Raw genomic sequence first — 56,669 nt, 5'->3', positions numbered from 1 at the left:
CGTGGGCGGCCATCGCGAGCTGGTGAGCGACGGCGTCACCGGGTTCCTGTTCCCGGCGGGCGATGCGGCGGCGCTGGAGACGGCGCTCGAGGACGTGCTCGCGCGGCGCGACGAGTGGCCCCGGATCCGCGCGCAGGCGCGCCGCTTCGTGGAATCGGAGCGGACCTGGTCCAACAGCGTGGCGCGCTACGACGATGTCTACCGACGTGCGTTGAACCGGCCCGGCCGGCTCGCCGCCGCAGCCGGCTGATCCCGTCATGTGCGGCATCCACGGAATCATCCAGCTGGACGGACAGCGCGTCGAGGCGTCCACGCTGTCGGCGATGGGCGACGTCACGCGCCATCGCGGGCCCGACGACGAAGGCCTGCACGTCGATGGCGACTGCGGCATCGCGATGCGGCGCCTGTCCATCATCGACCTCGCGGGCGGCCACCAGCCGCTCAGCAACGCGGACGGCACGCTCTGGCTCGTCTGCAACGGCGAGATCTACAACTACCGCGAGCTGCGCGCCGAGCTGCAGGCGCAGGGCGCCGTGTTCAAGACCGGTTCGGACTGCGAAGTGCTGCTGCACCTGTACGAGCGCTGCGGCGACGAATTCGTCCACCGGCTCAACGGCATGTTCGACTTCGCGCTGTGGGACGCGCGCCGGCGGCGCCTGCTGATCGGACGCGATCGCATCGGCGTCAAGCCGCTGTACGTGATGCAGGACGCGCGGCGCCTCGCGTTCGCGACCGAGGCCAAGGCCTTGCTCGCCTTGCCCGGCGTGCGTGCCGAGCTGGATCCGGGCGTGGTGGCGAGCTACCTCCACCTGGGCTATGTCGCCGCTCCCGGCTGCATCTTCAAGGGCGTGCGCAAGCTGCCGCCAGCCACCTTGCTGAGCGTCGAGGACGGCAAGGTCCGCGAGTGGCGCTACTGGCGCCTGCCGACGCGCGTCGAGCAGGGCGTGTCCGAGCAGGAGTGGATCGCGCGCGTCCGTGCGCGGCTGGAGGAATCCGTGCGCATGCAGATGGTCAGCGATGTGCCGATCGGCGCGTTCCTGTCCGGCGGCGTCGACTCCAGCGCCGTCGTCGGCTACATGGCCAGGCATTCGTCCCAGCCGATCCGCACCTATGCGATCGGCTTCGAGGGCGGCGCCGCGGAAGCCCTCTACAACGAGCTTCCCTACGCGCAGCGCGTCGCCAGGCTGTTCGGCACGACGCATCGCGAGATCCTGGTCAAGCCCGACGTCGTCTCGCTGCTGCCCAAGCTGCTGTGGCACATGGACGAGCCGCTCGCCGACACGGCGTTCATCACCACGTACCTGGTGTCCGAATTCGCGCGGCAGGACGTGAAGGTGATCCTGTCGGGTGTCGGCGGCGACGAGCTCTTCGGCGGCTATCGCCGATATCTTGGTGGCCACTACGCCGAGCGCCTGCGCAAATGGCCCCACTGGATGCGGCGTGGTGCGGCCTATGCGGCGCGCCACCTGCCGTCCGACCGTCATTCCGGCGCGCTCAATGCGCTGCGGCTCGCCAAGGGCTTCCTGGCCTCGGCGGAACTGAGCGACGACGAGCGCTATCGCAGCTACCTGCAGGTGATGGGTCGCGACGTCGTCGACGAGTTGATGCTGCAGCCGTCGACGCAGGCCGAGGATGCGCTGTCGCTGGCGATGGCTGGCGCCGGCACCCAGGATCCGCTGCAACGCATGCTCGCCGTCGACGCCGAGACCCAGTTGCCGGACGACCTGCTGCTCCTGACCGACAAGATGAGCATGGCCGTCTCGCTCGAGTGCCGCGTGCCCTTGCTCGATCACGAGCTCGTCGAGCTGGCCGCGTCGATGCCGGCCGCGATCAAGGTGCGCGACGGTCGGCTCAAGCACGTGATGAAGGAGGCGCTCGGCGAACTGCTGCCGTCCGACATCCTCGATCGCAAGAAGCGCGGCTTCGGCACGCCGATGGGCGCGTGGCTCAAGGGCGAGCTGGCGCCCTTGCTCGATCGCCTGCTGGCCCCGCAGGTGGTCGCCGCGCGCGGCCTGTTCCGGCAGCCTGCGATCGACCGCCTGGTCGCCGACCACAAGGCCAGCCGCATCGACGGTACCGATGCGCTGCTGGCCCTGATGAACCTGGAAGTCTGGAGTCGGATCTACCTCGACGGCCGCGAGCCGTCGGACGTCGCCGACGAACTGAAGAGCCACGTCCGATGAACATCCTCTACCTCTGCCATCGCTTCCCGTACCCGCCGAAGCGCGGCGGCAAGATCCGCCCGTTCAACATGATCCGCCACCTGTCCGCGCAGGGGCACCAGGTCACGGTGTGTTCGCTGGTGCGCTCCGACGCGGAAGCCGAGGAGGGCGCCGGGATTGCGCCGTTCTGCGCCTCCTACGAGATGGCCCAGGTCTCCAATCCGGTGCAGGTGCTGCGCATGGTCGCGCGCCTGCCGCTGACGACGCCGTCGTCGATGGGCTTCTTTCGCTCGAACCAACTGGCGCGGCGGGTGCGCGAGCTGCTGAAGCAGAAGCGCTGGGACCTGATCTTCGTCCATTGCTCGTCGGTGGCGCAGTACGTCGAGCACGTGAGCGACGTGCCCAAGATCCTGGACTTCGGCGACATGGATTCGCAGAAGTGGCTCGAGTACGCCAACTACAAGCCCTTCCCGCTGTCGCTCGGCTACACGCTGGAAGGCCGCAAGATGGAGCGCGCCGAGAGCCGCCTGGCACGCCGGTTCGACCTCTGCACCGCCACCACCCGCGCCGAGTGGGAGACGCTGGAGAGCCACGGCACCGCGCGCGCGACCGACTGGTTCCCCAACGGCGTCGACGCCGGCTATTTCAAGCCGTCGGAAGAACCGTACGACGCCGACACCATCAGCTTCATCGGCCGCATGGACTACTACCCGAACCAGGAAGGCATGGCGCGCTTCTGCAGCCAGACCTGGCCGCTGCTCAAGGCGCGGCGACCCGCGTTGAAGCTGCTGATCGTCGGCGCCGATCCGTCGCCCGAGATGCGCAAGCTCGGCGAGCTGCCCGGCGTGACGGTGACCGGCTCCGTGCCGGACGTGCGGCCGTTCATCCTCGGCTCGGCACTCATGGTGGCGCCGCTGAACATCGCGCGCGGCACGCAGAACAAGATCCTCGAGGCGATGGCCATGGGCGTCCCGGTCGTCACGAGTACCATCGCCGCAGGCGGCGTCGACGCGCAGGCGCCCGACCACTTCCTGGTGGCCGACACGCCCGCCGAGACCTGCGCCGCCATCCTGCGCGTCCTCGAAACGCCCGACGAGCGCCGACGCCTGTCGGTCGCGGGCCGCGAGCGCATGCTCAGCCACCACTCCTGGCCGCACTCGATGCAGCGGCTGGATCGCATCATCGAGCGCTGCATCGCCGGCTTCGATCCCACAAGACTTCCCGTAACGCAGGGCACACTCGCATGAAGATCAGCATTTTTGGTTTGGGCTATGTCGGCGCCGTCTCGCTGGCTTGCCTGTCCCGCGACGGCCACGACGTCGTCGGCGTCGACATCGACCGGGCCAAGCTCGACCTCATCGCTGCCGGCAAGACCCCCGTGGTCGAAGAAGGCATGGTCGACCTGATGGCCCATGTCGCCGCGGCCGGCCGGGTCGTGGTCACCACCGACGCGCAGCAGGCGGTCCGCGACACCGACATCTCGCTCGTGTGCGTCGGCACGCCGTCGGCCGCCAATGGCAGCCAGGACCAGTCGGCGGTGTTGCGACTGGCCGCCGACATCGGCAAGGCGATCGGCGAGAAGCAGGCGCCGCACGTCGTCGTGTTCCGTTCCACGCTCGTGCCGGGCACCGTCGAGGACGTGCTGCGCCCGATCATCGAGGAGGCGTCGGGCAAGAAGGACGGCGAGGGATTCTTCCTGAGCTTCCAGCCCGAGTTCCTGCGCGAAGGCTCGTCGATCCGCGATTACGACAAGCCGCCGTTCACCATCGTCGGCGCCAACCATCCCGAGCCGGCGAACCGCCTGCGCGAGCTGTTCGGCCACCTGCCGTGCAAGTTCATCGAGACCTCGGTGCGTTCGGCCGAGATGATGAAGTACTGCTGCAACAACTTCCACGCCTTGAAGATCACGTTCGCCAACGAGACGGCGCGCCTGTGCGACGCGCTCGGCGTCGACGCGTTCGAGGTCATGGACCTGGTCTGCCAGGACACGCAGCTCAACATCTCGCGCGCCTACCTGAGGCCCGGCTTCGCGTTCGGCGGTTCGTGCCTGCCGAAGGACCTGCGTGCCACGGCCCACCTGGCGAAGATCCACGACGTCGAGATCCCGGTGCTGGGCAGCATCATGCAGTCGAACCGGGATCACCTGGAGGTCGCGATCGCCAAGGTGCTGGACAGCGGCAAGCGCCGCATCGGCTTCATCGGACTGTCGTTCAAGACCGGCACTGACGACCTGCGCGAGAGCCCGCTCGTCAACCTGGCCGAGCACCTGATCGGCAAGGGCATGCAGCTGTCGATCTACGATCCGGAGGTGACGCTGTCGCGCCTGCTGGGCGCGAACCGCCGCTACATCGAGACCCACCTGCCGCACATCGGCGACCTGCTGAGCGCCGACATCGCCGAGGTGATCGCGAAGTCCGACGTGCTCGTGCTGGGTCTGGACGACGAGCCGACGCAACGCGCGCTCGCGCAGCATTGCCGTGCCGACCAGACCGTCCTCGACCTGGTGCGCGTCCGCAATCGCGGCGACATCCGGGCGCAGGTCACCGGCCTGTGCTGGTGAATCGACGTCGCTAGCGCCATGCCCTCCGATGCCATGCCGCGGCGCGTGCGCACGCTCTTGTTCTCGACGCTGTTCCCGAGCAGCGTCAGGCCCGGCCATGGCCTCTTCGTGCAGACCCGGCTGCGGGAACTGATGGCGACGGGGTCGGTGGACGTCCGCGTGGTCGCGCCCGTGCCCTGGTTCTTCTCGTCGAATCCGCGCTTCGGCGACTATGCGCTCTACGCCCGCACGCCGCGTCGCGAGACGCTGCAGGGCGTGTCCGTCTTCCATCCGCGCTATCCGTTGCCGCCGAAGGTGGGGATGACGGTGGCGCCCTTGAGCATGGCCCTCGCGGCGGCGCCGGTGATCCGCGGCATCCTCGCCGATGGTTTCGATTTCGACCTGATCGATGCGCACTACTACTACCCCGACGGCGTGGCGGCGGCGCTGCTCGCCAAATGGTTCGGCAAGCCGCTGGTCGTGACGGCGCGCGGCTCCGACATCAACCTGATCGCGCAGTACCGGCAGCCGCGGCGCATGATGCAGTGGGCGGCACGCCGGGCCGCCGCCTCCATCGGCGTGAGCAAGGCGCTGGCGGACGCCATCGGCGAATGGGACATCGGCCGGGAGAAGCTTCACGTCATGCGCAACGGCGTCGACCTCGAGCGCTTCAGGCCGCTGCCGCAGGCCGAGTCGCGCGCGCGGCTGGGCCTGCAGGGCGACCCGGTGCTGCTGTCCGTGGGCAACCTGGTGCCCCTGAAGGGCCATGACCTGACCATCGCCGCATTCGCCAGCCTGCTGCCCCAGTATCCGCAGGCGCATCTCGTGCTGGTCGGCTCGGGCCCGGAGCGCGGGCGACTCGAGGAGAAGGTGTCCGCGCTGGGCATCCAGGGCAGGGTGCTGTTCGCCGGCAGCGTCCCCAATGCCGAGCTGCCGTCCTGGTTCAGCGCGGCGGACCTGTCGATACTCTCGTCGAGCCGCGAAGGCTGGGCGAACGTGCTGCTCGAATCGATGGCCTGCGGCACGCCGGTCGTCGCCACGCGCCGTGGCGGCACGCCGGAGGTCATCACCGACGCGGCGGCCGGGCGGCTGGTGGACGTGCGCGACGCCGAGCACATCGCAGCGGAGATCCTGGCCTTGCTGCGCTCGAAACCCAGCCGCGAGAGCGTGCGCGCCCACGCGAGCCAGTTCGGCTGGCAGGCGACCAGCGCGGCGCAGTTGAACCTGTTCCGCTCGATCGCGCAGGAGACCGCCCATGCGTGACGTCATCCTGCTGGGAATCGTCGTGGCGGCGCTGCCGTTCGCGTGCCGCCATACCTGGATCGGCGTGCTGCTCTGGACGTGGATCAGCATCATGAATCCGCACAAGCTCGCCTGGGGCTTCGCGATGAGCATGCCGTTCGCGGCGATGGCCGCGGGCGCCACGGTCGTCTCGCTGTTCATCACCAAGGACAAGGTGCGCCTTCCCAGCCATCCGGCGATCGTGGCGCTGATCCTGCTGACGTTGTGGATGGTCGTGACGACCGTGTTCGCGATCCATCCGGACGAGTCCTGGATCGACCTGAAGCGCACCTTCAAGATCCAGGCCATGACGCTGGTCGCCGCTGCGGCGCTGCGCGAACGCCGCCACATCGAGCTGTTCATCTGGGTCAATGCGCTGTCGCTCGCCTTCTATGGTTTCAAGGGCGGCTTGTTCACCATCCTGACCGGCGGCGGTCAGCGCGTGTGGGGGCCGCCCGGCGGCTTCATCGAAGGCAACAACGAGGTCGGCCTGGCGTTGGTCATGGTCATCCCGATGATGAACTACCTGCGCGCGGTGGCGACGCGCCGCTGGGTCCGCATCTCCCTGACGGTGCTGATGCTCTTCACGGCCGTGGCCGTGCTGGGCACGCAGTCGCGCGGCGCGTTCCTCGCCATTTCCGCCATGGGCCTGGTGCTGTGGATGCGGAGCAAGGAAAAGGCGAAGGCCGCCATCGTCATCGGCCTGATCGGCCTGGTGCTGACCCAGTTCATGCCCGCCTCCTGGGACGAGCGCATGCAGACGATCGGCACCTACAACCAGGACAGCTCGGCGATGGGGCGCATCAACGCCTGGCAGATGACCACGCACCTGGCCAACGACCGGTTCCTGGGCGGCGGCTTCTTCATCTACACCAACGAGCTGTTCGCGCGCTACGCGCCCGTGCCGGATGACGTCCATGCGGCGCACAGCATCTACTTCCAGGTGCTTGGCGAGCACGGCTACGTGGGCCTGATCCTGTTCCTGTCCATCGGCTTCTTCACGTTCAGGACGGCCAGTCGCATCCGGCGCGAGGCACAGCGCCGGGAAGACGCCGGCTGGCTCTATCACCTGTCCGGCATGATGCAGGTGTCGATGGTCGGCTATGCGGTGGGCGGCGCGTTCCTGAGCCTCGCCTATTTCGACCTGCCGTACAACGTGATGGTGATCATCGTGGCCAGCGAGCGTTGGCTGCACGACAAGGAGGCGTCGAAGGAGAGTCGCGGCGCGTTCGGTTCGGCTGGCCCGGTCGCCAAGCTGGCGCAGCGCCCGCGCGGAAGTCCGACCTCCTGAAGCGCTCGCGGCGCGGCGCAGGAGCCGCGGCCGCGACTCACGCCTGCGGCCGCGCGACCTCTCGCAGGCGTTGCCGCAGGGGCGCGCTCAGGCTTCCCGCCATTTCGCGGGCCGCGGCCCAGGCCCCGCGCGGCGACCTCGGATTGCAGGCGAGCACGCCGATGCGTTCGCGCCGATCCGACATCCAGGCGCTCTTGTACGGATCGTCTCCGGTGAGGTAGTCGATCTCGACGACGCGGTCGGCCTCGAGCGCGTGGCGAAACATGTGCGCGGTCAGGACCGTCCCGGCCGACCACTTGGAATACTCCTCGTCGTAGGCCAGCTTGAAGATGTAGGCGCGCCGGTCGATCGTGAACCAGAACTGCGCCGCGATCGGCTTTCCCTCGAGGCTTGCGATGCCCAGGCGCAACCATCCGCGCCGCGCGCACCGGCGTGCCCAGCCCCGCACGAAGTCGGGATAGGGCTCGCGCTGCTTCCAGCTGCGGCTGTAGATGGCGTCCCAGGCGTCCATGCCGCGGTCGACGTCCGCCTCCTCGGTCAGGATCTCGAGACTTCCTGCGGCGAGCAGCTTCTTGGACTTGCGCGCAAGCGTGTTGCGCACCTGGGAATCGCGCGCGGCGATGTAGGCGTCGAACGCGAGGCCTTCGCAAGGCAGCGTCCAGTTTCCGAAAGCGAAGTACTGCCTGGCGTGCCAGCCCTGATGGCGCAATTCGTGCAGCAAGGCCACGGTGTCCGGCGACTGCCCATCGAGCGGCGCCAGCTGGAGGGTCGCGACGCGCGGCCGCACCGAGCGCAACTGCTGCACGACCGAACGCATGGCGGCGGCCCGCTCCTCGCTCGAGCCGGCGAGGCTGGCCAACGGCGAATACAGCGAGGCGTAGTAGTTGGTGAGCGACGTGAAGCGCCACGGCGTCGCGACATGATGCCAGGCCAGCATCAGATTGCCGCTGTCCGCCATGCCCTCCAGCGCGACGATGCGCCAGTCCTCGTCGGCGACCTGATCGATGAAATGATGAACCCACTCGCTGCTGGCGAAAGGGTTCGGCGGGTTGGTCTTCGAGTCCAGGAGTGCCGCGTTCGCGCCGACGAATGCCAGCGCCTCTTGCTTGCTCATCACGCGCATCGCAGCGGCTCGCGGTCGGAGCGGTTCGACGACGCCCTGGACAACATGCCCGACACGCTGCGCATGCACGGGGCGGCGGCCGGACGAGTGGACGAGATCATTGACAAGATGGCGTGGCGCGCGAGGCGATGGCTTTGGTCGAGCCAGCAATGTAGCCGAGTTGCCTTGATCGACCTAGCATCGGCGCTGGGGACTGCGCATCCATGTTTGCGCGTTTTCGACGAATGATGCCCGCGCTGCCGCGCACGGCAGGGCGCCCGGCTGCAGGCATCGCGTTCCCCGCCGGCCTTCGCGGTTTTGGGGATGTCGTTCGCACCGCATCTTCGCTACGATGAAGTAGGGGGTCCGTGCGCCGTTGTCCCGCCACGCTGATCCGTCGATGACGCGAGCCGTGGCCGTGATCGATGCGACGGATCGGCTTGACCGAAGATCGACGCCGGAGGGAGGCAGGATGCCAGTGGAATTGATGAACTCGCGACGACAGGCCTTGCTGTCATGAGCACGCGCCTCGAGCCGAGCCTGGAGCGTTTCCCGTCGATCGAAGGCAGCCTGGCTCACAGCGCCGGCCGCGACGACGTGCAGGGGCTGCGCGGCATCGCGGTGCTGCTCGTGGTGCTGTATCACGCGGGCGTGCCGGGCCTGCCCGGCGGTTTCGTCGGCGTCGACGTGTTCTTCGTCATCTCCGGTTTCCTGATCACCGGCTTGCTGGTTCGAGAGTCCCTGGCAACCGGACACATCGATTTCACCCGCTTCTTCGCGCGGCGTGCCCGGCGTCTGCTGCCTGCGGCGCTGCTCGTCACCGCGATTGCCGCCGTCGTCGCGATGTGGATCTATCCGCCGATGGAGCAGCGGGAGATCGTGTCGAGCGCGCGCGCGGCCAGCCTCTATGTCGGCAACCATTGGCTGGCCGGACGCAGCGTCGACTACCTCGGGGGCGACCAGGGATCGAATCCGCTCCTGCACATGTGGTCGCTTGCGGTGGAGGAGCAGTTCTACCTGGTCTGGCCGTTCATCGTGCTGCTCGGCACTCGCCTGGGCGGCGTGCGTGGGCTGTTCATCGTGATCGGTGGCCTCAGCGCGGTATCGCTATGCGCCTGCGTTGCCATGACCTGGCATTCGCAGCCCTGGGCCTTCTTCCTGATGCCCTTCCGGGCGTGGCAATTCGGCCTTGGCGCTCTCGTGCAGGTCGCGCTTGTCCGCGGTGTCCGCTTCAGCAACGACGCGTGGCCGCGCTGGATCAGCTGGATCGGACTCGGACTGATTGCGGCAAGCACCGCGTTGCTGGACACGTCGCGACTCTATCCGGGCCTGTGGGCGCTGGCGCCGACGGTGGGCACCGCGAGCGTGCTGCTGGGCCTGTATGCAACTAAGCGTGGCGCGGGCGTGCTGCTGGCGATCCCGCCGCTTCGCGTCGTCGGCGACCTGTCCTATTCGTGGTACCTCTGGCACTGGCCTTTCCTGGTCGCCGCTCACGTGCTGGTGCCGCAGTCGGGCCCGGCGGTGACCGTGGCCGCGGTCGTGCTGTCGCTGGTCGCGGCGGCGGTGTCCTACCGATGGGTCGAGGGGCCGATCCGCTTCTCGCCGCCCGCCTGGCTGCGCCGCAACAGGCAGGCGCTCGTGGCGGCCCTCGCGGGATCGGCACTGCTGGCCGGTGCGTGTACCGCCGCGACGGCCTGGATCGGCTCGCGCAGCATGGATGCGCAGCAGCGCGCGTTCGCGGACGGCGTCGACGACATCCCGATCGTCTATGCGGCCGGCTGCCACGCCACGTTCGCGGTCAGCGACTTGCCGCGCTGCGCATTCGGCAGCAAGGACGCTGGCATGAAGGTCGTCCTGTTCGGCGACTCGCACGCCGCACAGTGGTTCCCCGCGCTGCAACAGCTGGCCACCGAGCGCGGCTGGCAGCTGATCTCGCTGACCAAGTCTTCCTGTCCTGCGGCGCGGGTCACGGTCTACAGCGACGTGCTGCGTCGCACCTATCTGGAATGCGACGAATGGCGTGAGCGGATGCTCAAGCGAATCGAGGCCGAGCGTCCCGCGCTGGTCGTCCTCAGCAACGCCTACCAACAGGTCGATGCCGCGCAATGGAAGGCCGGCGCCGCGAGCACGGCCGACCGGCTTGCGCGCGCGGGCGCGCGTCAGCTCTGGATCCGCGACGCGCCTTCGCCGGGCTACAACGTCCCACGCTGCCTCGCGCGAGCGCAGTGGCAGGGGTACGCCGATTTTTCCGAGATCTGCGCCTTCGATCGCGACAAGGTCCTGGCGCGCTCGGCCGCGATCTTCGAGGCCGAGCGCAGCGCCGTGACCGCGAGCCCCGATGCGCGCCTGCTCGATTTCACGACGCAGGTCTGTCCCGACAAGCAGTGCACGGTCTGGCGGGCGGGCCACCCCTTGTTCAGCGATGGCAATCACATCGCCGCGAGCTGGACGAAGGGTCAGAGCGGACGGATCGCCGAGGCGCTGCAAGGCTGGCCGCTCGATTCGGCGGCCGCCGTCTCGCAGCCGATCAGGTGACGCGGCCCAGCCGCGGCTGATGCGACTGGATCCACTGCTCCAGCATCATCAGGATCCAGATCATCTCGCCGTAGTAGCCCGGATGCGACGGCAGCCGTTCTTCGAGCAGTTCCTTCAGGAACTCCGGGCGGATGATGCCGCGCGTCGCCAGGCTGCCCAGGGAATCGGAGGCAAGACGCCTCAGGCCGTCATGGCGCGTCGCCCAGACGCCGAACGGCAGGCCGAAGCCCTGCTTCTTCTTGGTGATCGTCTCGTCGGGCAGGAAGCCCCGCAGCGCTTCCTTGAAGAACCAGCGCAGCCGCAACCCCTTCAGCTTGCAGTCGGGCGGCATGCGCAGCGCGTAGTCCAGGAGGCGAGCGTCGAGCATCGGGAACCCCACCGACACGTTCGCGAGCTGCGCGGTTCCGCAAACCTTGGGCAGGTCGGTCTCGGCCAGCGTGTAGCGCCAGTCGAACGCCAGCATCCGGTTGACCAGGTCGCCGGTCTTGGCCTGGGCCCAGACCTCGCGCTGCTGCCTGGCGGGCGAGGCGATATCCACGCTTTCCAGGAAGCCGGCCGTGAAGACGTTGTCGATTCCGAGCAGGTTCAGCAGGTTGTAGGTCTGCAGCCGGTCCGGCATCGGCACGCGCGCCTGCTCGATGTAGCTCGCGCCCTTGCGAAGCAGGGGCGCGCGGGCCATCGCTCGCGTGCGGAAGATCGGTTCGAGCACGGCGCGGCGCATCGGCTCGGGAATCCGCTGGTAGGCGCCGAAGACCCGTTGCTTGGCGTAACGGGTATTGCCGCCGAACAACTCGTCGCCGCCGTCGCCTGCCAGCAGGCGGCTCACGCCGTCGTCATGCGCCATGCGCGCGCAGTAGTACGCCGGCAGGGCCGAGGAGTTTCCGAACGGCTGGTCGTAATGCGCCGCGACGGCCGGAATGCCGGACACCAGATCGTCCGGCGTGACGTAATACTCGTGATGTTCCGTCTTGAAGTGTTGCGCCGTGATTCGCGCGAAGGCCATCTCGTCGTAGCCTTCGGCCTGGAAACCGATGGAATAGGTCGCCGCGGGCTTTCCGCTGGCCAGGCCGATCATTCCTGCGACGGTGGAACTGTCGGTGCCGCCGCTCAGGAAGCACGCCCCCTTGCTGCCATCGAGTTGTGCCGCGACGGAATCCAGCAGCAGTTTCCGGAATCGTTCCTTTTCGGCGGCCAGCGACATCGGCGACGTGTCGTCGAAGGTTGGCGACCAATATGGCGCCACCGTGAGTTGCCCATTTTCGAACAACACGTAATGACCCGCCGGCACACGCTGCACCCCCTTGAATATGGTTCGCGGCGATGGGATGACGTGAAAATAGACGTAGTCGAAAATCGCCTGCGGATCGAGTACTGCCGATTCGTCGGCGCCGACCAGCGCATCGGCACGCAGCGCGAATCGCAACTCGTTGCCGACGATTCGATAACAAAGCGTGCGGATCGCGAATCGATCCACGGCGAGGAAAGTGCGTCCCGAGGGCTCGCGCAAGGCCACGGCAAATTCACCGTCCACGGCCACGGCGGCCTTCGCAGGGCCTTGCGACAATGCCGCGCGCCAGGCGGCAATCGGGCCGCTGTCACGCGCCTGTTGCGCGAGCCTGGTATCGCGAAATACGGGATTGCCGACCGCAATGGATTCCTGTGGCTCGTTCATCGGGATGAGAAGACTCGCGCGGCAATCTGTCGCATGGAATTCATTTGCAGCTGGTTGAAGTTTCCGAGGCGATATCCGATCGACCCTGGCTTTGCATTCCACGGGACGCCGACAGACGAATTAGCGCGTGAGCTGCTCGCCGTGCCTCGATGTTGCAAGAAGCCTGTTATGTGACCAAGTGTCTCGCCTCGGGAAAGCGAACATTTCTGCACGCTTTTCAGGCGAGCACATTCGACGAACCGTGCGAGACTTTGTTCACGTTCCAGCCCTCCACGGAACATTCCACCACAGGTATTTGCACAATGGAAGAGATCAAGCGCCGCCAGTTCCTGCGCTTCGGGTTCGCACTCAGCGGACTTTCGCTGAGCGCTTGCGGCAGCAGCTCCGACGCCTCCAGCGACGGTCCGGGCACCCCGCCGGCGCCGTCGCCCGGTCCCGCACAGACTCCGCCGGCTCCCGCGCCGACTCCTACGCCGCCTCCACCGCCGCCGCCGCCGCCTGCGCCCGCGCCGACGGGCTCGATGGCGTTCTCGCTGAGCAGCGCGACGACGGCGAGCGCCGCTCCTTTCTGCCTCGGTTTTGCATTCAAGCAGGGTGACGTCCCCTCGGGGCAAGGCGTGGTGGGCAGCGTCGACCATCTCCAGGCCACGCCCATGACCACGTGGCCCGACGGCTCGCTGAAGTTCGCCGTCCTTTCGGGCACGGCCGCCCTGACGGCCGGGAGCGCCACGACCATCACGTTGTCCAAGGGCACGTCCACGACGGGCACGGCGCTGACGACCGCGAACCTGAAGGCGACGGGCATCACCGCGAGCATCGCCTGCGGGTCGTTCGGCACGGTCTCGTGGTCCGGCACCGATTGGGATTCGAGCTTCGCGGCGCACGTCAGTGGCCCGCAGATGTCGTCCTGGATCTATCGCAAGCCGGTGGGCGCCGATGCGCACCTGGTCGCATGGCTCGAGGTGCGCCTGTTCGCGAGCGGTGCCGTCGAAGTGCTGCCCTGGATCGAGAACGGCTACATCAAGGTCGCCCATCCCACGAACAAGGCCGCCACCTACGTGTTCACGTTGGGCGGCACGCAGCGTTCGTCGCAAGCCATCGACCTGCCGGCGCGCTGCCGCACGCCGCTGGTGGCGGGCCAGGCGCTTTCGTACTGGCTCGACACGGATCCCGGCGTCGTCGTGCGCCACGACACGGACTATCTGCAGGGCACCGAGGTCGTGCCGCCGTACATGGCCACCGTCGATCCGTCGTCCAGCATGGTCACCAGCCTGCCCGCGACGTTCACGCCGCTGCAGCAAGGCTCGTTCGCCTACAGCCAGGATGCGATGGAGTCCACGGGTTTCGCCAACCCGATCGGCCTGCTGCCGCAGCACGACGTGCTCTACCTGACCTCGAACGCGCCCAGCATCTACGCCTCCGTCATCCGCAACGGCTACAGCGCCGGGCGCTACCCGATCCACTATCGCGACGAGGCCACGAACCGGCCGCTGAAGTTCTCGGATCATCCGAACTTGTCGAGCAACTCGTCGTCGACGAACGACTACACGGCGGTCGCCAGCGGCACCGTGCCGCCGGACTGGGACCAGGCGCACCATCCGAGCGTCGGCTTCATGGCCTACCTGCTCACGGGTCGCTACTACTTCATCGACGAGGTGCAGTTCGCCGCCACGGCGAACTACGTGGGCCTCAACGACGTCGTGCGTGGCGGCGTGCTGGGGTACACGGTGCCGGTGGAGGGCGTCAATCAGGTGCGCCAGGCCGCCTGGAACACGCGCACGCTGATGACCGCGTGCGCGATCACGCCGAATGCCGACACGGCGATGCACGCCGAGTACGCGACGGCGTTCACCAACACCATCACCAAGTACTACAACCAGTACGTTGCGCAGCCCAACAACCCGCTCGGCTTCATCCAGAGCGACCCCGACTACACGGGCAACCTGAGCGGTGCGCAAGCCGCGGCGGCCACGGGCTTCATGGCGCCGACCTGGCAACACGACTTCTTCACCGCGACCATCGGCTGGGCATTGGCCGCCGGCCTGCCGATCACTTCGACCGCACAGACGCAGCTCGCGGGCGTGTTCACGTTCGTGGCCAAGAGCGTCGTCGGCCGGCTCGGTGCGACCAACACCGGCACCGACTATCTCTTCACCGAGGCCGGCGCCTATTTCGTGTGCGCGGCGGCCTCGCATACGCCCGATTGGGCCGGTGGCACGGGGCCCTGGCTCGCGAACTGGAACGAGGCCTACGAGATCACGAAGAAGGTGATGTCGTACTACGTCGCACCGGCCATCTTCACGGAGTCGACGACGACGTTGCACGAGATCTCGACGCCTCCGGCCGGCGGCTATTTCGCGAACCTGCTGCCCGCGATCGCCTACGCTGTGCGCCACAACGCGAAGGACGCCGACCTGGCCTATGCGCGACTGACCGGCGCGACCGGTTGGTCCGACATGCTCGATTCGCTCAACGACTACAGCCCCGTGTGGGGCGTTCGCCCGCTAAACTGACTTCACGACCATCACTCCCATGCAAAATTCGAGAAGACAGTTCCTGCGGCATGTAACGTTCACCTACGGCACCCTTTCCCTGGTGGGCTGCGGCGGTGGTCAGTCCGCCGACGGCAAGGAGGCCCCGTCCGGGTCCGGAGGCGGCCCGACGACCCCCGTCACCAGCGCGCCGCCGCCCGCGCCCGCGCCCGCACCCGCGCCGCCGGCCCCAGCGCCGTCCGCGCCGCCGCCTTCGCCGCCGCCGCCGGCACCTGCACCTGCACCGAGCGCGCCGCGCACGGTCAATCCCGCGTGGATCCAGTCCGCGCCGCTCAATACCTGGATCGCCATTCCGGGGACGGTGCACGCCGGATCGGCTGCCGCGCCAGGCGACGATCCGCTGGATTTCTATTCCTCGTCGAACCGGCGCCTGTCGTATTCGGGCGTCGGGCTGCGCGACTGCGAAATCATCCTGGCAGCCAATGGCGGACATGGCGACTACGCCGGCAACGAGGTGACCTCGATCGACCTGTCGCAGGACGCGCCGGCCTGGGTGCTGCGAAGCGCCGCGTCGACGACGACCGCCTCCAACGTGGCCTACTACGCGGACGGAAAGCCGTCGTCGCGCCACACCTATTGGTCGACGACGTGGAATGAGCAGCGCAAACGGCTCATGCTCCACTACAGCCGCTTCGTCTACGGCACGGGGGTGTCGTTCCGGGCTTCCAACGGGTTCAACCTCGACACCAACACCTGGGACGCCAAGGGCACCTGGTCGGACGGCTACAGCGTCGGTTGTGCCGACTCGAGCGGCAACTGCTACGCGATGGGCGTCAACTACTTCTCGCTCAACAAGTGGACGGCCGCCACCGACACGTGGTCGACGGTCGCGACCTTCAGTGAAGCGATCAACGTGAACCCGGTCTGCTACGACTCGACGCGCGGGCATCTGTTCGCGCTCGCATGGGGCGACGGCCAGGGCAACACGCTCGGGGGGCTCTCGACGACGCTCAGCGCGATCCGGATCGTCGGCAGCACCAAGACGAACATCACGTTCAACGCGAGCGCCGCCCTCACGCAATTCAAGAGCGACGCGCCGGCCTACAGCGCGATGGAATACGACCCGGTCAACGACCAGTACCTGTTCTACCAGGGGGCGGCGGGCGCCACGTCGCGCGTCTATGTCGTCAAGCCCAACGCCTCGAGCGTCTGGGACATGAGCATCCTGACGCTGGGCGCGGGCTCCGTCGTGCCCGATGCGGCGGTCGGTGCCGGCGTCTTCAACCGCTTCAAGTACGTGGCGGCGTTGCGCGGCTTCGTTCTCATGAGCACCGGAACGAGCAACCTGTATTTCTTGCGCACGGCTTGAGCGAGGCCGCGACACGCCCTTTTTGGGGGGGTGAGCAAGGGAGGGCCGCGTCGCTTCCTCTGGCAGAATTGGCGCAAACGCGGCAGGGCTGAACATCGGCGGGCACGATCGCTGGCCTCGACCGCGAAGAACCAATGGTGTCCACCCTTTCGAGATCGAGCCATGCGCGTCGCGGTATTGTCCTATCCGATGCTGTTCCAGACAGCGGGCGGCTTGAAGATGAAGGTCGGGCGGACAGTGGACGCCCTGGTGCAGCGAGGCATCGACGCGCGCCTCGTCGATCCGCTCAAGGAGCGCCTGCGCGATTTCGACCTGGTGCATGTCTTTGCCCCCTACAACGGCAACCATCGGGTCGTCGAGCAGGCCAAGGGGGACGGCGTGCCGGTCGTGATGTCGACCATCATCAGCGGACGCTTCAGCCGTTGGCAGGGTTGGCGAGCTCGATTCCTGACGCGCCTCGTGGGGCGGTTGTCGGGTTGGGAGATGACGACCAACTACCAGCAGATCCTGACCGCGCTGACACTCGCCGACCACCTCGTGGTCCTCGGGAGCAGCGAGCGGCAGGTGCTGGTCGACGCCTATCTGATGCCGTCGTCCAAGATCAGCATCGTGCACAACGGCATCGGGGACGAATTCTTTCGTGCGACTCCGCAGGCCTTCCATGAGCGCTGGCCGAAGCTGCGGCGACCATTCGTGCTGCACACGGGGCAGATCTGCGAGGTCAAGAATCAACTGGGCCTCGTCCGCGCGCTGAAGGGCCAGGACATCGATATCGTCATGATCGGCCAGGTGAATTCCGAGAGCGCCTACCTGCAGGCCTGCCTGGGCGAAGGCGGTTCGCGCGTCCACTACCTCGGTGAATTGCCGCACGGCGAACTCATCGCGTCGGCGTACGCGGCCTGCACGCTGGTGGCGATTCCCAGCCGCTACGAGGGCATGCCCAATTCGATCCTCGAGGCGCTGGCGTCCGACCGTGCCGCCGTGCTGACCGACACCCATACGATGGACTTCGAGTTGCCGAGCGACGTCACGGCGCAGGTGGCCTCCACCGATCACGAAGCCATTCGGCGCGCCGTGTTGCGCCTGCTGGCGAATCCGCCGGCCCCGGGCCGTGCGCGCAGCGTGGTGTCGCAGATGAGCTGGGGAGTCGTGGCCGCCAGGCTCGAGGAGATCTACCGACGCGTCCTCGACAACTCGCCTGCGCCGGCGAAGGACCGTGAGCAGGCTGGCGTGGCCATCGGCGCGTGCGAGGGCGCGAGCGCATGAGCACCGCGCCGCTGATCGAGGCCGAGACGCTCGCAATGCCGGCCAAGGCAGATCCCGTCGCCACGACCGGCGCCAACAGCGCCTGCAACGCTTGCGCGAACCCTGGCTTCGCCGCGCTCCTGAGCAAGGACGGCTACGACCTGGTGCGGTGCACGCGTTGCGGCTTGATCAGCGTGGCCAACCCGCCCGACGACGAGCAGCGCGCCAAGCTGTATTCCTTCGATACCGGCTACCACGCCTCGCTGGTCGATGACGCCGCTTCTGTCGCGTTCCACGAGCGCGAGGCCGCGTTGAACCTGCGCGTGCTGCGCCGCTTCTCGAGCAGCGGCCGGCTGCTGGACATCGGTTGCTCCACCGGTCTGTTCCTGCGCGCAGCCCGAGCAACAGGCTGGGTCGGGCAGGGTCTCGAATATTCGGCGGATTCATCGCGCATCGCACGGGAGCAACATCAGCTCGAAGTCCGGACCGGCGAGCTCCGGGGCGATACTTATCAAGCCGGTTCCTTCGATGTCGTCACCCTGTGGGACGTCATCGAGCATGTCCCCGATCCGCATGCCACGCTGGTGCAGGTGCATCGCATCCTCGCCGACGATGGCCAACTGGTGCTGAAGACGCCCAACGCCGACGGCCTGTACCCACGCGTGTCGTTGCGGCTTGCGGGTCGCCTGGGCTTCTGGGGTCACGCCGAGCCGCCGGGCCACCTGTTCCAGTTCTCGGTGGCGACGTTGTCGCGCCTGGCCGAGCGCGCGGGCTTTCGTGTCGTGGATGTGGTCCACCAGCGTATTCCGATCGGCTACTCTTTCGGCACGCCGCGCGGGTGGTTCCGATCGGTCAAGTGGGCGGCCTACTGCGCGCTGTTCATGCCGATGGCGTGGATCGGCCCCTGGCTGGGGCAGGGCGACGACCAGGTGCTCGTGCTCAAGAAGGCGTAGCCACCCTGTCGAGGAGAGCGGGCGACCCGAAACGCCGGCGCCAGCGCTAGCCGGCGTGGCGGAAGCGCATGAGCAACATCGCGACTTCGCCACGCAACGGATGCTTGCCCGCCATCAGCGAGCCGGCGGCAAACACCACGCCCGCCGAGCCGCCGATCAACAATTCCTCGAACGCGCCGAGCGCCGAATAGGGCGCCGCGACCATCAATCCGAGCGAGGCACCCACCGCGCCGGCCAGTGCGATCGGAATGCTCACGATCGCCGGCTTGAGCTGGTCGCGCAGGCTGATGCCCGAGCGCGCGCGCACCGCAAGTCCCAGCAGCAGGCTCGCGACGATGCTGCTCAGCACCATGGCAATCGCCATCCAGGTCACGCCGAGGAAGGCACCGATGACCAGGGGGAGCGCCTGTGCCGGCAGCGTCGCCACCTTGGCGCGCAGCACGTCGCGCACGCCGCCGCTGGCGAGCAGCAGGTGGTACGCGCCGGAGGTCACGAGCGCCATGGCAGCGGCAGCGGAAAGCCAGCGCATGGGGGACACGACGGCGAGCCAGTTGGGGCCGAACAGCGCCCGGACCACGGGTTCGGCCAGCACCACGAGCATCGCCAACGCCACCCAGCCCAGCCCCAGGACGCAGGCCGTCGCCTTCGCGTACAGCGGCGCGAGCGGCACGCCTTCGCGTTGGCGTTCGGCGAAGACGGCCAGAAAAACGGGGCCGGCGGCGCGCGCCAGAAGCTGATGGGCCATCTGCGACATGCCGCGCGCGCGGCTGAACAGCCCCGCCGCCGCGAGCGTCTGCGTGCGGCCCAGCACGAGTTCGGGCATCGAGCTGACGATCTCGTCGACGACGCTGACCGCGGTGGCGGGGCCTCCGACGGAGAACACGCGCCGCAGTTCGGCGCCGTCGAATGTCGGACGCATCGGATGCGGCCTTATCCAGAGCGACAGGATCGAATTTGCGAGGCTCGACAGCACGGCCCCCCAGGCCAGGCTCAGCGATCCCCATCCGAGCTGCGCGAGCGCGATGGAGGCGCCGGCAAGCACCGCCGACTGTGCAAGGCGGATCCAGGTCAACGTGCTGAAGCGCAGCTCGCGGGTCAACAGCGACTGCGACACGCTGCCGAGCGGGGTCAACGCGAAATTGAGCGCCAGGATGCAGACGATCGTGGTGACGTTCGAGTCCTTGTAGAAGGCGCCGGCCGGGATGCTCAGTGCCAGGAGGAGCAGGCAGAGTCCGAGACCCATCATGACGGCCAGCGTGAACGCCGCGCGAATGCGCCGCTCGCTCAACTCCGCCTCCTGGACGAGGTAGGTGCTGACGCCCAGCTCGCGGACCACCGCGACGACGCCGACCAGGGACATGCCGATGGCGAACACGCCGATGTCGGCCGGCTTGAGCAGGCGCGAGATGACGGCGGTCGATCCGAGACTGAGCAGGAACGAACCGTATTTCTCGATGTACGTGAAGGCGAGCGCCCGGCGTACGGTCATGGGGACTCCAGCGTCGCGTTCGAGCGGACCGCACTCATCGCGCGAGGCCCGGACGCGGCGTCAACGCGCCGAGCGCGATCTTCAGCAGCACCTTCCACGCGACGGCGAGCGTCGGGTCGGTGCGCAAGGACATGAGCGCTCCGTGACGAGCGCGATCGAGGCGGCCCGCGTCCAGGTTCGAGGCCGCGAAGTCGCACCAGCTGCGCGCCAACACGCGCTGCACGCGCGAACGCGGCACGCTGCCTGCGTGTTCGTGCCCGTAGCCCCAGCGAGCAACGGCGCGCGAGACGACGATGGAGCGATAGTTCTCGACAGGCGCCGCGCGCGTGATGCTCGCCGCGTGCGCCCGGTAGAGCGCGCAGGGCCGGTTGACACGCAGGATGCGCGTGATGCGCGAGACGCGCAGCCACAGGTCGTAGTCCTCGCCGATGCGCAGCCCCGTATCGAACATGCCGACCTCGTCGAAGACGGATCGATGAGCGACAACGGTGGACGTCCACAGCGCGCAATCGAGCAGGAGATCCGGATAGATCCATCCGGATGGGCCTTGCCAGCGTGCCGGATCATCGGCTCCGGAAAGCAGCGACTCGACTTCGGCCGCGCCGGGGCAGGACGTCTCGCCGGCCCAGACCTGCCAGGCCGCGTAGACCACGCGAGCCGTCGGATCGCTCGACACCATCTCGGACTGGGCGGCCAGCTTGCCGGGCAGCCAGATGTCGTCGGCATCGAGGAACGCGATCCAGTTTCCCCTGGCCTCGCGCACGCCGCGATTGCGCGCCGCGGCCACGCCCTGGTTGGCTTGGCGGATCAGCCTGACACCGGGGAAGGTCGTGGCGACGAGGTCCGCCGATCCGTCGGTCGATCCGTCGTCGACGACGACGATCTCCAGGTCGCTCCAATGCTGATCCTGCACGGAGCGGATCGCCGCTGCGATGTAGCGCTCGGCATTGAAGCACGGGATCACGACGGAGAGGAGATCGCCTTTCATGGCGCGGCCGACGCGGCGAGCGCGGACGATGCTGCCGCCGAAGCAGCGTCGGCGCCCGCGTTCGCAGGCGGATCTCGCCACTTGCCCACGCCCTTGAGCATGTCGCGCAGCTCGGTGCGCGGATAGCCTTCCTGCATGGCCAGCTGACCCTGCGCCAGCGCTTGATCGTAGTCCTTCAGGTCGAAGTAGACGAGGCCGATGTTGTAGTGGGAGAGCGGGTTGTCCTTGGCATAGCTCGAGGCCACCGCGAGCTCCTCCTTGGCTTCCTTCACGCGGCCGCCCTTGCCCAGGTACTGCGCGTAGATCTCGCGCACCACCGTGTCGTCCGGCTGGAACCGGATGGCGCGATCGAAGTAGCAGTCGATCGTGTACTTCATGCCGGGCGGCTGGGGCGTCTTCGTGCGCTCGCCGAAGCGAACGGTGGCCATCAGCGCGCGATGGTGGTTCGGCGACGTCATCAGCACGTAGTTGAGGTCGCCGCCGATGTCGCCGGAATCGCCATGGATCAGCGCCTCCACCGCGGCCGAGAAATGGAAACGTTCGACGATGCGCAGGTGTCCGTTTCGCTCGACTCGGTAGTCATAGGGTCCGTAGGCGGACTCAAGGCCCCCGCAGGCGTTCTCGGCCTGTTGCTGTGCGGCGGCATGCCCCGCGAGCTGCAGCAGGCCCGCCAGCAGGAGGAGTCGCGCCGCGCTCACGCGGCCTCCCGGAGCGTGCCGGGAGCGGCAGCCGCAATCGTCTTCAACCAGGCGATGGTGATCTCCTCGACGCGCTGGCGCCAGGCCGGCGCTGTGAACGTGTGATCGGCTTCGGACAGATCGTGCCGCTGCAAGCGAACGTGCTGGAGGGCGCCCGTCCACGCAGGGTCGCCGCGCGTGGTGTCGACGAACTCCTTGGCCGTGTAGTCGTTGCCGCTCAGCACCAGCAGGATGTCGCCGTCGAACGCGGCCCAGCCGCGGGCCATGCGGTGCTGGTACGGCAACTGCGCCGCGCGCGGGGCCGACGCGCGCCGTGCCTTCAGGTTCGCGAGCAGGTCGCGCCACGCCGCCTGGCCGACGCCGCCGCTCAGCAGCTTGGTCCAGAACGCGCGCTGGCCAAGCCGCTGCCAGTAGTAGTGCTTCAACTGCACGCGCGCCAGGCTCTCCGGCGAGCGCACCCACGGGTTGAGCAGCACGAGCCCGCGCACGCGCGGATCGCGCGCGGCGTCGACGTGGAGCAGCGCGGCGGAGGCGCCGTCGCACAGTCCCCACAGGGCCACCCGGCGCACCGCGGGCACGTGTCGAACGAGCGTGTCGATGGCGGCGGAGATGTCCTCGCCGATATCCTCGAAGCTGCGCGGCGCGCCGGCGCTGTCGCCCATGCCGCGGACGTCGAAGCGCAACACCGCGAAGCCCTGGCGGGCGAGCGCGCGCGCCAGCAGCACGAACTGCCGATGGCTGCCCGCGCGATATTGCGGCCCGCCCACCACCACCACGACGCCGGTCTCGCACGGCGACGCGGGCTCGCACAGGACGCCGACCAACTCGTCTCCCTGGCAGTCGAAAGTCAATGCACGTTCGGCGCTCATGCGATGCAGTCGGCGACGGGCTCGCGACACACCAGGTCGGTCGTCGCGGCGATGAGTTCCGGCGCTTCCTCGATCTCGGTCGCGCTCCAGAACGGCGGCCCCTTGACGACCCGTTCGACGACGCGGTGGCCGGCCGTCTTCCAGCGTTCGATCAACGTCGTGCTCGCCGGCAGCAGGGCGCCGTCGTCGCGGGTCGAGACCTCGAGCCACGTGGAGCGTCCGGTGGTCGACGGCTGGAGCGTGGCCTGCTCGAGGCCGGCAGCCAGCGCCGGATTCAGCGAATAGCCCGCGATCTCGACAGGCTCGCCGCGGCTCAGCCGCTCGCGCAGCCGCTGCGTGCCGCCGCCGGCCTGGCCGTCCAGCATCTCCTTGGCCACGTGCAGGCGCAGGTGCTGTTGCAACGCAATCTTGCCGGCCGTCATGGGCTGCCAGAACAGCAGGTCGCAGGGCAGGGCATGACGTGTCGCCGCTTCGGCGGCCACCAGGCAGCCGGCGCGCAGGCCCCACAGCGTCAGCGGGGCGTCGAAGCGCGCGCGCATCCAGGCGGCCGCGCGGACGACGTCGGCCAGCCAGTCGTCCCAGGTCGCGTCCCCGAAATCGCCCGAGCTGTCGCCGCAGCCGTGCAGGTCGCACAGCAGCACGGCATGGCCCGCGTCCGCGAATGCGCGGGCCTGCAGCGCGGCCATGCGGCGCGACTTGTTCATCTCCTCGGCGAAGGGATGGACGTGGACGATCGCGCCCGCGACGGACTCCGTGCGCGGACGATGCAGGACGCACATGCGCTGGCCGCCGGCCTCGTCATCCAGGAAAAACGGAGCGGCGGCGGAACCCATGTCGGCCTCAGCCGGCCAGCTTGCCCGACACGAAATCGGTCAGGCTGCCGACGGTCGCGAACGTGTGTCCGTCGATGTCGTCGTCGTCGATGACGATCCCGAACTGCTCTTCCATGGCTGTGATCAGCGAGACGACCGCCATGGAGTCGAGTTCTGCGACCGACCCCAGCAGCGGCGTTGCACGAGTGAATGACGCGGTGCGGCCGCCCAGGCTCAGCACGTCGTCCAACAGGCGAATGATTTCTTGTGTCGTGTCCATCCGAGCGGACCCCTCCAATTTCCCAGGATGGTATCTGAGTTCGATTGCGGCGGTCGATCCCGAACGCCCCCGAATCCGTCACACGGCGGACATGTCATCGGCGCTTCGTGATCGATGGCACGAATGTGGCTGCGGCGAGGGCGCCCGAGGCCGCACGGGCACCTTGAACTAGGGGGAACTCCGAGGCGTCGACGCACCTTGCAAACGACACTGTCGGGTCTGTTGTCGAGACGAAGGCGCGGAGCGGGGACGACCGCGCTCCTTCGCGCGACAGCGCGGCAGTCGCCCCGTCCCGCCGCGGACGGCGTGCGATACTTTTTCCTCCTCGACGTCAGCCTGTGCCGTGCCCGTGAACGATTCGACGCTTCTTCATGAACTGATTGCCACGAGCGCGCGTCGCACGCCGTCGGCGATCGCGCTGACCGACGGCGATTGCCACGTTTCGTACGGGAGCCTGCTGGAGGCGATCCAGCGTTTCGCGGCCGGACTCGTCCAGGCCGGCATCGGCCGCGGCGAACGCGTCGGCATCTATCTCGAGAAGCGCGTAGAGACGGTCGTGGCCAGCTTCGGCGCGGCCGCGGCCGGCGCCGTCTTCGTGCCGATCAATCCGGTGCTCAAGGCGGAGCAGGTGGGCTTCATCCTGGCCGATTGCGACGTGCGCCTGCTCGTCACGTCGCCGGAGCGCCTCGCCACGCTGACCGAGGTGCTCGATCGCTGCGGCAGCCTGGGTCAGGTCGTGTCGACCGGTGCGGAGGCCGAGCCCGCGGGCCTGCCGCCGCGCCTGCGCTCGACGTCGTGGGACGGCTTCCTCGACACGCCGCCCGGCGCGCATCACCGCGTCATCGACACCGACATGGTGGCGATCCTCTACACCTCGGGCAGCACCGGCAAGCCCAAGGGCGTCGTGCTGTCCCACCGCAACATGGTGCTGGGCGCCAAGAGCGTCGCGTCCTACCTCGAGAACCACGCCGGCGACACGCTGCTCGCGGCGTTGCCGCTGTCGTTCGACGCCGGCTTCAGCCAGCTGACGACCGCGTTCCACAGCGGCGCCCGCGTGGTGCTGCTGAACTACGTGCTGCCGCGCGACGTGCTCAAGGCGATGGAGCGCGAGAAGGTGACCGGCCTGACCGCCGTGCCGCCGCTCTACATCCAGCTCACCGCGCTGAAGTGGCCGGAGTCGGTCGCCGACAACCTGCGCTATTTCGCGAACACGGGCGGGCGCATGCCGCTCGAGACGCTGACGCTGCTGCGCCAGCACCTGCCGCGCAGCCGCCCCTTCCTGATGTACGGCCTGACCGAGGCGTTCCGTTCGACCTATCTGCCTCCCGAGGAGGTCGATCGCCGGCCCGATTCGATCGGCAAGGCGATCCCCAACGCCGAGATCCTCGTGCTGCGCGAGGACGGCACGAGCTGCGATGCCGACGAGCCCGGCGAGCTGGTGCACCGCGGCGGCCTGGTCGGCATGGGCTACTGGAACGACGCCGCCAAGACCGCCGAACGCTACAAGCCTTTGCCGGCCGGCGGCCCTTGGCGCGAAGTCGGCCTGCAGTTGCCGGAGTTCGCCGTCTACTCGGGCGACACGGTGCGCCGCGACGCCGAAGGCTTCCTGTATTTCATCGGACGCCGCGACGAGATGATCAAGACGTCGGGCTACCGCGTCAGCCCGGCCGAGGTCGAGGAGATCCTGTACGCGACGCGGCATGTCGGCGAGTGCGTCGCGTTCGGGGTCGAGCACGCCGTGCTCGGACAGGCGATCCAGGTGATCGCCACGGCGCCGGCGGGGCAGGACAGCGTCGACCTTGCGGCCCTGCAGGCGCAATGCCGCGCCCGCATGCCGGCCTACATGGTGCCGGCGGGCATCGCCGTGCGCGTCGGTCCGCTGCCGCGCAATCCGAACGGCAAGATCGATCGCAAGCTGTTGTCGACCGAATGGTCGGCCCAGGCCCGCAGCGCCGCGGAGCCGACATGACGGAGTCGTCGATGGATCCCCTGCAGGTCGCGCCCGGCGCGCCGCGCCACGCGTCGATGACGCAGTTCGCCACCGCCGGCGGCCAGCTGCTCGTCGGTGGCGAGACGCTGTCGACCCTGGCCGAGCGCGTCGGCCAGACGCCGTTCTTCGCCTACGATCGCGGCCTGCTGCGCCAGCGCGTCGCCGAGCTTCGCGACGCGTTGCCATCGGGGATCCGCCTGCACTACGCGATGAAGGCCAACCCGATGCCGGCCGTCGTCGGGCTGATGGCGCAACTGGTCGACGGCATCGACGTGGCCTCGGCCGGCGAGCTGAAGGTGGCGCTGGACGCCGGCGCCGATCCGCGCGAGATCAGCTTCGCGGGGCCCGGCAAGCGCGAGGCGGAACTGAGGCAAGCCGTGGCGTCGCGCGTGCTGCTCAACGTCGAGTCGATGCGCGAGGTCCGCCTGTTGAAGGACATCGGCACGCAGCTGGGCATCGCGCCGCGCGTGGCCGTGCGCGTGAACCCGGACTTCGAGCTGAAGGGCTCGGGCATGAAGATGGGCGGCGGCCCGAAGCAGTTCGGCGTCGACGTCGAGGTCGTGCCCGCGATGCTGGATGCGATCGACGCTTTCGGCCTCGAGTTCGAGGGCTTCCATCTGTTCGCGGGGTCGCAGAACCTGCGGGCCGAGGCGATCTGCGAGGCGCAGCTCAAGTCCTACGAACTCGCGCTGCGCCTGGCCGCGCACAAGCCCGAGGCGGTGCGATCGCTCAACCTCGGCGGCGGCTTCGGCATCCCGTACTTCCCGGGCGAGCAGCGCCTCGACCTCGCGCCGATCGCGGACAACCTGCTGAGCCTGCGCGAGCGCGCTGCGCGCGACCTGCCGGCGGCCTCCATCGTGCTCGAACTCGGCCGCTACCTCGTCGGCGAGGCGGGCGTCTACGTCACGCGCATCCTCGATCGCAAGGAGTCGCGCGGCAAGGTCTTCCTCGTGACCGACGGCGGGCTCAACCACCATCTGTCGGCCTCGGGCAATTTCGGCCAGGTGATCCGCAAGAACTATCCCGTCGCGATCGGCAACCGCCAGGGCGACGCGGCGCTGGAGGAGGCGACGGTGGTCGGGCCGCTGTGCACGCCGCTCGACCTCCTCGCCGACCGCATGGCGCTGCCGGTGGCCCAGGCCGGCGACCTGGTGGTGGTGTTCCAGTCCGGGGCCTACGGCGCGAGCGCGAGCCCGCAAGCCTTCCTCGGGCACCCGGGCTGCACGGAAGTGCTGGTCTAGCGCCGACGCGCCGGCCGGCCGATTCGCGATGGCAGATTCCCTTCACGCCAACTCGCGCGGCCCCGTCGGCGCCATCGCCCCGAGGGGATCGTCGTCGGAACCGTCACGGCCCGTGTCGATCCGGCTGCTCGCGGCGTTTGTCTGCCTGGCCTGCGCCGGCTGCGGACTCGCGCTGGCGCTGCAATATCCGATCGGCCCGCCGCTGGTCGCGGCGGCCGTGTTCATCGCGGTGGCCGCCGGCACGATCCTGTGGCCGGGCGCCTGGATCCTGGCGCTGCCGGCCGTGCTCGCGCTGGCGGGCTTCGCGCCTTGGACCGGCTGGCTCACGTTCGAAGAGCTGGACATGCTGGTGCTGGCCGTCGCCACCGGTGGCTATGCGCGGCGTGCGCTGGAGCGCGCCGGGGCGCCGCGCCAGGGCGACGCGCATGACGACGCGCCCGTCGCGTTGTCGTCGCGGCTGCTGGTCGTGCTGTTCGCGCTGTCGATCGCGGTGGCGCTGGTGCGCGGGGTGTCGGACGCCGGCGGATTCGAGTTCGGCTGGTTCCAGGGCTACTTCGGGCCGATGAACTCGGTGCGCCTGGCCAAGAGCTTCTTCTTCGCGCTGCTGCTGTTTCCGCTCTGGCGCGACGCGCACGCCGCCGACCCGCTGAAGGCGTCGCGCTACTGGTCGACCGGCCTGTGCGTGGGGCTGGCCGGCGTCAGCCTCGCCGCGCTGTGGGAGCGCCTGGCCTTCACCCGCCTGCTCGATTTCACGACCGACTACCGCACCACCGCGCTGTTCTGGGAGATGCACGTCGGCGGCGCGGCGCTCGATGGCTTCCTGGCGCTCACGGTGCCGTTCGCCGTGCGCGAGCTGCAGACGGCCGGGCGCGGCTGGCGCTGGATCGGCGCGCTCGCGACGCTCGTCCTGGCCAGCTATGCCTGCCTGACGACCTTCTCGCGCGGCGTGTTCCTGGCCATTCCCGTAGGCCTCGTGGTCATGGCCTGGCTGGGGATGCGCCAGCGCGCCGCGTTGGCCGGCTCCGTGCGTGGATGGATGGGCTGGGCGGCGGTGTTCGTCATCGGCTACGCGGGCGCGGCGTTCTGGCTGTTCCCGGTGGCTGGCTATCGTGGCCTGCTGGCGGTGCTCGGCGCGTTCGCGCTGTTGCTGCGCCTGGGGGCGAGTCCGGCCGGCCAGGAGCCCGCGCCGGAATGGCGCACGGCGGCGCTCTCGGTGGCGTTGTCGGGGCTGGTGCTGCTCGCATCCTGGGCGCTGCCGCGCGGCGCCTACGTGGCCTATGCGCTGGCGTTCACGTTCGCGGGGGCGGCCTCGTATGCGCCCCGCACGCGCTGGATGGCCTTCGCGGGCTATGCAGCCGTCCTGTTCGCGCTGGGCCTGGTCTGCTGGCACTGGGGCGGCGAGCCGGCGCTCATTCGTGCGTTGCCCGTGATGGCGGTGTTGCTGCTGATTGCCCTGGCGCTCGCCTCCGCGCGCGCCGGACGCCCGGAGCGCGCGTGGCCGAGTTCGCGCCGCTGGCAGGCGGCCGTCTTCGCGTGCATGGTGGCCGCCAGCGGCGGCATCGGCGTGATGATGGGCGGCGCCTACATGACGGATCGGATGTCGACCACCGAAGGCGACCTGCAGACCCGCATCGATCACTGGAGCGAAGGCCTGTCGGTGCTGCATTCGCCCGAGCAGTGGGCGTTCGGCGTCGGACTGGGCCGATACCCCGCGACGTATTTCATCCTGCACGGCAACACCGACGCGCCGGGCGACTACGCGTTGCGGGGAACCGCCGCCGAGCCCGCGCTGGCGCTGTCCGCCGGCCGCCACATGCTCGGATGGGGCGAGCTGCTGCGCGTCTCGCAGCGCGTGCGCGTCCCACGCCAGCCGGTGCAGGTCGAACTGATGGTGCACGCGGATCGCCCGACGGGCCTGCATCTCGAGCTCTGCGAGAAGCACCTGCTGTACAACGGCGGCTGCCTGCTCAAGGAGGTCGAGGTGCCCGCGACCGGCGCGACCTGGCAGGCGATTCGCACGCCACTGGACGGCGCGGCCGTCTCGGGCGGCCACCCGTTCGCGCCGCGGATGCTGAGCTTCTCGATCAGCAACCGGTCGCAGGCCACGCTGCTCGAGGTGCGCGACGTGCGGCTGCTCGATGCCGGCGGGGACGACCTGCTGATCAACGGCGACTTCTCGCACGGCATGGCGCACTGGTTCTTCTCCAGCGACCGCAACCACCTGCCCTGGCACCTGAAGAACGTGTTCGTGCACGTGCTGTTCGACCAGGGCCTGTTCGGCCTCGGCGTGTTCGTGCTGATGCTGCTTGGCGGCCTGTGGCGGCTGGGCTTCGGCTCGGCGCGCGCGCATCCGCTCGCGCCCGCGCTGGCCGGCTCGATCGCCGGCTTCATCGTGGTCGGCCTGTTCGACAGCCTGGTCGATGTCCCGCGCGACGCCTTCGTCTTCTATTTCCTGCTGCTGCAAGCGTTGACGTTGCACGGCCTGCGGCGCACGTGATCAGGCGCCCGCAGGCGTTGCCGGCGCTGGCGGCCGTCCTGTGCGCCGGCTTCGGGGCCGTGCTGGCCCGGCAGCATCCGCTCGCGCCGGCATGGGCGCTGATCGCCTTCGTCGCGGCCATGGCGCTTGTGGCGTGGCGCCCGCGGCACTGGCTGTGGATCGTGCCGGCGGCCCTGCCCATCCTCGATTTCGCACCCTGGACCGGAGGCCTCGTCATCGAGGAGTTCGACCTGCTCGTGCTGGCGGTCGCCGCGGCGCTGCAGGCGAGGGCGGCGTGGTCGGCGGATCGCTCGACGGAACAGCCACGCCGATGGACGCCGTTCGAATGGGCCGCGCTGGCGTTCGCGTTGCTCAGCGTCGCCAGCCTGGCGCGCGGCGTCGCGGCCGCCGGCGGCCCGTCGCTGGCCGGCGCCTGGTTCCAGGGCTACGAGGATCCGCTCAACGCCTGGCGCGTGTTCAAGAGCGTGCTGTGGGCGGCGCTGCTGTGGCGACCGCTGCGCCGCGAATTTGCTGTCGACCGCGATTCCGCGGTGCGGCGCCTGGTCGCCGGCATGCTGGGCGGCCTGCTCGCGGTCGTGCTCGCCGCGATCTCGGAGCGCGCCGCCTACACGAGCCTGTGGCAGTTCTCCGGCCCGTATCGCACCACCGCGCTGTTCTGGGAGATGCACGTGGGCGGCGGCGCGATCGACGCCTACCTCGGCCTCGCGGTGCCGTTCGTGGCCTGGACGCTCTGGTCGCAGAAGTCGCCCGGTCTCTGGAGCGTCGCCGCGACGCTGGCCTTGCTGGCCGTCTACACCTGCCTGACGACGTTCTCGCGCGGCGTCTATGTCGCCGTGGCCGTGCCGCTTGCCGTGCTCGGCGTCGTGATGCTGCGACGGGCAGGGCGGGGCCGGCGCAGCGGCTGGGTGACCGCCGTCGGCGCCGCCGCGGCACTCGTCGCGATCGATGCCGTGCTGATCCTGGCGTTCGACTGGGGCGGCGCCGCGCCGGCGGGGCTCATGCTGCTGGCACTGGCCTTGTCCGCCGCGGCCTGGTTGCGCTGGAAGCGCCCGTGCTCGTGGCGCGTGGCCGCGTCGACCGCTCTGGCGATGGCGCTGCTGCTCGAGGTGTTCGCGGTGATCGGCCTGGGCACGTTCCTGCGCGAACGCATCGCCGCGACCGACAGCGACTACCTGAGCCGGCGCGAGCACTGGAGCGATGGCGTGAGCCTGATGGACACGCCCGCTGACTGGCTCGCGGGCATCGGCGCCGGCCGGCTGCCCGAGGGCTACGCGACGCGCGTGCCGGGTCTCGAGTTCCCGGGCGACGTGCGCTGGCAGCCAGCGCGCTTCGTGCGCCTGCTCGGGCCTCGCACGCGAGACGACATCGACGGCGTCATGGCGCTGAACCAGCGCGTCGCGATCCATCCGGGCAATCGGCATCAGCTCGATCTCGACGTCCGGGCCGCGACGCCCGCGCACCTGTACGTGCGTGTCTGCGAGAGCCACCTGCTGTATGCGCGGCATTGCCAGGCCGGGGTCCTCGCCCTGCGCAAGCCCACGGCGGGATGGCAACACGCGACGATGATGGTGTACGGGCAGGCCATGAGCGTCGGCGATCCGGCGTGGCCGCGTGGCGCCATCTTCTCGATCGCCGACATCGACGTCGGCGGCGACGTGGCGGTCGATCACCTGGTGCTGACGGCCCCGGACGGCACGCCGCTGCTGTCCAACGGCGACTTCTCGAATGGCCTGGCCCACTGGCTGCCGACGGCCATGGGCTACTACGTGCCCTGGCACATCGACAACCTCTATCTCGACGTCCTGGTCGAGCGCGGGCTGCCCGCGCTGCTCGCGTTCCTGGCCTGCGCGGCGATCGCGTTGCGGCGGCTCGCGCACGCGGGCCCGAGCGGGCCGGTCTTCGCGCCGTTCCTGGCCGCGTCGCTGGGCGGTGCCCTGTGCGCCGGCCTGGTCAACAGCGTCATGGACGTGCCGCGCGTCGCGTTCCTGCTGTTCTTCGTCGTGATCGCGGGCGCCGAGCTCGGCGCCGGCGTCAACGCCCGAGCAACACCTTGAGCGCCTGCAGCTTGAAGCGCAGCGCCTGCCTGTCCCAGGGCATGAAGCGCGGCAGCATCATGCGATCCGTGCGCGCGTCCGCGGCCCCGCGCTGCGTCGAGAACGCGTAGGAGAAGCCGGCACGGCGGGCCATGTCGGCGTGGCGCGGATCGAAGTCCGTCCCCAGCTTGCCGTTCGGGTAGGCAAACAGCCGCGGCGGCTGCGGCAGCAGCGCGGCCAGCGCGTCGCGGCCGAGGCGGATCTCCTCGAAGGCCGTGTCGTCGTCGACCGACTTCAGGATCGGATGCATCACCGTGTGGCCGCCGATCTCCATGCCGTTGGCGGCCAGCACCTGCACTTCCTCCGGCGTCATCATGACGCGATCGCGCGCGCTGCGCGATGCAGCCAGACCGCAGGCCGACTCGATGCGTTCGAGCGCCTGGTTGCGCTCGGCCGGCGGCAGGTACTTGATGCCCTCGCGCAGCCGGTGCAGGGTCCGCAGCCGCGCCGGCAGGTCGCCAGTGGGCAGGATGCCCAGGCCCAGCCACCCGGCGTCGAAGCTGTCGCCGGCATGCGCGCGCACGGCCTCGGTCAGCCGGTCGTTGAACTGCACGCCGTCTCCAAGATAGCCGGTGGCCACGAAGAAGGCGGCCGTCATGCGATGGCGCTTGAGCAGCGGCAGCGCGACGTCGTGGTTGTCGCGGTAGCCGTCGTCGAAGCTGATGATCGCGGCGCGTGCGGGGAGGGTGCCCGTGGCCAGGCGCTCGCAGGCTTCCAGCGGCGGCAGCACGCGGAACTGGTCGCCGATCCAGCGCAGCGCCTCGTCGAACTGCGTCGCGTGCATCTCGCCGGGGATCATCGGATCGGGCTTCTCGAGCACGCGATGGAAGAAGAACGTCAGCAGCTTGGCACGCTGGCCCGCCGGCGAGACGACGGTGGAGACGGCCCGGACGGCGCGGCTCATCGCGTGCCGCCAAGGACTGATTCGAACGTGGGGGGTATCCGTTGCGGCATGAAGTTGCTGGCGTTTAGTCGGGAGAATGCCACACGACATCCCGTGTTTGCGGGTGTTGCAGGCACGCTTCCCCAATTCCAGTGAATCGGGGCGACACCGGGATAGTTTAAGCTGGGCAGGGGCACGCCGCGACCTCAGGCGCGGCGTGGTGAGGTTTCAGATTCATCGGGGAAAGAAGAACGTGACGACTATCGCAGTCATCGGGCTGGGCTACGTGGGCTTGCCGCTCGCGATCGAGTTCGGCAAGAAATTCAGGACGCTCGGTTTCGATCTCTCGCAGGAAAAGGTCGATGCCTACATCAGCGGCGTCGATCCGACCGGCGAGGTCAGCGGCGAGCAGCTGAAGGCCAGCACGCAACTGAGCTACAGCACCGATCCGGCCGTCATCGCCGAAGCCGACTTCATCGTCGTGGCCGTGCCCACCCCGGTCGACGACGCGCACCAGCCCGATTTCACGCCCCTGGTCAAATCCAGCGAGAGTGTCGGCAAGCACATCAAGCGTGGTGCGACGGTCGTCTACGAGTCGACGGTATATCCGGGCGCGACCGAGGAGATCTGCGTCCCCATCATCGAGAAGCACTCCGGCCTCAAGTGGAAGACGGACTTCTTCGTCGGCTACAGCCCCGAACGCATCAATCCCGGCGACAAGGAACGCACCGTCACGAAGATCACCAAGGTGGTCTCCGGCGATTCGCCGAAGACGCTGGACCTGGTGGCCGAGGTCTATGGTTCGGTCATCACGGCAGGTGTCTACCGCGCCAGCAGCATCAAGGTGGCCGAGGCCGCCAAGGTGATCGAGAACACGCAGCGCGACCTGAACATCGCGCTGATGAACGAGCTGTCGGTGATCTTCAAGCGCATCGGCATCGACACGCTGGAAGTGCTGCAGGCCGCCGGCACGAAGTGGAACTTCCTGCCGTTCCGTCCCGGCCTCGTGGGCGGCCATTGCATCGGCGTCGATCCGTACTACCTCACGCACAAGGCCGAGATGCTGGGCTACACGCCGCAGGTCATCCTGGCCGGCCGCCGCATCAACGACAGCATGGGCAAGTACGTCGCCGAGCAGACCATCAAGCAGATGATCTCGCGCGACCTGCCGGTCAAGGGCGCCAACGTGATCGTGCTGGGCATGACCTTCAAGGAAAACTGCCCCGACCTGCGAAACAGCAAGGTGATCGACGTCGTGCGCGAGCTCCAGAGCTTCGGCGTCAACGTGGTGATCCACGACCCGATCGCCAACGCCTCCGAATGCGAGCACGAGTACGGCGTCACGCTGACCCCGTGGGAAGCGTTGCCGGTGGCGTCCGCGATCGTGGCCGCGGTGTCGCACTCGCAGTACGCCAGGATGGGCATCGAGGCCTTTGCGCAGCGCCTCGTGCCGGGCGGCGTCTTCGCCGACGTCAAGAGCGCCTACGACCCGGCCGAAGTGGGTCGCGCCGGCCTGCAACTCTGGCGCCTCTGAGATCGCACGAACGGCGCCAATCCGCGGGTTTCGCAGGGTTTGGCACCGTGGACGAGCGCGGTTACCGCAGGTAACATCCTCCTGCCGGACAGAGGATGCACGCTGCTGACGTGCATTCCTGATCCAGGAATCGACGACCAACATACGAGCAGGAGCGAGGACGGTGGGTGCAAGGCTTCTTCGTTCGGGCGCCGGGGCCGCTGCGATCATGTGGGGGTGCTTCGCTGCGTGCCAGGCGAATCCGATCCCGGCCGACGACGCGGCCGCCCAGGGCGGCGCCGACGATCCACGCGCAGGGCAGGCTGCCGGGCTGGCCTCTCCCGGTGCGAGTTCGTCGCGCGAAGCGGCGATCATCGACCGCCGCCCCTCGCTGTCGACCGACTCGGACAAGAAGCTGCTGGCCCAGGAACGCGCCGACGCGATGGCCTCGGCGCGCGACCCCGCGCTGATTCCGATCGACATCCAGGGCGTTGGCGCGCAGGCGCATCCGGCCCCCTCGGCGCTGCCGAAGAAGCAGGACGAGGTCGCGGGCGGCGACGGCGACGGCCTCAAGAAGTTCGCCTTGACCGCGCGGGACTGGATGCACGACGTCTTCGGCAAACCGGACAATGCACCGGACAGCGCGCCCGACCGGGCACTTCCGGCCGTTCCCGGAGCTGGCGGCGACCTGGGCCTGCCGGTGGAGACGCAATCCAGCGGCGTGAAACCGTTGGCGTTGCGCAGGGAACCGCCGGTCGAGATGCCCCCGCCCGGCGCCGGACCGCATCGCGCGGCCGCCGCGCCTGTCCAGGAAACCGCGGGAGCGCGACTGTTGGCCGAATCCGCGCCCGAGTACTCGATCCAGCAAGCGCTCAAGCGTTGCCGCGAGGTGCTGGTTCATCCGCTGACCTGGCTGGCGGTCGTTTTGGTCGGGGTGACGCGCATCGCGATGTCGCGCGGGAGACGGTGAGCGCAACTGCCGCCGGGTGACCTGCACCACTGCGGCGTCTTCGAGCATCGATACCGCGGCGGCCTGCCCGCGCAGCCGGGACGGACGGACAGGCGCGGGCCGCGTTCAGCTCGACAGCAAGGGAGTTCGCCTCCGCCTGCTGTCCAGCTCGGTTTCCAAAGCTTACATACTCGCGTGCATCGCTGCGCCTTCGGCCGCCGGCCACGCCGTGTAGTGGGCCTGTGCCATGCGATGGTCGCCGCGCCGGATGCGCGCGACGATGCCTGCCTCTTCCTCTTGCGAGAACGAATAGGGATACAGCGAACGCTCGGTGGCCGAGAACTGCGGCTGCCCGCCGAAACGGGCGATCTGCTCCTGCGTGTGCGCGAAATCCAGGCACATCAGCACCGCGGGCGCGTTCACGCGCAGGTTCATCCGCGAGGACGCCAGCACGGTGAAGCCAAGGATGCGGCTGTAGTAGTTGACGTGCCGGGGATTGACCTCGATCAGCAGGCAGTCGTAGCCCATCACGCGATAGGCGTACAGGTAGGCCACGTGGAACAGGGTCGCCAGGACGCGCTTCGACTGCGAGGCGCCGTCGATGGCCAGCTTGGTGAATTCGCACACGCGGTGCCCTTCGGCGCGCAGGCTGTGCACTTCGCCGGGAAACAGCTCCTCCACCATCAGGCCGTCCTTGCCGTCGAAGCCGACGGTCATCGTGCCGATGGTCTCCTCCTGCTCGGCGGCCACGAGGGTGATGCGGCCCGGCGGAGCATCCTGCGGCAGCGGCTTGGTCGCGTATCCACGCCAGGCGTAGCGCAGGTTGATCAGCGTGCTCGCCGAGCGTCGCTGGCCCGGCGTGCGCGCCGCGCGGATCTTGAACAGGCGTTCACCCGCGTCGGCCTGATCCTGAGATTGCGAACGTTGGCCGCCCGATCCCGTGCGCCGCTCCGGTTCGAACGCCGCACCGATGATGGTGTCTTCACTCACAGCCAATCCTTTCGCTTCCCTCCGGCCCGGGCGCGTGCGCCCGCCGGAATTCGTGTTCGCCTGATCGTCAATGTACCTATCGACGCGTCGAGGCCTCCTCGTCAGTGAACTTGTATCCACCTGATACGCAGCGCCGGCGATCTTCCCGCGGCGTCGTACGCCCGAGCACGTCCTAAGAATAGGTTCGGCGAAGACGGTTGACCAGACCCGACCGCTCTTCCGGTGAAAAACCATGCCGATAAAGGGATCGTTTGCCGGCCGCGGGGGAACTGTCGTCCTGGTGGGCCTCGAAAACCTGCTCATCCGCGAAATCCAGGTCGAGCGACATCAAGACCGCGGGCGCGTTGACGCGGTGGTTCATGCGGTCGCGCCGCAACACCTTGAAACCGAGCATGGTCTCGTAGAAGCGGACATGGCGCGGATTGACCTCGATCAAGGCCTTGTCGCAGCGCTGCACCTCACGGGCGCAGAGGAACGCGGCGTCCATCAGCGAGGCCAGCACCCTCTTCGAACGCACGACGCCGTCGATCGCGAGCTTGATGAATTCGCACAGCGCGAAGCCTTCGGCCCGCAGTTGCGCGACTTCGGCCGCGAACGATTCGTCGACCAGCAAGCCTTGCGGGCCGTCGAAGCTCACCGTGATGGTGCCGACCGTCTCGTCCTCCTCGCTGGCCACCAGCGTGATGCGGTTGCGGCTCGAATGGTCGGGCACCGTCGACGTCGTGTAGCCCCGCGCCGCGTACATGCGGTTGACCAGGATGTGGGCCGAGCTCCGCTCGCCGTCGCAATCCGCCGCGCGGATGGTCAACAGGCGTTTTCCTTTTTCGTGCTCGAGGATGCTCCAGGGTGCGGGCTCGTCCAGCAGGAGCCGGGCCATCTGATGGCGCGAATCCGAATCAATCCTGTTAACTGCGTTCAATGTTCCTGCTCCTGGGGCGATGTGACAAAGATCACACGTCAACCCTAGTTTGGGGGACTTTGGCTCCGCTCATGTATCAAGTTGCATTCTCGTCCGCGGCCGCGGCGGCGCCTATCCCGCAGCCTGCAGGCGTGCCCCGCCACCTCGTCCGGGCATGGGGACTGCCGCTACCAGGCGACGCGCATCCGCGCGAATTCACCGCCGAGGACCCCATGACCCGACAACTCAACGACATGAAGATCGCCATCCTGGTGGACGATCTGTTCGAGCAGGCCGAGCTCGCCGAGCCCAGGAAGGCGCTGCTGGCCGCCGGCGCGACGGTGCACATCGTGTCGCCCAAGGGCCCGAAGGTCAGCGGCATGCAGCACCACGACAAGGGCGACAGCTTCGATGTCGACGTGCCGCTCGACGACGCCAGGCCGGACGATTACGACGGCCTCGTGCTGCCGGGCGGCGTGGTCAACGCCGACACCTTGCGTACCAACGAGTCGGCGCAGAGGTTCGTGCAGGCCATCGACGGCGCCGGCAAGCCCATCGCCGTCGTCTGCCATGGCCCATGGCTGCTGATCTCGGCCGGCCTGGCCGCGGGCCGCACGCTGACGAGCTGGCCCTCGCTCGAGGACGACCTGCGCAACGCCGGCGCGACCTGGGTCGATCGCGAGGTTGTCTGCGACGGCAACTGGACGTCCAGCCGCAAGCCGGACGACCTGCCGGCCTTCAACCGCGAGTTCATCGCGGCCCTGCAACGCGCGCCCGAGAAGCGCGAGATGGCGATGCCCATCGCCGACTGATCCCACGTCACAGGAGAATCTCCATGGCCCGATTGGATACCGCCCACCGTAACGCCGAACCCAGCGGCAGCTTCGCGTTCCCGAAGCAGCGCAAGGAGCCGCTGGAGAACGCTGCCCACGTGCGCAACGCGATCGCGCGCTTCAACCAGGTCGAGGGCGTCACCGATGCCGAACGCGACGAGGCCTGGAAGCACATCAAGACGGCGGCGAAGAAATTCGGCGTCGAGGTGCAGGAAGGCTCGTGGCGCGAGGTCGGCCACAAGCACTGATCGGTCGCGCATCGAACGAAGCGCCGGAGGGCGCGGAGCGTCGAGCGAGGATGTCCTACAGCGGAGAGTGCCCGCGCAGCGCGCGCGCGTTGGCGGCCATCGAGCGGTTGTAGCGCGTCAGGTGCGGCGCGAGCGTCTCGAGCGCGAGCGCCGCGGCCTCGACCGCGCGGCCCTGCGCGATCCAGGTGAAGGCCAGGACCGCGCGCGCCTCGTCGTGGAGCACGGCACCGGGGCCCTCGGCCTTGCAGCGCTCGAGCTGGGCGAGCAGCAAGGCTTCGCTCTCGTCCAGCCGGTTCAGATGGCGCAAGGTGCTTCCCAGCTGGATGCTGGCGCGCGCGTGGCGATACGGGTCGAGCGCGCCGCTCGCGAGCGCGGCGCGGTACAGCGGCTCGGCGCCGTCCTCGATGCCCGCGGTGTCGCGCGCGCAGGCACGCTCGAACAGCGCGAACGGGTCGTCGACGGGCCGCTCGTTCGCCAACTGGTCGATCGTGCGCACGAGTTCCTGCGGCGTCAGCGTGTCGGCGATCTTCCAGGCCGCCGCGACGCGCGACTCCCAATCGTTGAAGGCGGTATCCATGTTGGACCTCAGGCGTGACTGAACAACGCGAGCACCGCCGCGACGATGCCGCCGACGAACAGGTACAGCGCGAACGGCAGTGCGAAGAACCACAGCCTGGCGGCGCCCGGCTTGAGCTCGAAGACCGTGGTGGCGGCGCAATAGCTGACCCGGACCGACCACAGCAGCAGCACCAGGACCAGCACCGTGCCGGCGTCGACGGCGGCCGCCGCCGCGACGCCTGCGTTGTCGAATCGCAGCGTGTTCACGATCGTCACGAGCAGCGCGGGCAACGCGAACACCAGGTTCTGCAGCACGTAGACCTGGCGCGCGGTCGTCGGGTCGGGACGCACCGCGCCCGACCACCCGAGGCGCAGTCGATACCACCAGCCCCCGATCAGCCACAGGAGGCCGGCGCCGATCGTACCGATGACGGCCACGAAGCCCCAGTAGCGCGTCCAGGTCTCGCCGATCGCCAGGGCGAACTGCGCGGCGCTGCCGCCCAGTCCGGCCTGCGCCATGACGAGCTTGCTGTCGATCCGGTCGATCGCGCTGGCCAGGCCGCCGGCCAACGCGGCCGCCAGCACGAGCAGGTGCTGCTGGTAGTTCGCGGAGCGCGCGAAGAAACGCCGCGGCCGGATGTAGAGATCCAGCAGGCCGCGATGCCCCACGTCGGCGGGCGCGACGGGCGCGGGCAGGTCCAGGTCGGGGGTATCGGTGCTCATCGTGGCGGCGATGTTAGCTCGCCGCGTGCGGCGCACCGCCTTACATCGACTCCTGCAGCATGCGCCGATAGTCGTCGCGGCTGGCCAGGCGCGGGTTGGTCGCGTGGCAGTGGTCGACCATCGCGTGGTCGATGATCTCGTCGAACAGCGCTTCGCCGACGCCCATTGCGGCGAGGCCGGTCGGCAGGCCGAGCCGCGCCGTCATGTCGAACACGGCCCGGGCCACGGCGACGCCGTCGGCGTAGTCGGGGCCGTGCGGCAGGCCCATCGCGTGCGCCATGCGGTTCAGGCGATCGTCCTTGCGCATGGACTCGGCGCCCGCGTTGAAGCGGATCACGGCCGGCAGGAACACGGCGTTGAGCGTGCCGTGGTGCAGCCGCGGATTCACGCCGCCCAGGCTGTGGCTGAGGCTGTGCACGCAGCCCAGGCCCTTCTGGAAGGCGAGGGCGCCCTGCATGCTGGCGCTCATCATGTTCCAGCGCGCCTCGCGGGCGGTCCGGCCGTCGCTGAACGCGCGCTCGATGTGGCCCCAGCCTCGCCTCAGGCCGTCCAGCGCGATGCCGTCGGCCGGCGGATTGACCTTGCCCGACATGAAGGTCTCCAGGCAATGCGCGATCGCGTCCATGCCGGTGGCGGCGGTCAGCGCCGGCGGCAGCGCCATCGTGAGGTCGGGATCGAGCAGCGCCACGCGCGGGAGCAGGTTCCAGTTGTGGAAGCCCAGCTTGCGGCCGTCGTCGACGATCAGGATCGCCCCGCGCGCGACCTCGCTGCCGGTGCCCGCGGTGGTGGGCACCGCGATCAGCGGCGAGGCCTTGGCGGTGATGCGCTCGGCGCCGCCGGTGATCGTCGCGAAGCTCGCGAGCGGGCCCTCGTGCGTGGCGGTGATCGCGACACCCTTGGCCAGGTCGATGCTGGAGCCGCCACCCACGGCGATGAGCCCGTCGCAGCCGTTCTCGAGATAGACGGCCGTGGCCGCGCGCACCGCGGCCTCGTTCGGGTTGCCGGGCGTCTGGTCGAACACCGCATGCGGCACGCCGGCGAGCGCGGCCAGCGCGATGTCGAGCACGCCCGCGGCGCGCACGCCGGCGTCGGTCACCACCAGCGGCCTGGCAATGCCCGCGGCCTTGCATTCCTGCGGCAGCAGGCGCACGGCGCCGGGGTCGATCTCGATCTGCGTGACGTACTGGAAGCGGGCCATGGTGGTCTCGTCGAAGGCAACGCTGGAGTTTAGGACGCGCCGGGCAACCGGGCTGTCGCCGCTGCGTCGTGTCCCTTATGCTTGTCGGCTTCATCCGTTCACGCCACGTCCCTTGTCCGCCAAAGATCTCCTGACCTCGCGCATGGCCGCGCTGCTCGAGCGCATCGCGCGCGCGAACCGTCCCGGCTTCGAGACGATGACGCCCGCCGACGCCCGCGTCGCCTACACGGCCGCGGCCGAGGTGCTCGAGCCGCCGCGCGCGCCGCTGCCGCGCGTCGAGGACATCGCGCTGCCCGGCGCCGGCGGGGTCACGCTCCCGGCCCGCCTGTATGCGCCGTCCGCCGACGTGCTGCCGGTGCTGCTGTACCTGCACGGCGGCGGCTTCACCATCGGCAACCTGGAGACGCACGACAGCCTGTGCCGCCAGCTCGCGCTGCGCAGCGGTGCCGCGGTGATCGCGCTCGACTACCGCCTCGCGCCCGAGCATCGTTTCCCGACCGCCGTCGACGATTGCTGGGCCGCGCTGCGGGCGTTGTCCGACCCGGCGATGGGCGTGCGCCTCGGCCTCGACACCACGCGCCTGGCCATCGGCGGCGACAGCGCCGGCGGCACGCTGGCGGCCGTCTGCACGCTGATGGCTCGCGACGCTGGCCTGAAGCTGGCGCTGCAGGTGCTGATCACGCCCGGCACGATCGCGCACGCCGACACGCCGTCGCACGCGCGCTTCGCGCACGGCTTCCTGCTGGAGAAGCAGCAGGTCGACTGGTTCTTCGATCAATACATCGATCAAGCCGATCGCACCGACTGGCGCTTCGCGCCCGCGCTCGCCGCCGACCACGAGGGTCTTGCGCCGGCCTGCATCGTGATCGCCGAGTGCGACGCGCTGGTCGACGAGGCGGTCGCGTATGGCGATATCCTGCGCGCGGCCGGCGTCGCGGTCGATCTCGAGATCTATCGCGGCGTGACGCACGACTTCATCAAGATGGGCCGCATGCTGCCCGAGGCCGCGCAGGCCCAGCAGGCCATCGCCGACGCCCTGAAGAAAGCCTTCGAATGAAACGCTCCGAATTCCGCTTCCTCGATCCGCTGCGCGTGCGCTGGGCCGAGGTCGACATGCAGAAGGTCGTCTTCAACGGCCACTATCTGATGTACGTCGATACGGCCATGGGTAACTATTGGCGCGCGCTCGCGCTGCCGTACGAGGCGACGCTGGCGGCGCTCGGTGGCGACCTGTTCGTGCGCAAGTCGACACTCGAGTACCTGGCGCCGGCCGGCTACGACGACGCGCTGGACGTCGGCATCCGCTTCGAGTCCGCCGGCACCAGCTCGCTGCGCTTCGTGGCGGCCGTGTTCCGCGGCGAGGAGTTGCTCGTGCACGGCGAGATCGTCTATGTCTGGACGGACGCCGCGACCCGGCGTCCGCAACCGGCGCCGGCGGCGCTGGTCGACGCGTTCCGCGCGCACGCGGCGGGCGAGGCGATGGTGCGCGTGAGCGTCGGTGGGTGGAGCGAGCTCGGCGCCGAGGCGCAGGCGATCCGCACCGCCGTCTTCGTCGACGAGCAGAAGGTGCCGCTGGCGCTGGAGCGCGACGCCGCCGACCTGGTCGCCGTGCACGCGCTGGCGCGCAACCGCCTGGGCCTGGCGGTGGGCACCGGCCGGCTGCTGGCCGCCGGCGGCCCGGGCCATCCCGCCCGCATCGGCCGCATGGCCGTCAGCAGGGGCCTGCGCGGGGCCAACATCGGCCGCGAGCTGCTGGAGGCGCTGATGGCGACGGCCGGACGGCGCGGCGACCGGGAGGTGATGCTGCATGCACAGGTCTCCGCCATCGGCTTCTACCGCCGCGCGGGCTTTCTCGCGCACGGCGAACCGTTCGACGAGGCAGGTATCGGGCACCTGGAGATGCGGCGAAGGCCTTAGGTAGGCCATCCACTTGGATGGTGGTAGGATGGCGATATGCCAGCCCTGAGACCCACTGCCCATGCCAAGCCCGTCGACGAGAAGATCACGATCAACGTAGGCTTCGTCGACCTCGGCCAGATCGACCTGCTCGTGCAGGAAGGCTTCTACGCCAACCGCAGCGACCTGATCCGCACCGCGATCCGCAACCAGATCGCGGCGCACGCGGAGGCCGTGAAGCAGGTCGTGAACCGGCGGACGCTGGTGCTGGGCATCCAGCACCTGACGACCGCCGAGCTGGAGGCCGTGCGTGCGCGCGGCGAGATGCTGGACGTGCGCGTGCTGGGACTGCTGTCGATCGCGCCGGACGTCACGCCGGCGCTCGCGCTCGCGACCCTCAATTCCATCGACGTGCTGGGATCCCTGCACGCCACCCCCCAGGTCAAGAGCGCCTTGGCCGACCGCCTGAAATGAGAACCCCCATGAACGACGACTTCGAACGCCTGATGACCGAGGCGACGCGCCTCGTGCAGTCCGGCAGCCTGACGGAGGCGACGGCGGCGATCCAGCGGGCGCTCGGCGGCGCGCCTGCCGCCGCGCGCGCACCGATGCCCCGCGACGATGCCGAGATCATCGATGTCGAGGTGCGCGTCATCGGCGAGCCCGTCGCCGACCCTCGAGCGCCGCGGCGCGCGAATGGCGAGTCGTTCACGTCGGGCCATTTCAAGAACGAGTGCGGCGGCCGCGACTACAAGCTGTTCACGCCGGCACGCGAGGACGACCGCCTGCTGCCGCTGGTCGTGATGTTGCACGGCTGCACGCAGGACCCCGACGACTTCGCGCGCGGCACGCGCATGAACGCGCTCGCGCGGGAGCGGGGCTTCCTCGTGCTGTATCCGTCGCAATCGCAGCGCGCCAACGCGCAGCGCTGCTGGAGCTGGTTCAAGCACAACCACCAGGCGCGCGGCAAGGGCGAGCCGGCGATCCTGGCGGGCATCGTGCGCGAGGTGGTCGAGGCGCACGGGGTCGACGCGGCGCGCGTCTACGTCGCCGGGCTGTCGGCCGGCGGCGCGATGGCGGCCATCCTCGGCGATGCCTATCCCGACCTGTTCGCCGCCGTCGGCGTGCATTCGGGCCTGCCCACCGGGTCGGCGCGCGACGTGCAGTCCGCGTTCGCGGCGATGAGCGGCGGCGCGCCGTCGGCGCCACGCCCACCACGCACGAGCGCGACACCGCCGACGATCGTGTTCCACGGCGATGCCGACAAGACCGTCAACGTCGTCAATGGCGAACGCATCCTCGCGTCTGCCGGGCTGGCCGCGCAGGGCGATGCATCCCGCGGATCGAGCGCGATGGGCGTGCCGTACTCGCGGCGCGTCCATGTCGACGGGCGGGGCGCCGAACGGGGCGAGCAGTGGACGATCCACGGCGCCGGCCACGCCTGGGCGGGCGGCGACCTCGCCGGCTCGTACACCGATCCGCGCGGCCCCGATGCCAGCGCCGAGATGCTGCGCTTCTTCCTGCAGCACCCGAAGGCCTGATCAGGCCGCCGCGGCCTCGCCGTCGCCGCGCTGCGTCAGCCGCTGCAGCAGGCAGAACGCCAGCAGCAGCGCGCCGATGACGATGCGCGTCCACCAGGCGCTGAGCGAGCCGTCGAAGGTGATCAGCGTCTGGATCAGTCCCAGCATCAGCACGCCGCACAGCGTGCCGGCCACGAGGCCGACGCCGCCCGCGAGCAGCGTGCCGCCGATCACGACCGAGGCGATGGCGTCGAGCTCCAGCCCCGTGGCGTGCAGTCCATATCCGGACAGCATGTAGAACGTGAACAGCACGCCGCCCAGCGCGGCGCAGAAGCCGCTGAGCGCATAGACGCCCACGATGGTGCGCGCCACCGGCAGGCCCATCAGCAGCGCCGAGTGCTCGCTGCCGCCGATCGCGTAGACGTTGCGTCCGAAGGCCGTGCCGTGCGCGACGAACACCGCGACCGCGAAGGTCGCCAGCGCGATCACCGAACCGATCGACAGCGCCGCGCCGGCGAACAGCGGCACGCGGGTCTGCGCGATCGCGGTGAAGGTCGGCTCGGTGATGCTGATCGAGTCGATGCTGATCACGTAGCAGAGACCGCGCGCGAGGAACATGCCCGCCAGCGTCACGATGAAGGGCTGCAGCCGGAAGCGCTCCACGAGCCAGCCCTGGAACGCGCCGAACAGCGCGCCGCCGGCCAGCACCAGCGGAACCACGACGCCCGGCGACCAGTGGCGATGCTCGACCAGCGCGGCCGACACCATCGTCGTCAACGCCACCACCGAGCCCACCGACAGGTCGATGCCGCCGGTGAGGATCACGAAGGTCATGCCCACCGCCACGACCAGCAGGAACGCGTTGTCGATCAGCAGGTTGAGGAACACCTGCGCGCTGAAGAAGCCGGTGTACATCACGCTGCCGAAGGTGACCATCGCGAGCAGCAGCAACACGCTGGCCACCACGGGCGGGATGCGGAAGGCTCGGCCCTTCAAGGCCATCGTGCTCATCGCGGATCTCCCCGGAACGCGATTGCGCGCAGCTGGCGCCGGAATTCGGACGACTGCAGCAGCATCACCGCGAACACCACCACGGCCTTGACCACCAGGTTGATCTCCGGCGGCACGCCGATCGCGTAGATGGTGGACGTCAGCGTCTGGATGATCAGCGCGCCGATCACCGTGCCGGCGAGCGAGAAGCGCCCGCCGGTCAGCAGCGTGCCGCCGATGGTGACGGCCAGGATGGCGTCGAGCTCCATCAGCAGGCCCGCGTTGTTGCCGTCGGCGCTCTTGACGTTGGAGCTGACGATCACGCCCGCGACGCCCGCGCACAGCCCGCAGAACGCGTACACGCAGACGGTGATCGTGCGCGCGCGCACGCCCGCGACACGCGCCGCGCGCGGGTTGATGCCGATCGCGCGGATGAACAGTCCCAGCGCGCTGCGCTCCAGCATCAGCGTCATGCCGCCCCACACGGCCAGCGCGATCAGCGCCGCGACGGGCAGGCCGAGGAAGAAGCCGCTGCCGATCGTGAAGTAGGGCGCATAGCCGATCGACAGGATCTGGCCGCCCGTCAGCAACTGCGCGGCGCCGCGGCCGGCCAGCATCATGATCAGCGTGGCGATGATGGGCTGCAGCCCTGCGCGCGCGATCAGCAGGCCGTTCCACGCGCCGCACAGCGCGCCGGCGGCCAGCGCGCCCAGGATCACGAGCGCGAGCGGCGTGCGGCTCAGGTGCATGAAGGTGCCGTTGACGACCGCGGACTCGTTGCCGATCAGCAGCGCGGCGACCGCGCCGGAGATCGCCACCACCGCGCCCACCGAGATGTCGATGCCGCGCGTGGCGATCACCAGCGTCAGGCCCAGCGCGACGACCGCGAGCGGCGCGGCCCGGTTGACGATGTCGATCAGGCTGCCGTAGAGGTGCCCGTCACGCCATTGCAGGTGCCACAGGCCCGGGTTCAGGCTCGCGTTGACGGCCAGGATCAGCGCCAGCGTCACCAGCGGCCAGACCAGCGGATGGCGCGCGGCGCGCAGCCAGATCGCATCGGGCTTGGGCGGAGGCGTCTGCCTGGCCGGCAGCGGCGTGGGTGTGCTCATGTCGTGCGTGGTCATGCCGCCGGCTCGCAGATCATGTCCATCACCTGCGCCTCGCTCGCGCCGCGCGGCAGCTCGCCGGCCTTGCGGCGGTCGCGCAGCACGACGATGCGGTCGGAGATGCGCAGCACCTCGTCGATCTCCGACGAGATGAACAGCACCGACATGCCGTCGCGCGCCAGGCGCATCACCTCGTTCATCAGCTCCTGCTTGGCGGCGACGTCGACGCCGCGCGTCGGCTCGTCGAGTATCAGCACGCGCGGCGACGTCGCGAGCCAGCGCGCCAGCAGCGCCTTCTGCTGGTTGCCACCCGAGAGCAGCGCGATGGGCATGTCCGAATCGGCGGCGCGGATGCCCAGGAGCTCGATGTAGCGCTGCGCGAGCTCGCGTTGCTTCGTCGGCCGGATGCAGGGCCACAGCCCGGCGCGCGCCTGCAGCGCGAGCACGATGTTCTCGCGCACGCTCAGCTCGCCGACGATGCCGTCGGCCTTGCGTTCCTCGGGGCAGAACGCCAGGCCCAGCCGCACGGCCTGGGCCGGATGCGTGAAGCGCACCGCCTGCCCTTGCACCTGCAGCGTGCCGAAGTCCGCGGCGTCGAGCCCGAACATCAGGCGCGCCAGCTCGGTGCGGCCGGAGCCGAGCAGGCCCGCGACGCCGACGACCTCGCCGGCGTGCAGGTCGAGACTCAGCGGATGCAGGCGCCGCTGCGCGCCGAAGCCGCGCAGCGACAGCCGCGGCGTCGACCCTTCGAGCTCGTCCTGCTTGGCGGGCGCCTCGGCGTCGACGCTCTCGGCCGACGCCAGCGCCACGTCGCGCCCGACCATTGCCGCCACCAGCGCCGGCGCGGGCAGCTGCGCCGGCGTCCATTCGCCGACGAAGCGGCCGTTGCGCAGCACGGTGATGCGGTCGGCGATCGCGTAGACCTGGTCGAGGAAGTGCGTGACGAACAGGATCGCGAGCCCCGATTGCCGCAGCCCGCGCAGCACCGCGAACAGGCTCTCGACCTCGCTGTCGTCCAGGCTGGACGTCGGCTCGTCGAGGATCAGCACCTTGGCGTCGACGCTCAGCGCGCGCGCGATGGCCACCAGCTGTTGCATCGCCACAGGCAGCGATCCGAGCGTGCGCGCCGGGTCGATGGCGATGTTGAGGCGCTGGAGCAGGGCGCGCGTCTCGCGCAGCATGCGCGGGCCGTCGATGGCCTTGAGCGCCGTCCAGCCGCGGCGCGGATAGCGGCCGGCGAAGATGTTCTCCGCCACCGTGAGGTTGGGGCAGAGGTTGACCTCCTGGTACACCGTGCTGATGCCCAGGCGCTGCGCCGCCAGCGGCGACTCGGGCGCGATGGCCTGGCCGGCCAGCGACAGCGTGCCCGCGTTCGGCGCGATCACGCCGGTGAGGATCTTGATCAGCGTGGACTTGCCCGCGCCGTTCTGCCCCATCACCGCGTGCACCTCGCCGGCGCGCAGGGTCAGCTGCACGCCTTCGAGCACGGAGACGGCGCCGAAGCGCTTGTCGATTCCCGTGGCGTTCAGCAAGGAAGCGCTCCGAGGGCGAGGACGTCGTTGCGGCGCATCGTGGCGCCCTCGGTGCGATTCATCGTGCCGCGGCGTTTCAGTACTTGCGCGAGGGCAGCGCCGCGACGGCCTGGCTTTGCGTGTAGACCGTTTCGTTGGTCAGGATGCGCTTGGGCAGCGTCTTGCCGGCGACCACGTCCTTGGCGGCCGACATCAGCTGCGGCCCGAGCAGCGGGTTGCACTCGACGACCACGTTCTGCTTGCCCGCGGCCATCGCCTCGAACGCGCCCTTGGTGCCGTCGATGGAGATGATGGTGATGTCGACGCCCGGCTTCAGGCCGGCTTCCTCGATGGCCTGGATCGCGCCAAGCGCCATGTCGTCGTTGTGCGCGTAGAGCACGTTGATGTTCTTGCCCTCGGCCTTGAGGAAGGCCTCCATCACTTCCTTGCCCTTGGCCAGCGTGAAGTCGCCGGTCTGCGAGCGGATGATCTTCATGCGCGGGTCGCCGCCGATGACGTCGGCGAAGCCCTTCTTGCGATCGATGGCCGGCGCGGAACCGACGGTGCCCTGCAGCTCGACGATGTTGATCGGGCCGGGCTTGCCCTTCTCGAACTCCTCGAGCCAGCGGCCGGCGCGCTTGCCTTCCTCGATGAAGTCGGAGCCCATGAACGTGACGTAGAGGCTGGTGTCCTTCGAATCCACCGCGCGGTCGGTCAGGATCACGGGGATGTGCGCGGCCTTGGCCTCCTGCAGCACGGTGTCCCAGCCCGACTCGACCACCGGCGACAGGCCGATCACGTCCACCTTCTGCGCGATGAACGAGCGGATCGCCTTGATCTGGTTCTCCTGTTTCTGCTGCGCGTCGGAGAACTTCAGCTCGATGCCGGCGTCCTTGGCCGCCGACTTGATCGACTCGGTGTTGGCCGTGCGCCAGGCGCTCTCGGCACCGACCTGGGCGAAGCCCAGCACGATCTTCTTCTGCGCGAAGGCGCTGGGGTGCGCGATGGCCGCGGCCACGAGAGTGGCGGCCAGCACCGCGCGTCGTTGGATGGTCATGATTCTCGTCTCCTGTCGTTCGTATTGCCGCCCCGGACAAAGGCGGTCCCTGGACCGCGGAGCAGTTGCCGATGCGCGACCAGTGGCCCGGATGCTAGGCAGCGATGCGATATCCGGCAAATCGTTTTTGCAATTGAATCTATATGAAATTCGATATGGCCCGTCCGCATGCCCGGCGGCCTGTCGGATGCAGCCAGAATAACGAGGGTGAACACCTACGACATCAGCACCGACCCGAGCCGGTTGCAGCTCGAGGCCATCCACGCCACCCTGACCCGCAGCTACTGGTCGCCGGGCGTCCCGATGGAGGTCGTCGCGCGCGCGATCGCCAACTCGATGTGCTTCGGCCTGTACCTGGGCGACGCGCAAGTCGGCTTCGCGCGCGTCGTCACCGACAAGGCGAGCTTCGCCTACCTGGCCGACGTCTACGTGCTCGAGGCGCATCGCGGCCAGGGCCTGTCCAAGCGGCTCGTCGAGACGATCCTCGCGCATCCCGAGCTGCAGGGGCTGCGGCGTTTCCTGCTCGCGACGAAGGACGCGCACGGGCTCTACGCGCAGTACGGCTTCAAGCCGCTGGCCGCACCGGACCGGATGATGGAGATCCGCATCCCGCCGTCCTGGCTGCGGACTGTTCCGGAATAGACTTCGACGATGCCCTCGGATCTCCCGCGCGACCAGCTCGCCTCCGCCCTCGGCAGCGATGCCGACCACGTCGTCATGGAACGCGGCTACTCGCTCGCCTTCGTCGGGGTGCACGGCCAGGTGCGGCTCGTCCAGTTCCGGCTCAGCAAGACGGGATTCAACGCCGACCATGCGCAGGACGACCTGGCCTTCGCCAAGCTGCTGGACGAGTTCGCCGCCATCGTCGACCGCCTGCTGCGCGAGCGCTGGGCCGGCATCGCGCTGCGCGCCGCCTTCGACGGCGAGGGCGAGTTGATCGAGCGGCTCTACGAGGCGGGCCCGCTCGAGCGCTGCGACAAGGTCGATCCCGCCAGCACGAGCGGCCGCCTGGTCAAGGAGGGCGAGATCGTCGACGCCCGCGAGCTGCTCGTGCGCGCCTCGGCGCGGCTGGTCGAGAACTGGGGCGTGTTCGCGCGGACGCCGCCGCTGGACGACGGCGCCTTCGCGCACGAGGCACGCCTGCGCGCGCTGGTGACGGGCGCCAATCCCTGACGCCCGCGTCCGTCAGCGACGCGCGCCAGCGCCACGTCGGCGCGACCACGCGGCGAGCAGTCCCATGCCGGTGACGAGCATTGCCCACGAGCCCGGCTCGGGCACGCCCGGCGTGATGACGACGTCCGTGCTGAGCAGGTTCAGCGACAGGAAGGCGCCCGTGTCCTCGCGATCGGCGAAGAACACGTCGATCGTGTGCGCGCCCGTGTTGAGCATCGGGGAATCGAACTGCACCGTGGACACGCCATGGATACCCGGGTTCTGGCCGATCAGCGTGCCGTCCACGTAGATGAACGAGTCGTCGTCGGAGCCGAGCGTGAAGCTGACCACGCCGCTGGCCGCCAGCGAGAAGTCGCCGCTGAACATCGCGGTCTCCCAGGCGGCGCCGTCGTTGCCGCCGGTGCTGTTGGGCGGGTACATGTTGGAGTTGTAGGGCAGGGCGACCGTGCCCGTGCCGGTCTGGATCACGTCGGCGTCCATGCCCGGACTCCACCACTCGATCTCGTGGGTCGTCGGATTGACCAGCGAGATGCCCGGCGACGTGCTGGACACCACCGGCATGCCGTTCGGCCCCAGCGTGCTGCCGGGCGCGACGTTCGGGCTGCCCGATCCGCCGAAGTCGGGCGAGCCGGTGCCGGCCTTCACCTGGAAATAGGTCGCCGACAGCGTGGCGTTGACCGTGCCGGCGTGCGCGTGGCTCGCCAGCCCCGCCAGCGCGACGGCGCAAGCCAGGGCCACCCGGGACGATGCTGCAGGATTCTTCTTGCTCATGTTCAGCCCTCGATGAATGTGTTTGCAGACGAGTCGGACGGGCGTCCTCCGGCCGAGGCCGTGGAATGCCCAACCGACGAGTCTGCGTGCTGCGTCGGTGCCAGCCATCCCTAGCACGCGACGCTTCGCGGGCACGCCAACCTGCCCGACCGTGGAGTGCGCCGGTGGTGTCGGCGACCGTGCGATTACCTCCCAGGTAGTTGAGGCGATTCAGCGCCGCACCGACCATGGCGCCTCGTTATTCGACAGGCCTCATCCATGACTCAAGACCGCATCGCCCGCCGCGCCCTCCTGGCCGGCGTCGCCGGCAGCCTGGCCCTCGTGCCATTCCCCACGGCATGGGCCGCCGCGAACGAGAAACCCCTCACCTCCAAGGAAACCGACATGACCTCGACCACGTTCACCAAGATGCCCGCCCCCGCCTGGCTGCTCGCCTTCTGGAAGGAGATCGACGACAAGACCTGGGGCGCCGGCTTCGACTGCTTCGCCGACGACGCCGTCTGCCACCTGGGCGTCGCCGACTGGCACGGCAGGGAGACCATCCGCGCCAACCTGCGCCAGTTCGTCGACCGGCAGATGACCACGCATCACGACGTCGTCGAATACCTCGACAGCCCGCACCTGAAGGTGTTCCGCGGCTTCGTCACCATGGTGTTCGACGACAAGAGCATCCCCACCGTGAAGCCCACGATGCAGCACTTCTTCTACATGGACGAGAAGGATCCGACCAAGGTCAAGGCCTGGTACGGCTCGGTCGGGCCGACCGGCTTCTGACGGCGCAAGCCATTCACGCGATGGCGATACTGCGTCATCGCGTGCCTTCCTGCCTGCTGCCGCCATGACCACCTCCCAGACCATCCCCAGCCCCGTGGGCGACTTGCTGCGCCAGTGGCGCGCCGTCCGCGGCTGCAGCCAGCTCGAGCTGGCGATGGACATGGGCGTCTCGCAGCGCCACATCAGCTTCATCGAGAGCGGCCGCTCGTCTCCGAGCCGGGCCTTGCTGCTGGGGCTGTCGAATGCGCTGGCCATCCCGCTGCGCGACCGCAATGCACTGCTGCTGGCCGCCGGCTACGCGCCCATGTACGCCGAGCCGGCGTGGGACGCAGCCGAGATGCGGGTGGTGCACCGCGCGCTCGAGCGGATGCTGAAGCAGCACGAGCCGTATCCGGCGCTGGTGCTGGATAGTCACTGGAACGTGTTGATGACCAACGAGGCGGCGCCGAGGTTCTTCAGTCAGTTCGTCGAACTCGCGCGATATCCGAAGCCGCGCAACCTGCTGCGGCTGATGTTCGATCCGCAGGGGCTGCGGCCGTTCGTTGCCAACTGGGATGCGGTGGCGGCGAGCCTGTTCCAGCGCATTCGCCGGGAGGCCGTCGGTGGCGTCATCGACGATGCGACGCGGGACTTGATCGAGGAACTGCTGGCGATGCCGGGCGTTTCAGCGGACTGGCGGACGGCCGAGGCCTCCGCCACGTCCCCCGTCGTGCCGATCCGCTTCCTTCACGACGGACGCGAGACGAGCTGGTTCTCGATGGTCAGCACGGTGGGGACGCCGCAGACGTTGGCGGCGCAGGAGTTGCGGGTGGAGTGCATGTTTCCGGTGGACGAGGGCGGGGCGCTGGCGTAGACGCGGCACGCGCGCATGGCGGCTTGCGGTGAATTTGATGCGGCCGTCATCCGCCGAGTCGCGGAGATCGCAGCCAACGCCCCACGCCGTTCACGCGAGAGACCACCGAACGCCCTCGAAACACCTTCTATTTGCACTCTGGACTGAACCAGTTTCACTCCGAGTGCAGTCAGTTCCTGGTCGGACTGAACGAGTGCCCCTTTTTGGGGCGTTCGTTGTATCGCGAGTGGAACGGGTTGGTGGTGGCGTGAAACCAGTTCTACTCGCAGATCACTGCAGTGCACTCCGGGTAGAACTCGTTGTATGTCGAGATGAATCAGTTCCCCTCGGACACCAACTCGTTGTATGCCGAGTGCAACTCATTCCACTCAGACAGCAAATCATTGCCTTCCGGGTGTTATTGATTCACTTGGCTGGGAAATGAAGCGCTTTACGCACCTGCCAGAAGGTTTGCGTGCACGGCATGAATTCGCGCAAGCGAGGCTTCGAGAGATGCGCCAGCGCCGCCTGCTCGGCGTGGCGTCCATGGTGCCTAGGGGTGGCAGTCGAGGGCAGCCTGGACTATTTTCCGAAGGTTGCAGGGAGCGGGCCTGGGTGCGCGTTCTCCCGCCGGCTGCCACGGGCACAGTGTCTTGCCCGCCCCTTGTCGAGGAGGTTCCATGGATCGCGTGACTCGTCCCTTGAGCTGCATTTCCGCCAGCGTGTTGTTGGGCCTGTCGATGTCCGGACCGGCGCATGCCGCCCTGACGCTCACGCCCGCCGGCACGGCCGACGGATTCACCCTTTCGACGGTGGTTGGCGGCTTCTTCGGCACCTATGGGCCGCTCGGCGAAGCCATCCTCCCGAACGGCAATTTCGTGACGGGCAGCGCCTCCACCGATCGCATCTATGTGTTCAAGGACGTCGACGGACAGACGCTCTCGGATGCGGTGGTCTCCACGCCCTACACCTTCCAGACGGGCAACCCGCAATACGTCATGGCCACCGTGGGCGGCAAGGCCTATGGGGCGCAGGTCGCGGGCGGCACCATCGTCCAGTTCGCCAACGACGGCTCCTTCGCGGCCGTTGCCGGCCTGACCGGCCTCCTGTCTTACTACGGGATGTGGGGCGATCCGACGAGCGGCCACCTGATCGCGTCCTCGAACCACGGTCTGGTCGACATCGATCCGGTCGCCGGCAGCTTCCGCGTCATCAACGCCAGCGTCTTCCCCGATGGCGTCACCGTGTCGTCCGACGGCAAGACCCTCTATGCGGAGGTGGGGGGCAACATCAACTCGTACAACGTGGCGACCGGCGCCTTCGTCCAGACCTACTCGGGCGGCGGCCACAGCCCCGACGGCACCGGCGTGATCTCGGGCGGCAAGTTCAGTGGCGATCTCATCGTCAACAACAACGACGGCACCGTCACGTTGCTCGACACGACAACGGGCACCGAGACCATCATCGCCAGCGGCGGCACCCGAGGCGACTTCGTGTCCGCCGACACCAACAACGGAACACTCTTCCTTTCCCAGTACGACCAGGTTGCGCGGCTGTCCTGTGGAGACGATTGCAGCATCGGCGGAACGCCGCCGCCCCCGCCTCCGATTCCGGAGCCGTCGTCCACGACGCTCCTCGGGCTCGGCCTGGCGGGATTGTTCGCGCTGAGTCGGCGATACGCCGGCCGTTCATGAGGGCGATCGATGCACCAGACGAGTTGCGGCCAGGTACTGAGCCTGAGGCGCGCTCAGGTTGTTCTCGGCTTCCGAATGTCCGACGCCGGCCAAGTTCAAAGTGGCTCTGCGTCAACTGGGCCAGTCGCGGCAGTCAGTCTCGCCTTTCTACCTGGATCGTTTCGACGTTTGCGGCTGCGAGCACGCGACTCAGCACGGGTACAAGCTTCTCCAGAACGTCTTCCTTTTCCAGGAGTGCGCTGATACCTGCCAACCGCGCGTCTTCCCGCATCTCGTCGGAGATATAGCCTGAGCTCACGACCACCGGGAGATTGGGGGTCATCTGTGCGATCTTTCGAGCCAGTTCGATGCCGGTCATCTTCGGCATGTTGAAGTCGCTGATGACGACATCCGCCTCACTGGGCTTTTCGCACAGCCGATCGAGCAATTCATCGGGGTCGCTGAAGCAAAGCACCTGGAAGCCGCGGCGGGTGAGCAGGCGCTCGACCATCAGAAGCAGGACTTCGTCGTCATCGACATAAGCCACGCAACGCCCCTCGCCCTTGACTTCCCCCTCGGCGGCCGCGGCCGCCTCCGGTCGCGCGACCTCTGCGGGCTCAGGAAGGTAGACGCTGAAAGTGGCTCCGAGCCCGGGCTCGCTCTTCACGACGATCGCGCCTGCGTGTGTCTGCACGATGCTGTGCACCACTGAGAGCCCCAGTCCCGTGCCTTCTCCCCGAGGCTTGGTCGTGAAGAATGGGTCGAAGATTCGAGCGCGTGTTTGCTCATCCATGCCGCATCCATCGTCCGTGACCCAGAGATGCGCGTGCGCTCCAGGCTCCAGGCCGCCCAGAGCGAAAGCTTCCGACCGGTCGAGGTTCACACGCTCCGCACCCACGGTAATCTGCCCGCTGCTGCCGCGCAACGCATGCCAGGCATTGGTGCAGAAGTTCAGCAGCACTTGGTGGATCTGGTTCGCGTCCGCCCGGACGAGCAGGTCGTCCGAGGGGGGACAGGATTGCAGGCGAACAATGGTTGGCAGGGTAGAACGGAACAGCGCGATGCCTTCGATAAGGATCGGCGCCAAGGGTTGAACGACGAGCTCCTGGGCCTGTCGGCGGCTGAAGGCAAGGATCTGGCGCACGACCGCGCGGGCTCGCTGCGCGGCGACGTCGATCTGTTCGATGCTCTTGCATGCAGCGTGTCCGGCCGGCAGGTCCTCTTTTGCCAGAGCCGCATTGCCCAGGATGGCGCCGAGTGCGTTGTTGACGTCGTGAGCGATCCCGCCTGCAAGCGTCCCGATGGCTTCCATCTTCTGGGCCTCCCGCAGCTGCGCCTCGAGCGCGCGGCGGGCGGTCTGTGCCCCGCGAAGTTCCGAAACGTCACGCAGGATCACCGTGTAGAGCTGCTCTCCGTTGACCTCGACGTGCGAGATGGATGCCTCGGCCGGAAACTCGGTTCCGTCGGCACGGCAGGCGTCGATCTGCCCCGGGCGTCCCATCGCGCGGCTGGTCGTGCCACTGCGGCCGAAGCCCGTCATCCACGAGGCGTGATGCTGCCGATGCCGAACGGGCAGGAATCTGTCCAGCGTGCCGCCGATGGCCTGCTCGCTGGGACAAAGCAGCATGGCCGCCGCTGCGTCGTTGAACACCACGATTCGCCCGAGCGCATCCACCGTGATGATGCCGTCCATGGCCGAATCGACGATCGCGGCCAGGCGAGCTTCGCTCTGCGCAAGGGCGCTGGCCGCCGCACGGGCGTCTGACACGTCGCGCACGATCTTGGAGGCGCCCACGATCTCGCCAAGAAGGTTGCACACTGGCGAACTTGTCACGGCGACATCGATACGCCGCCCATCCTTGCGCACCCGGACCGTTCCGAAATTCACGACACGTTCGCCGGCGCGGAGACGCTCGAGGATCCAGCCTTCCTCGTTCAGCCTTTCCGGAGGAACCAACATCGTGATCTGCCGACCGATGGCCTCGTCCGGCGTGAAGCCGAAGATGCGTTCGGCTCCGGCATTCCAACTGGTGATGATGCCGTCCAGCGTCTTGCTGATGACCCCGTCGAAGGAGGAATCAACGATCGCCGCCAGCAGTGCGCGCGGTGGCAGCGACCTCCCCTCGGGACTGCCTGAATCGTCCATCACCGGCCCCCCTTCGGCAAAAGCCGATCCAGCCTAGCCACCGGGTCGTCCATGCCCGCTATAACGATCGTTATAGCACTTGCGCGCCGGATCGAGATGCCCACTGCCCGGGGAAACCCTCGCCAGCGGGCATTTTTGACTAATCTCAATCAGGCAACCGCTGTGACGGCCACGATGGCCACCCATGCGAAAGGCAAAAGACCAACTACCGTCCGAGCCGGTGAGCACGCGTGAGCACATCCTCGGCATTGCATGCCGCTGCTTCGCGCAAAAGGGGCGCGACGGCGTCTCGATGCGTCAGATCTCCGCAGAAACGGGTCTCACCATGCCGACCCTCTATCACCACTTCGGAGACAAGCGCTCCCTGTACGCTGCGTGTGTCACCAGCGTCTTCGATGCTTCGGCCGGAGCACTGCGGGACGCCTTCAACTCGTCACGGATTCCGGCGGAGCGCACGCGCGCTTTCGCTTCGGCGTTGTGCGAACAACTGCTGCGAAGTCCGAGCCTGTTGCCCTTCCTGCAGATGGAATTTGTCTACGGAGCAGCCCCGATGGAGCGACTCGTGCCGAACCGGCTGCGGGAGAGGCTCGCTTCGGCGATCGGTGCCTCTGGTGTCGGCAATGAAAGTTCGATGGGCTCGGAGTGGCGCCTCGTTGCCTATGCGTTCGGCTACGCCGCTTTGGCAGGCATCACTCCAGTCGAGCCTGCGGTGCCCAGCGACTTCGCCGCGCTCGCGGAAGAACTTCTCGCAGCATCTCGCATCCGGCACCGCCTTCGTCCTCCGGTCTTGGATTGATCAGAGTCGAGTTAGAGCGCGGCAGCTTGAAAA

50 protein-coding genes (1 of these 50 running past the window's edge) are annotated in these 56,669 nt (G+C 68.6%); 29 read left to right on the top strand and 21 right to left on the bottom strand.

The genetic code is table 11. The annotated features are described in order from the left end of the window. The 6 genes in view from LPC04_RS11645 to LPC04_RS11620 are tightly spaced (at most 18 nt apart) and all read left to right on the top strand, a layout consistent with a single transcriptional unit that may run on beyond the window. Positions 1–250, top strand: the end of a protein-coding gene (locus LPC04_RS11645; RefSeq protein ID WP_275682665.1) for a TIGR04063 family PEP-CTERM/XrtA system glycosyltransferase. 962 nt of this gene lie to the left of the window's left edge; the window shows 250 of its 1,212 coding nt (coding positions 963–1,212); the start codon falls outside the window, past its left edge; it ends in the stop codon at positions 248–250. 7 nt (positions 251–257) lie between these two features. After that, positions 258–2,183 carry an asparagine synthase (glutamine-hydrolyzing) gene (gene asnB, locus LPC04_RS11640; RefSeq protein ID WP_275682387.1) on the top strand — a complete coding sequence of 642 codons (1,926 nt, stop codon included), beginning with the start codon at positions 258–260 and terminating at the stop codon, positions 2,181–2,183. Next, entirely contained in the window at positions 2,180–3,409 is a 1,230-nt protein-coding gene (locus LPC04_RS11635) for a TIGR03087 family PEP-CTERM/XrtA system glycosyltransferase (protein WP_275682386.1), read from the top strand. The genes asnB and LPC04_RS11635 overlap by 4 nt, the downstream gene beginning before the upstream one ends. Continuing rightward, entirely contained in the window at positions 3,406–4,722 is a 1,317-nt protein-coding gene (locus tag LPC04_RS11630) for a nucleotide sugar dehydrogenase (protein WP_275682385.1), read from the top strand. Before LPC04_RS11635 ends, LPC04_RS11630 begins: the two co-directional genes overlap by 4 nt. Before the next feature lie 18 nt (positions 4,723–4,740). After that, positions 4,741–5,964: a glycosyltransferase family 4 protein gene (locus tag LPC04_RS11625; RefSeq protein ID WP_275682384.1), complete on the top strand. Its 1,224-nt coding sequence runs from the start codon at positions 4,741–4,743 to the stop codon at positions 5,962–5,964. After that, positions 5,957–7,273 (top strand): putative O-glycosylation ligase, exosortase A system-associated, encoded by a 1,317-nt coding sequence (locus LPC04_RS11620; RefSeq protein WP_275682383.1) that lies wholly within the window; start codon positions 5,957–5,959, stop codon positions 7,271–7,273. The genes LPC04_RS11625 and LPC04_RS11620 overlap by 8 nt, the downstream gene beginning before the upstream one ends. Before the next feature lie 37 nt (positions 7,274–7,310). Here the strand turns inward: LPC04_RS11620 and LPC04_RS11615 are convergent, their stop codons facing one another. Beyond that, the gene (locus tag LPC04_RS11615; RefSeq protein ID WP_275682382.1) at positions 7,311–8,387 is read right to left on the bottom strand and encodes a GNAT family N-acetyltransferase; all 1,077 of its coding nucleotides are present in this window, start codon (positions 8,385–8,387) and stop codon (positions 7,311–7,313) included. Positions 8,388–8,891: 504 nt separating this feature from the next. On the opposite strand from LPC04_RS11615, the gene LPC04_RS11610 reads away from it, so the two are divergent. After that, positions 8,892–10,910 (top strand): acyltransferase family protein, encoded by a 2,019-nt coding sequence (locus tag LPC04_RS11610; RefSeq protein WP_275682381.1) that lies wholly within the window; start codon positions 8,892–8,894, stop codon positions 10,908–10,910. On the opposite strand, the gene LPC04_RS11605 is transcribed toward LPC04_RS11610, so the two are convergent. Together LPC04_RS11605 and LPC04_RS11600 are read right to left on the bottom strand one after the other, a co-directional pair. After that, positions 10,903–12,582: an asparagine synthetase B family protein gene (locus LPC04_RS11605; protein WP_275682380.1), complete on the bottom strand. Its 1,680-nt coding sequence runs from the start codon at positions 12,580–12,582 to the stop codon at positions 10,903–10,905. The genes LPC04_RS11610 and LPC04_RS11605 overlap by 8 nt on opposite strands. A gap of 217 nt (positions 12,583–12,799) precedes the next feature. Further along, positions 12,800–13,171 carry a hypothetical protein gene (locus LPC04_RS11600; protein WP_275682379.1) on the bottom strand — a complete coding sequence of 124 codons (372 nt, stop codon included), beginning with the start codon at positions 13,169–13,171 and terminating at the stop codon, positions 12,800–12,802. A gap of 64 nt (positions 13,172–13,235) precedes the next feature. Between LPC04_RS11600 and LPC04_RS11595 the strand changes: the two genes are divergently transcribed. From LPC04_RS11595 to LPC04_RS11580, 4 genes are all read left to right on the top strand, one after another. Further along, a complete protein-coding gene (locus LPC04_RS11595) occupies positions 13,236–15,095 on the top strand; it encodes a hypothetical protein (protein WP_275682378.1) in 1,860 nt (619 codons plus the stop codon). A gap of 19 nt (positions 15,096–15,114) precedes the next feature. Further along, positions 15,115–16,443 carry a hypothetical protein gene (locus LPC04_RS11590; protein ID WP_275682377.1) on the top strand — a complete coding sequence of 443 codons (1,329 nt, stop codon included), beginning with the start codon at positions 15,115–15,117 and terminating at the stop codon, positions 16,441–16,443. 162 nt (positions 16,444–16,605) lie between these two features. Next, positions 16,606–17,709: a glycosyltransferase family 4 protein gene (locus LPC04_RS11585; RefSeq protein ID WP_275682376.1), complete on the top strand. Its 1,104-nt coding sequence runs from the start codon at positions 16,606–16,608 to the stop codon at positions 17,707–17,709. Continuing rightward, complete coding sequence (locus tag LPC04_RS11580; RefSeq protein WP_275682375.1) at positions 17,706–18,641, top strand: class I SAM-dependent methyltransferase; 936 nt, start codon at positions 17,706–17,708, stop codon at positions 18,639–18,641. The genes LPC04_RS11585 and LPC04_RS11580 overlap by 4 nt, the downstream gene beginning before the upstream one ends. A gap of 46 nt (positions 18,642–18,687) precedes the next feature. On the opposite strand, the gene LPC04_RS11575 is transcribed toward LPC04_RS11580, so the two are convergent. Genes LPC04_RS11575 through LPC04_RS11550 form a run of 6 tightly spaced genes read right to left on the bottom strand, consistent with a single transcriptional unit; the run spans position 18,688 to position 23,777 of the window. After that, complete coding sequence (locus LPC04_RS11575) at positions 18,688–20,130, bottom strand: oligosaccharide flippase family protein (RefSeq protein ID WP_275682374.1); 1,443 nt, start codon at positions 20,128–20,130, stop codon at positions 18,688–18,690. Positions 20,131–20,164: 34 nt separating this feature from the next. Beyond that, complete coding sequence (locus LPC04_RS11570; RefSeq protein ID WP_275682373.1) at positions 20,165–21,118, bottom strand: glycosyltransferase family 2 protein; 954 nt, start codon at positions 21,116–21,118, stop codon at positions 20,165–20,167. Then, the gene (locus LPC04_RS11565) at positions 21,115–21,816 is read right to left on the bottom strand and encodes a tetratricopeptide repeat protein (RefSeq protein ID WP_275682372.1); all 702 of its coding nucleotides are present in this window, start codon (positions 21,814–21,816) and stop codon (positions 21,115–21,117) included. Before LPC04_RS11565 ends, LPC04_RS11570 begins: the two co-directional genes overlap by 4 nt. Continuing rightward, positions 21,813–22,685, bottom strand: coding sequence for a hydrolase 1, exosortase A system-associated (locus tag LPC04_RS11560; RefSeq protein ID WP_275682371.1), 873 nt, complete (start codon positions 22,683–22,685; stop codon positions 21,813–21,815). The genes LPC04_RS11565 and LPC04_RS11560 overlap by 4 nt, the downstream gene beginning before the upstream one ends. Beyond that, positions 22,682–23,518, bottom strand: a complete 837-nt coding sequence (locus LPC04_RS11555; RefSeq protein WP_275682370.1) for a hydrolase 2, exosortase A system-associated — start codon at positions 23,516–23,518, stop codon at positions 22,682–22,684. The genes LPC04_RS11560 and LPC04_RS11555 overlap by 4 nt, the downstream gene beginning before the upstream one ends. Positions 23,519–23,525: 7 nt before the next feature. Next, entirely contained in the window at positions 23,526–23,777 is a 252-nt protein-coding gene (locus tag LPC04_RS11550; protein ID WP_275682369.1) for an acyl carrier protein, read from the bottom strand. Between the two features lie 349 nt (positions 23,778–24,126). Between LPC04_RS11550 and LPC04_RS11545 the strand changes: the two genes are divergently transcribed. The 4 genes from LPC04_RS11545 to LPC04_RS11530 are packed head-to-tail and all read left to right on the top strand — an operon-like array spanning position 24,127 to position 31,559. Then, a complete protein-coding gene (locus tag LPC04_RS11545) occupies positions 24,127–25,746 on the top strand; it encodes an acyl-CoA ligase (AMP-forming), exosortase A system-associated (protein WP_275682368.1) in 1,620 nt (539 codons plus the stop codon). 11 nt (positions 25,747–25,757) lie between these two features. Next, on the top strand, positions 25,758–27,008 hold the full coding sequence (locus LPC04_RS11540; RefSeq protein ID WP_420854715.1) for a pyridoxal-dependent decarboxylase, exosortase A system-associated: 1,251 nt from the start codon (positions 25,758–25,760) through the stop codon (positions 27,006–27,008). A 28-nt stretch (positions 27,009–27,036) separates the two neighbouring features. Then, the gene (locus LPC04_RS11535) at positions 27,037–29,505 is read left to right on the top strand and encodes a hypothetical protein (RefSeq protein ID WP_275682367.1); all 2,469 of its coding nucleotides are present in this window, start codon (positions 27,037–27,039) and stop codon (positions 29,503–29,505) included. Beyond that, positions 29,502–31,559, top strand: coding sequence for a hypothetical protein (locus LPC04_RS11530; protein ID WP_275682366.1), 2,058 nt, complete (start codon positions 29,502–29,504; stop codon positions 31,557–31,559). Before LPC04_RS11535 ends, LPC04_RS11530 begins: the two co-directional genes overlap by 4 nt. On the opposite strand, the gene LPC04_RS11525 is transcribed toward LPC04_RS11530, so the two are convergent. After that, positions 31,537–32,502: a polysaccharide deacetylase family protein gene (locus LPC04_RS11525; RefSeq protein WP_275682365.1), complete on the bottom strand. Its 966-nt coding sequence runs from the start codon at positions 32,500–32,502 to the stop codon at positions 31,537–31,539. The two genes, LPC04_RS11530 and LPC04_RS11525, sit on opposite strands and share 23 nt — an antisense overlap. A 232-nt stretch (positions 32,503–32,734) precedes the next feature. Here LPC04_RS11525 and LPC04_RS11520 point away from each other — a divergent pair, with 232 nt between their 5' ends. Beyond that, a complete protein-coding gene (locus tag LPC04_RS11520; protein WP_275682364.1) occupies positions 32,735–34,015 on the top strand; it encodes a nucleotide sugar dehydrogenase in 1,281 nt (426 codons plus the stop codon). 163 nt (positions 34,016–34,178) lie between these two features. After that, the gene (locus tag LPC04_RS11515; protein ID WP_275682363.1) at positions 34,179–34,964 is read left to right on the top strand and encodes a hypothetical protein; all 786 of its coding nucleotides are present in this window, start codon (positions 34,179–34,181) and stop codon (positions 34,962–34,964) included. A gap of 162 nt (positions 34,965–35,126) precedes the next feature. On the opposite strand, the gene LPC04_RS11510 is transcribed toward LPC04_RS11515, so the two are convergent. Together LPC04_RS11510 and LPC04_RS11505 are read right to left on the bottom strand one after the other, a co-directional pair. Beyond that, positions 35,127–35,933, bottom strand: coding sequence for an N-acyl amino acid synthase FeeM domain-containing protein (locus tag LPC04_RS11510; protein ID WP_275682362.1), 807 nt, complete (start codon positions 35,931–35,933; stop codon positions 35,127–35,129). Positions 35,934–36,105: 172 nt separating this feature from the next. Continuing rightward, a complete protein-coding gene (locus LPC04_RS11505) occupies positions 36,106–36,852 on the bottom strand; it encodes an N-acyl amino acid synthase FeeM domain-containing protein (protein WP_275682361.1) in 747 nt (248 codons plus the stop codon). Between the two features lie 212 nt (positions 36,853–37,064). Here LPC04_RS11505 and LPC04_RS11500 point away from each other — a divergent pair, with 212 nt between their 5' ends. Continuing rightward, entirely contained in the window at positions 37,065–37,643 is a 579-nt protein-coding gene (locus LPC04_RS11500) for a type 1 glutamine amidotransferase domain-containing protein (protein WP_275682360.1), read from the top strand. 23 nt (positions 37,644–37,666) lie between these two features. Continuing rightward, positions 37,667–37,912 carry a DUF6582 domain-containing protein gene (locus LPC04_RS11495; RefSeq protein ID WP_275682359.1) on the top strand — a complete coding sequence of 82 codons (246 nt, stop codon included), beginning with the start codon at positions 37,667–37,669 and terminating at the stop codon, positions 37,910–37,912. Between the two features lie 55 nt (positions 37,913–37,967). On the opposite strand, the gene LPC04_RS11490 is transcribed toward LPC04_RS11495, so the two are convergent. The 3 genes from LPC04_RS11490 to LPC04_RS11480 are packed head-to-tail and all read right to left on the bottom strand — an operon-like array spanning position 37,968 to position 40,391. Further along, positions 37,968–38,489 carry a tetratricopeptide repeat protein gene (locus LPC04_RS11490; protein WP_275682358.1) on the bottom strand — a complete coding sequence of 174 codons (522 nt, stop codon included), beginning with the start codon at positions 38,487–38,489 and terminating at the stop codon, positions 37,968–37,970. Between the two features lie 8 nt (positions 38,490–38,497). Next, a complete protein-coding gene (locus LPC04_RS11485) occupies positions 38,498–39,193 on the bottom strand; it encodes a hypothetical protein (RefSeq protein WP_275682357.1) in 696 nt (231 codons plus the stop codon). Between the two features lie 40 nt (positions 39,194–39,233). Continuing rightward, positions 39,234–40,391, bottom strand: coding sequence for an iron-containing alcohol dehydrogenase (locus LPC04_RS11480; RefSeq protein WP_275682356.1), 1,158 nt, complete (start codon positions 40,389–40,391; stop codon positions 39,234–39,236). Positions 40,392–40,533: 142 nt separating this feature from the next. Here LPC04_RS11480 and LPC04_RS11475 point away from each other — a divergent pair, with 142 nt between their 5' ends. From LPC04_RS11475 to LPC04_RS11460, 4 genes are read left to right on the top strand one after another with little or no spacing between them, the layout of a single operon-like run. Continuing rightward, positions 40,534–41,448 carry an alpha/beta hydrolase gene (locus LPC04_RS11475; RefSeq protein WP_275682663.1) on the top strand — a complete coding sequence of 305 codons (915 nt, stop codon included), beginning with the start codon at positions 40,534–40,536 and terminating at the stop codon, positions 41,446–41,448. Next, on the top strand, positions 41,445–42,308 hold the full coding sequence (locus LPC04_RS11470) for a YbgC/FadM family acyl-CoA thioesterase (RefSeq protein ID WP_275682355.1): 864 nt from the start codon (positions 41,445–41,447) through the stop codon (positions 42,306–42,308). The genes LPC04_RS11475 and LPC04_RS11470 overlap by 4 nt, the downstream gene beginning before the upstream one ends. Before the next feature lie 36 nt (positions 42,309–42,344). Beyond that, positions 42,345–42,761, top strand: coding sequence for a CopG family transcriptional regulator (locus LPC04_RS11465; protein ID WP_275682354.1), 417 nt, complete (start codon positions 42,345–42,347; stop codon positions 42,759–42,761). Between the two features lie 8 nt (positions 42,762–42,769). Further along, positions 42,770–43,828, top strand: a complete 1,059-nt coding sequence (locus LPC04_RS11460; RefSeq protein ID WP_275682353.1) for an extracellular catalytic domain type 1 short-chain-length polyhydroxyalkanoate depolymerase — start codon at positions 42,770–42,772, stop codon at positions 43,826–43,828. On the opposite strand, the gene yjfF is transcribed toward LPC04_RS11460, so the two are convergent. From yjfF to LPC04_RS11440, 4 genes are all read right to left on the bottom strand, one after another. Next, complete coding sequence (yjfF, locus tag LPC04_RS11455; protein ID WP_420854719.1) at positions 43,829–44,809, bottom strand: galactofuranose ABC transporter, permease protein YjfF; 981 nt, start codon at positions 44,807–44,809, stop codon at positions 43,829–43,831. It abuts the gene before it with no gap. Positions 44,810–44,814: 5 nt separating this feature from the next. Further along, the gene (locus LPC04_RS11450; RefSeq protein WP_275682351.1) at positions 44,815–45,921 is read right to left on the bottom strand and encodes an ABC transporter permease; all 1,107 of its coding nucleotides are present in this window, start codon (positions 45,919–45,921) and stop codon (positions 44,815–44,817) included. After that, on the bottom strand, positions 45,918–47,435 hold the full coding sequence (locus tag LPC04_RS11445; protein ID WP_275682350.1) for a sugar ABC transporter ATP-binding protein: 1,518 nt from the start codon (positions 47,433–47,435) through the stop codon (positions 45,918–45,920). The genes LPC04_RS11450 and LPC04_RS11445 overlap by 4 nt, the downstream gene beginning before the upstream one ends. Positions 47,436–47,511: 76 nt before the next feature. Next, a complete protein-coding gene (locus tag LPC04_RS11440; RefSeq protein WP_275682349.1) occupies positions 47,512–48,471 on the bottom strand; it encodes an ABC transporter substrate-binding protein in 960 nt (319 codons plus the stop codon). A 207-nt stretch (positions 48,472–48,678) separates the two neighbouring features. On the opposite strand from LPC04_RS11440, the gene LPC04_RS11435 reads away from it, so the two are divergent. Then, positions 48,679–49,113 (top strand): GNAT family N-acetyltransferase, encoded by a 435-nt coding sequence (locus tag LPC04_RS11435; protein ID WP_275682348.1) that lies wholly within the window; start codon positions 48,679–48,681, stop codon positions 49,111–49,113. Between the two features lie 9 nt (positions 49,114–49,122). Then, positions 49,123–49,644 carry a hypothetical protein gene (locus tag LPC04_RS11430; protein WP_275682347.1) on the top strand — a complete coding sequence of 174 codons (522 nt, stop codon included), beginning with the start codon at positions 49,123–49,125 and terminating at the stop codon, positions 49,642–49,644. 12 nt (positions 49,645–49,656) lie between these two features. Here the strand turns inward: LPC04_RS11430 and LPC04_RS11425 are convergent, their stop codons facing one another. Further along, positions 49,657–50,415, bottom strand: a complete 759-nt coding sequence (locus tag LPC04_RS11425) for a PEP-CTERM sorting domain-containing protein (protein WP_275682346.1) — start codon at positions 50,413–50,415, stop codon at positions 49,657–49,659. Between the two features lie 258 nt (positions 50,416–50,673). On the opposite strand from LPC04_RS11425, the gene LPC04_RS11420 reads away from it, so the two are divergent. From LPC04_RS11420 to LPC04_RS11410, 3 genes are all read left to right on the top strand, one after another. Then, entirely contained in the window at positions 50,674–51,189 is a 516-nt protein-coding gene (locus tag LPC04_RS11420) for a nuclear transport factor 2 family protein (RefSeq protein ID WP_275682345.1), read from the top strand. Positions 51,190–51,253: 64 nt separating this feature from the next. Next, on the top strand, positions 51,254–52,042 hold the full coding sequence (locus LPC04_RS11415) for a helix-turn-helix domain-containing protein (protein ID WP_275682344.1): 789 nt from the start codon (positions 51,254–51,256) through the stop codon (positions 52,040–52,042). 659 nt (positions 52,043–52,701) lie between these two features. Continuing rightward, positions 52,702–53,715: a PEP-CTERM sorting domain-containing protein gene (locus LPC04_RS11410; protein ID WP_275682343.1), complete on the top strand. Its 1,014-nt coding sequence runs from the start codon at positions 52,702–52,704 to the stop codon at positions 53,713–53,715. 133 nt (positions 53,716–53,848) lie between these two features. Here LPC04_RS11410 and LPC04_RS11405 read toward each other — a convergent pair whose 3' ends face one another. Then, the gene (locus tag LPC04_RS11405) at positions 53,849–55,840 is read right to left on the bottom strand and encodes a PAS domain-containing hybrid sensor histidine kinase/response regulator (RefSeq protein ID WP_275682342.1); all 1,992 of its coding nucleotides are present in this window, start codon (positions 55,838–55,840) and stop codon (positions 53,849–53,851) included. A gap of 220 nt (positions 55,841–56,060) precedes the next feature. On the opposite strand from LPC04_RS11405, the gene LPC04_RS11400 reads away from it, so the two are divergent. After that, positions 56,061–56,636 (top strand): TetR/AcrR family transcriptional regulator, encoded by a 576-nt coding sequence (locus LPC04_RS11400; RefSeq protein ID WP_275682341.1) that lies wholly within the window; start codon positions 56,061–56,063, stop codon positions 56,634–56,636. Positions 56,637–56,669 lie beyond the last annotated feature (33 nt).

Origin of the sequence: Scleromatobacter humisilvae, from assembly GCF_023231945.1 — a bacterium.
GTDB classification, from domain to species: domain Bacteria; phylum Pseudomonadota; class Gammaproteobacteria; order Burkholderiales; family Burkholderiaceae_C; genus Scleromatobacter; species Scleromatobacter humisilvae.
The sequence above is the reverse complement of the archived record's forward strand: the minus strand, read 5'-3'. Positions and strand labels throughout refer to the sequence as shown.

Excerpts from the sequence above, each read along its gene's own strand:
- asnB (WP_275682387.1), top strand. The coding sequence starts at position 258 with ATGTGCGGCATCCACGGAATCATCCAGCTGGACGGACAGCGCGTCGAG.
- LPC04_RS11635 (WP_275682386.1), top strand. The coding sequence starts at position 2,180 with ATGAACATCCTCTACCTCTGCCATCGCTTCCCGTACCCGCCGAAGCGC.
- LPC04_RS11630 (WP_275682385.1), top strand. The coding sequence starts at position 3,406 with ATGAAGATCAGCATTTTTGGTTTGGGCTATGTCGGCGCCGTCTCGCTG.
- LPC04_RS11625 (WP_275682384.1), top strand. The coding sequence starts at position 4,741 with ATGCCCTCCGATGCCATGCCGCGGCGCGTGCGCACGCTCTTGTTCTCG.
- LPC04_RS11620 (WP_275682383.1), top strand. The coding sequence starts at position 5,957 with ATGCGTGACGTCATCCTGCTGGGAATCGTCGTGGCGGCGCTGCCGTTC.
- LPC04_RS11615 (WP_275682382.1), bottom strand. The coding sequence starts at position 8,387 with ATGAGCAAGCAAGAGGCGCTGGCATTCGTCGGCGCGAACGCGGCACTC.
- LPC04_RS11610 (WP_275682381.1), top strand. The coding sequence starts at position 8,892 with ATGAGCACGCGCCTCGAGCCGAGCCTGGAGCGTTTCCCGTCGATCGAA.
- LPC04_RS11605 (WP_275682380.1), bottom strand. The coding sequence starts at position 12,582 with ATGAACGAGCCACAGGAATCCATTGCGGTCGGCAATCCCGTATTTCGC.
- LPC04_RS11595 (WP_275682378.1), top strand. The coding sequence starts at position 13,236 with ATGACCACGTGGCCCGACGGCTCGCTGAAGTTCGCCGTCCTTTCGGGC.
- LPC04_RS11590 (WP_275682377.1), top strand. The coding sequence starts at position 15,115 with ATGCAAAATTCGAGAAGACAGTTCCTGCGGCATGTAACGTTCACCTAC.
- LPC04_RS11585 (WP_275682376.1), top strand. The coding sequence starts at position 16,606 with ATGCGCGTCGCGGTATTGTCCTATCCGATGCTGTTCCAGACAGCGGGC.
- LPC04_RS11580 (WP_275682375.1), top strand. The coding sequence starts at position 17,706 with ATGAGCACCGCGCCGCTGATCGAGGCCGAGACGCTCGCAATGCCGGCC.
- LPC04_RS11575 (WP_275682374.1), bottom strand. The coding sequence starts at position 20,130 with ATGACCGTACGCCGGGCGCTCGCCTTCACGTACATCGAGAAATACGGT.
- LPC04_RS11570 (WP_275682373.1), bottom strand. The coding sequence starts at position 21,118 with ATGAAAGGCGATCTCCTCTCCGTCGTGATCCCGTGCTTCAATGCCGAG.
- LPC04_RS11560 (WP_275682371.1), bottom strand. The coding sequence starts at position 22,685 with ATGAGCGCCGAACGTGCATTGACTTTCGACTGCCAGGGAGACGAGTTG.
- LPC04_RS11555 (WP_275682370.1), bottom strand. The coding sequence starts at position 23,518 with ATGGGTTCCGCCGCCGCTCCGTTTTTCCTGGATGACGAGGCCGGCGGC.
- LPC04_RS11550 (WP_275682369.1), bottom strand. The coding sequence starts at position 23,777 with ATGGACACGACACAAGAAATCATTCGCCTGTTGGACGACGTGCTGAGC.
- LPC04_RS11540 (WP_420854715.1), top strand. The coding sequence starts at position 25,758 with ATGGATCCCCTGCAGGTCGCGCCCGGCGCGCCGCGCCACGCGTCGATG.
- LPC04_RS11535 (WP_275682367.1), top strand. The coding sequence starts at position 27,037 with ATGGCAGATTCCCTTCACGCCAACTCGCGCGGCCCCGTCGGCGCCATC.
- LPC04_RS11525 (WP_275682365.1), bottom strand. The coding sequence starts at position 32,502 with ATGAGCCGCGCCGTCCGGGCCGTCTCCACCGTCGTCTCGCCGGCGGGC.
- LPC04_RS11500 (WP_275682360.1), top strand. The coding sequence starts at position 37,065 with ATGACCCGACAACTCAACGACATGAAGATCGCCATCCTGGTGGACGAT.
- LPC04_RS11495 (WP_275682359.1), top strand. The coding sequence starts at position 37,667 with ATGGCCCGATTGGATACCGCCCACCGTAACGCCGAACCCAGCGGCAGC.
- LPC04_RS11490 (WP_275682358.1), bottom strand. The coding sequence starts at position 38,489 with ATGGATACCGCCTTCAACGATTGGGAGTCGCGCGTCGCGGCGGCCTGG.
- LPC04_RS11485 (WP_275682357.1), bottom strand. The coding sequence starts at position 39,193 with ATGAGCACCGATACCCCCGACCTGGACCTGCCCGCGCCCGTCGCGCCC.
- LPC04_RS11480 (WP_275682356.1), bottom strand. The coding sequence starts at position 40,391 with ATGGCCCGCTTCCAGTACGTCACGCAGATCGAGATCGACCCCGGCGCC.
- LPC04_RS11475 (WP_275682663.1), top strand. The coding sequence starts at position 40,534 with ATGGCCGCGCTGCTCGAGCGCATCGCGCGCGCGAACCGTCCCGGCTTC.
- LPC04_RS11470 (WP_275682355.1), top strand. The coding sequence starts at position 41,445 with ATGAAACGCTCCGAATTCCGCTTCCTCGATCCGCTGCGCGTGCGCTGG.
- LPC04_RS11465 (WP_275682354.1), top strand. The coding sequence starts at position 42,345 with ATGCCAGCCCTGAGACCCACTGCCCATGCCAAGCCCGTCGACGAGAAG.
- LPC04_RS11460 (WP_275682353.1), top strand. The coding sequence starts at position 42,770 with ATGAACGACGACTTCGAACGCCTGATGACCGAGGCGACGCGCCTCGTG.
- yjfF (WP_420854719.1), bottom strand. The coding sequence starts at position 44,809 with ATGGCCTTGAAGGGCCGAGCCTTCCGCATCCCGCCCGTGGTGGCCAGC.
- LPC04_RS11450 (WP_275682351.1), bottom strand. The coding sequence starts at position 45,921 with ATGACCACGCACGACATGAGCACACCCACGCCGCTGCCGGCCAGGCAG.
- LPC04_RS11440 (WP_275682349.1), bottom strand. The coding sequence starts at position 48,471 with ATGACCATCCAACGACGCGCGGTGCTGGCCGCCACTCTCGTGGCCGCG.
- LPC04_RS11430 (WP_275682347.1), top strand. The coding sequence starts at position 49,123 with ATGCCCTCGGATCTCCCGCGCGACCAGCTCGCCTCCGCCCTCGGCAGC.
- LPC04_RS11425 (WP_275682346.1), bottom strand. The coding sequence starts at position 50,415 with ATGAGCAAGAAGAATCCTGCAGCATCGTCCCGGGTGGCCCTGGCTTGC.
- LPC04_RS11420 (WP_275682345.1), top strand. The coding sequence starts at position 50,674 with ATGACTCAAGACCGCATCGCCCGCCGCGCCCTCCTGGCCGGCGTCGCC.
- LPC04_RS11415 (WP_275682344.1), top strand. The coding sequence starts at position 51,254 with ATGACCACCTCCCAGACCATCCCCAGCCCCGTGGGCGACTTGCTGCGC.
- LPC04_RS11410 (WP_275682343.1), top strand. The coding sequence starts at position 52,702 with ATGGATCGCGTGACTCGTCCCTTGAGCTGCATTTCCGCCAGCGTGTTG.
- LPC04_RS11405 (WP_275682342.1), bottom strand. The coding sequence starts at position 55,840 with ATGGACGATTCAGGCAGTCCCGAGGGGAGGTCGCTGCCACCGCGCGCA.